This is a genomic window from Halomonas citrativorans (assembly GCF_014898005.1).
Lineage (GTDB): Bacteria > Pseudomonadota > Gammaproteobacteria > Pseudomonadales > Halomonadaceae > Vreelandella > Vreelandella citrativorans.
In genome coordinates, this window is record NZ_JABUYX010000012.1 from 1 (window position 1) to 57,671 (window position 57,671).

Annotated in this window: 50 protein-coding genes, 6 tRNA genes and 1 pseudogene (1 of these 57 running past the window's edge); 25 read left to right on the plus strand and 32 right to left on the minus strand. The window is 54.3% G+C overall.

Annotated features, from left to right (window positions below; translation table 11 throughout):
* Positions 1 to 77: 77 nt before the first annotated feature.
* Positions 78 to 1,817: pseudogene (locus INT20_RS11665) on the plus strand (efflux RND transporter permease subunit); the annotation flags it as partial.
* 104 nt (positions 1,818 to 1,921) lie between these two features.
* On the opposite strand, the gene INT20_RS11670 reads toward INT20_RS11665, so the two are convergent.
* A complete protein-coding gene (locus INT20_RS11670; protein ID WP_172117113.1) occupies positions 1,922 to 2,350 on the minus strand; it encodes a DUF3617 domain-containing protein in 429 nt (142 codons plus the stop codon).
* 136 nt (positions 2,351 to 2,486) lie between these two features.
* On the opposite strand from INT20_RS11670, the gene INT20_RS11675 reads away from it, so the two are divergent.
* The gene (locus tag INT20_RS11675) at positions 2,487 to 2,696 is read left to right on the plus strand and encodes a CPXCG motif-containing cysteine-rich protein (protein WP_087106752.1); all 210 of its coding nucleotides are present in this window, start codon (positions 2,487 to 2,489) and stop codon (positions 2,694 to 2,696) included.
* A gap of 18 nt (positions 2,697 to 2,714) precedes the next feature.
* Here the strand turns inward: INT20_RS11675 and INT20_RS11680 are convergent, their stop codons facing one another.
* The 4 genes from INT20_RS11680 to INT20_RS11695 all read right to left on the minus strand — a co-directional run bounded on the left by INT20_RS11680 (position 2,715) and on the right by INT20_RS11695 (position 6,894).
* Complete coding sequence (locus INT20_RS11680) at positions 2,715 to 3,536, minus strand: ABC transporter permease subunit (RefSeq protein WP_193054962.1); 822 nt, start codon at positions 3,534 to 3,536, stop codon at positions 2,715 to 2,717.
* On the minus strand, positions 3,533 to 4,444 hold the full coding sequence (locus tag INT20_RS11685) for an ABC transporter permease subunit (protein WP_193054963.1): 912 nt from the start codon (positions 4,442 to 4,444) through the stop codon (positions 3,533 to 3,535). Before INT20_RS11685 ends, INT20_RS11680 begins: the two co-directional genes overlap by 4 nt.
* Before the next feature lie 34 nt (positions 4,445 to 4,478).
* On the minus strand, positions 4,479 to 5,696 hold the full coding sequence (gene potA / locus INT20_RS11690) for a polyamine ABC transporter ATP-binding protein (protein ID WP_193054964.1): 1,218 nt from the start codon (positions 5,694 to 5,696) through the stop codon (positions 4,479 to 4,481).
* 94 nt (positions 5,697 to 5,790) lie between these two features.
* On the minus strand, positions 5,791 to 6,894 hold the full coding sequence (locus INT20_RS11695; RefSeq protein ID WP_193054965.1) for a polyamine ABC transporter substrate-binding protein: 1,104 nt from the start codon (positions 6,892 to 6,894) through the stop codon (positions 5,791 to 5,793).
* A 356-nt stretch (positions 6,895 to 7,250) separates the two neighbouring features.
* Here INT20_RS11695 and ahpC point away from each other — a divergent pair, with 356 nt between their 5' ends.
* From ahpC to INT20_RS11710, 3 genes are all read left to right on the plus strand, one after another.
* Complete coding sequence (gene ahpC / locus INT20_RS11700) at positions 7,251 to 7,814, plus strand: alkyl hydroperoxide reductase subunit C (protein ID WP_193054966.1); 564 nt, start codon at positions 7,251 to 7,253, stop codon at positions 7,812 to 7,814.
* Positions 7,815 to 8,045: 231 nt separating this feature from the next.
* The gene (gene ahpF, locus INT20_RS11705) at positions 8,046 to 9,602 is read left to right on the plus strand and encodes an alkyl hydroperoxide reductase subunit F (RefSeq protein ID WP_193054967.1); all 1,557 of its coding nucleotides are present in this window, start codon (positions 8,046 to 8,048) and stop codon (positions 9,600 to 9,602) included.
* 335 nt (positions 9,603 to 9,937) lie between these two features.
* Positions 9,938 to 11,011, plus strand: coding sequence for an FUSC family protein (locus INT20_RS11710; protein ID WP_193054968.1), 1,074 nt, complete (start codon positions 9,938 to 9,940; stop codon positions 11,009 to 11,011).
* 49 nt (positions 11,012 to 11,060) lie between these two features.
* Here the strand turns inward: INT20_RS11710 and INT20_RS11715 are convergent, their stop codons facing one another.
* Genes INT20_RS11715 through hemA form a run of 5 tightly spaced genes read right to left on the minus strand, consistent with a single transcriptional unit; the run spans position 11,061 to position 15,599 of the window.
* Complete coding sequence (locus INT20_RS11715; RefSeq protein ID WP_193054969.1) at positions 11,061 to 11,819, minus strand: HesA/MoeB/ThiF family protein; 759 nt, start codon at positions 11,817 to 11,819, stop codon at positions 11,061 to 11,063.
* A gap of 4 nt (positions 11,820 to 11,823) precedes the next feature.
* Positions 11,824 to 12,324, minus strand: coding sequence for an Lrp/AsnC ligand binding domain-containing protein (locus INT20_RS11720; RefSeq protein ID WP_087106768.1), 501 nt, complete (start codon positions 12,322 to 12,324; stop codon positions 11,824 to 11,826).
* Positions 12,325 to 12,355: 31 nt separating this feature from the next.
* On the minus strand, positions 12,356 to 13,204 hold the full coding sequence (prmC, locus tag INT20_RS11725) for a peptide chain release factor N(5)-glutamine methyltransferase (RefSeq protein ID WP_193056981.1): 849 nt from the start codon (positions 13,202 to 13,204) through the stop codon (positions 12,356 to 12,358).
* On the minus strand, positions 13,204 to 14,292 hold the full coding sequence (gene prfA / locus INT20_RS11730; protein WP_172117122.1) for a peptide chain release factor 1: 1,089 nt from the start codon (positions 14,290 to 14,292) through the stop codon (positions 13,204 to 13,206). The genes prmC and prfA overlap by 1 nt, the downstream gene beginning before the upstream one ends.
* On the minus strand, positions 14,289 to 15,599 hold the full coding sequence (hemA, locus tag INT20_RS11735; protein WP_193054971.1) for a glutamyl-tRNA reductase: 1,311 nt from the start codon (positions 15,597 to 15,599) through the stop codon (positions 14,289 to 14,291). Before hemA ends, prfA begins: the two co-directional genes overlap by 4 nt.
* A 246-nt stretch (positions 15,600 to 15,845) precedes the next feature.
* On the opposite strand from hemA, the gene INT20_RS11740 reads away from it, so the two are divergent.
* From INT20_RS11740 to INT20_RS11785, 10 genes are all read left to right on the plus strand, one after another.
* On the plus strand, positions 15,846 to 17,624 hold the full coding sequence (locus INT20_RS11740; RefSeq protein WP_193054972.1) for a tetratricopeptide repeat protein: 1,779 nt from the start codon (positions 15,846 to 15,848) through the stop codon (positions 17,622 to 17,624).
* A gap of 82 nt (positions 17,625 to 17,706) precedes the next feature.
* Positions 17,707 to 18,348, plus strand: a complete 642-nt coding sequence (gene lolB, locus INT20_RS11745) for a lipoprotein insertase outer membrane protein LolB (RefSeq protein WP_172117125.1) — start codon at positions 17,707 to 17,709, stop codon at positions 18,346 to 18,348.
* A gap of 55 nt (positions 18,349 to 18,403) precedes the next feature.
* Positions 18,404 to 19,267 carry a 4-(cytidine 5'-diphospho)-2-C-methyl-D-erythritol kinase gene (ispE, locus tag INT20_RS11750; RefSeq protein WP_193054973.1) on the plus strand — a complete coding sequence of 288 codons (864 nt, stop codon included), beginning with the start codon at positions 18,404 to 18,406 and terminating at the stop codon, positions 19,265 to 19,267.
* Between the two features lie 30 nt (positions 19,268 to 19,297).
* A tRNA-Gln gene (locus INT20_RS11755) sits at positions 19,298 to 19,372 on the plus strand.
* A 57-nt stretch (positions 19,373 to 19,429) separates the two neighbouring features.
* Positions 19,430 to 20,371: a ribose-phosphate pyrophosphokinase gene (locus INT20_RS11760; protein ID WP_172117127.1), complete on the plus strand. Its 942-nt coding sequence runs from the start codon at positions 19,430 to 19,432 to the stop codon at positions 20,369 to 20,371.
* 96 nt (positions 20,372 to 20,467) lie between these two features.
* Positions 20,468 to 21,100, plus strand: coding sequence for a 50S ribosomal protein L25/general stress protein Ctc (locus tag INT20_RS11765; protein WP_172117128.1), 633 nt, complete (start codon positions 20,468 to 20,470; stop codon positions 21,098 to 21,100).
* A 196-nt stretch (positions 21,101 to 21,296) separates the two neighbouring features.
* Complete coding sequence (gene pth, locus INT20_RS11770) at positions 21,297 to 21,878, plus strand: aminoacyl-tRNA hydrolase (protein ID WP_193054974.1); 582 nt, start codon at positions 21,297 to 21,299, stop codon at positions 21,876 to 21,878.
* An 82-nt stretch (positions 21,879 to 21,960) separates the two neighbouring features.
* Positions 21,961 to 23,052: a redox-regulated ATPase YchF gene (gene ychF, locus INT20_RS11775; RefSeq protein ID WP_172117130.1), complete on the plus strand. Its 1,092-nt coding sequence runs from the start codon at positions 21,961 to 21,963 to the stop codon at positions 23,050 to 23,052.
* A gap of 185 nt (positions 23,053 to 23,237) precedes the next feature.
* On the plus strand, positions 23,238 to 25,403 hold the full coding sequence (locus INT20_RS11780) for a cation:proton antiporter (protein ID WP_193054975.1): 2,166 nt from the start codon (positions 23,238 to 23,240) through the stop codon (positions 25,401 to 25,403).
* 76 nt (positions 25,404 to 25,479) lie between these two features.
* Positions 25,480 to 25,556: transfer RNA gene (locus INT20_RS11785), tRNA-Met, on the plus strand.
* A gap of 72 nt (positions 25,557 to 25,628) precedes the next feature.
* Here INT20_RS11785 and INT20_RS11790 read toward each other — a convergent pair.
* A complete protein-coding gene (locus INT20_RS11790) occupies positions 25,629 to 26,933 on the minus strand; it encodes a M18 family aminopeptidase (RefSeq protein WP_193054976.1) in 1,305 nt (434 codons plus the stop codon).
* A 137-nt stretch (positions 26,934 to 27,070) separates the two neighbouring features.
* Between INT20_RS11790 and INT20_RS11795 the strand changes: the two genes are divergently transcribed.
* The gene (locus INT20_RS11795) at positions 27,071 to 29,158 is read left to right on the plus strand and encodes a carboxy terminal-processing peptidase (RefSeq protein ID WP_193054977.1); all 2,088 of its coding nucleotides are present in this window, start codon (positions 27,071 to 27,073) and stop codon (positions 29,156 to 29,158) included.
* Between the two features lie 269 nt (positions 29,159 to 29,427).
* Here the strand turns inward: INT20_RS11795 and INT20_RS11800 are convergent.
* The 4 genes from INT20_RS11800 to INT20_RS11815 all read right to left on the minus strand — a co-directional run bounded on the left by INT20_RS11800 (position 29,428) and on the right by INT20_RS11815 (position 29,869).
* Positions 29,428 to 29,503 (minus strand) — tRNA-Asn (locus INT20_RS11800).
* Positions 29,504 to 29,549: 46 nt separating this feature from the next.
* A tRNA-Asn gene (locus INT20_RS11805) sits at positions 29,550 to 29,625 on the minus strand.
* Between the two features lie 46 nt (positions 29,626 to 29,671).
* Positions 29,672 to 29,747 (minus strand) — tRNA-Asn (locus tag INT20_RS11810).
* 46 nt (positions 29,748 to 29,793) lie between these two features.
* Positions 29,794 to 29,869 (minus strand) — tRNA-Asn (locus INT20_RS11815).
* A 183-nt stretch (positions 29,870 to 30,052) separates the two neighbouring features.
* Here INT20_RS11815 and miaB point away from each other — a divergent pair.
* The 6 genes from miaB to INT20_RS11845 all read left to right on the plus strand — a co-directional run bounded on the left by miaB (position 30,053) and on the right by INT20_RS11845 (position 36,012).
* Positions 30,053 to 31,396 carry a tRNA (N6-isopentenyl adenosine(37)-C2)-methylthiotransferase MiaB gene (gene miaB / locus INT20_RS11820; protein WP_193053077.1) on the plus strand — a complete coding sequence of 448 codons (1,344 nt, stop codon included), beginning with the start codon at positions 30,053 to 30,055 and terminating at the stop codon, positions 31,394 to 31,396.
* Between the two features lie 88 nt (positions 31,397 to 31,484).
* Positions 31,485 to 32,576: a PhoH family protein gene (locus tag INT20_RS11825; RefSeq protein WP_172117135.1), complete on the plus strand. Its 1,092-nt coding sequence runs from the start codon at positions 31,485 to 31,487 to the stop codon at positions 32,574 to 32,576.
* Positions 32,573 to 33,037, plus strand: a complete 465-nt coding sequence (gene ybeY, locus INT20_RS11830) for an rRNA maturation RNase YbeY (RefSeq protein WP_193053078.1) — start codon at positions 32,573 to 32,575, stop codon at positions 33,035 to 33,037. The genes INT20_RS11825 and ybeY overlap by 4 nt, the downstream gene beginning before the upstream one ends.
* Before the next feature lie 172 nt (positions 33,038 to 33,209).
* A complete protein-coding gene (locus INT20_RS11835; RefSeq protein ID WP_193053079.1) occupies positions 33,210 to 34,097 on the plus strand; it encodes an HlyC/CorC family transporter in 888 nt (295 codons plus the stop codon).
* A 37-nt stretch (positions 34,098 to 34,134) separates the two neighbouring features.
* Complete coding sequence (lnt, locus tag INT20_RS11840) at positions 34,135 to 35,607, plus strand: apolipoprotein N-acyltransferase (protein WP_193053080.1); 1,473 nt, start codon at positions 34,135 to 34,137, stop codon at positions 35,605 to 35,607.
* A gap of 66 nt (positions 35,608 to 35,673) precedes the next feature.
* Positions 35,674 to 36,012 carry a hypothetical protein gene (locus INT20_RS11845; protein ID WP_172117139.1) on the plus strand — a complete coding sequence of 113 codons (339 nt, stop codon included), beginning with the start codon at positions 35,674 to 35,676 and terminating at the stop codon, positions 36,010 to 36,012.
* Positions 36,013 to 36,153: 141 nt separating this feature from the next.
* Here INT20_RS11845 and INT20_RS11850 read toward each other — a convergent pair whose 3' ends face one another.
* From INT20_RS11850 to prmB, 8 genes are all read right to left on the minus strand, one after another.
* Positions 36,154 to 36,732 carry an SCO family protein gene (locus tag INT20_RS11850; RefSeq protein ID WP_193053081.1) on the minus strand — a complete coding sequence of 193 codons (579 nt, stop codon included), beginning with the start codon at positions 36,730 to 36,732 and terminating at the stop codon, positions 36,154 to 36,156.
* Between the two features lie 22 nt (positions 36,733 to 36,754).
* Positions 36,755 to 37,222, minus strand: coding sequence for a copper chaperone PCu(A)C (locus INT20_RS11855; protein ID WP_193053082.1), 468 nt, complete (start codon positions 37,220 to 37,222; stop codon positions 36,755 to 36,757).
* Between the two features lie 463 nt (positions 37,223 to 37,685).
* Positions 37,686 to 39,056, minus strand: a complete 1,371-nt coding sequence (locus tag INT20_RS11860; RefSeq protein ID WP_226912154.1) for a metal-dependent hydrolase family protein — start codon at positions 39,054 to 39,056, stop codon at positions 37,686 to 37,688.
* Positions 39,057 to 39,257: 201 nt separating this feature from the next.
* The gene (gene phaC / locus INT20_RS11865) at positions 39,258 to 41,084 is read right to left on the minus strand and encodes a class I poly(R)-hydroxyalkanoic acid synthase (RefSeq protein ID WP_193056985.1); all 1,827 of its coding nucleotides are present in this window, start codon (positions 41,082 to 41,084) and stop codon (positions 39,258 to 39,260) included.
* An 86-nt stretch (positions 41,085 to 41,170) separates the two neighbouring features.
* The gene (locus INT20_RS11870) at positions 41,171 to 41,590 is read right to left on the minus strand and encodes a phasin family protein (RefSeq protein WP_172117143.1); all 420 of its coding nucleotides are present in this window, start codon (positions 41,588 to 41,590) and stop codon (positions 41,171 to 41,173) included.
* 203 nt (positions 41,591 to 41,793) lie between these two features.
* Positions 41,794 to 42,174, minus strand: coding sequence for a hypothetical protein (locus tag INT20_RS11875; protein WP_193053084.1), 381 nt, complete (start codon positions 42,172 to 42,174; stop codon positions 41,794 to 41,796).
* Between the two features lie 60 nt (positions 42,175 to 42,234).
* On the minus strand, positions 42,235 to 43,326 hold the full coding sequence (gene aroC / locus INT20_RS11880; RefSeq protein WP_172117145.1) for a chorismate synthase: 1,092 nt from the start codon (positions 43,324 to 43,326) through the stop codon (positions 42,235 to 42,237).
* Between the two features lie 13 nt (positions 43,327 to 43,339).
* Entirely contained in the window at positions 43,340 to 44,299 is a 960-nt protein-coding gene (gene prmB / locus INT20_RS11885) for a 50S ribosomal protein L3 N(5)-glutamine methyltransferase (RefSeq protein WP_172117146.1), read from the minus strand.
* Positions 44,300 to 44,493: 194 nt separating this feature from the next.
* On the opposite strand from prmB, the gene INT20_RS11890 reads away from it, so the two are divergent.
* Complete coding sequence (locus INT20_RS11890; protein WP_087106822.1) at positions 44,494 to 45,060, plus strand: Smr/MutS family protein; 567 nt, start codon at positions 44,494 to 44,496, stop codon at positions 45,058 to 45,060.
* A 57-nt stretch (positions 45,061 to 45,117) separates the two neighbouring features.
* Here INT20_RS11890 and INT20_RS11895 read toward each other — a convergent pair whose 3' ends face one another.
* The gene (locus tag INT20_RS11895) at positions 45,118 to 46,140 is read right to left on the minus strand and encodes a patatin-like phospholipase family protein (RefSeq protein WP_193053085.1); all 1,023 of its coding nucleotides are present in this window, start codon (positions 46,138 to 46,140) and stop codon (positions 45,118 to 45,120) included.
* Positions 46,141 to 46,180: 40 nt separating this feature from the next.
* Positions 46,181 to 47,080, minus strand: a complete 900-nt coding sequence (locus INT20_RS11900) for an alpha/beta fold hydrolase (RefSeq protein ID WP_193053086.1) — start codon at positions 47,078 to 47,080, stop codon at positions 46,181 to 46,183.
* A gap of 356 nt (positions 47,081 to 47,436) precedes the next feature.
* On the opposite strand from INT20_RS11900, the gene INT20_RS11905 reads away from it, so the two are divergent.
* The gene (locus tag INT20_RS11905) at positions 47,437 to 47,880 is read left to right on the plus strand and encodes a LexA family protein (protein WP_087106828.1); all 444 of its coding nucleotides are present in this window, start codon (positions 47,437 to 47,439) and stop codon (positions 47,878 to 47,880) included.
* Positions 47,877 to 49,178, plus strand: a complete 1,302-nt coding sequence (locus tag INT20_RS11910; RefSeq protein WP_193053087.1) for a Y-family DNA polymerase — start codon at positions 47,877 to 47,879, stop codon at positions 49,176 to 49,178. Before INT20_RS11905 ends, INT20_RS11910 begins: the two co-directional genes overlap by 4 nt.
* 158 nt (positions 49,179 to 49,336) lie before the next feature.
* Here the strand turns inward: INT20_RS11910 and INT20_RS11915 are convergent, their stop codons facing one another.
* The 7 genes from INT20_RS11915 to INT20_RS11945 form a co-directional block, all read right to left on the minus strand.
* Positions 49,337 to 50,800: a sodium-dependent transporter gene (locus INT20_RS11915; RefSeq protein WP_193053088.1), complete on the minus strand. Its 1,464-nt coding sequence runs from the start codon at positions 50,798 to 50,800 to the stop codon at positions 49,337 to 49,339.
* A gap of 148 nt (positions 50,801 to 50,948) precedes the next feature.
* Positions 50,949 to 52,175, minus strand: coding sequence for a YbfB/YjiJ family MFS transporter (locus tag INT20_RS11920; RefSeq protein WP_193053089.1), 1,227 nt, complete (start codon positions 52,173 to 52,175; stop codon positions 50,949 to 50,951).
* Between the two features lie 124 nt (positions 52,176 to 52,299).
* On the minus strand, positions 52,300 to 52,653 hold the full coding sequence (locus INT20_RS11925; RefSeq protein WP_193053090.1) for an AtuA-related protein: 354 nt from the start codon (positions 52,651 to 52,653) through the stop codon (positions 52,300 to 52,302).
* Entirely contained in the window at positions 52,640 to 54,046 is a 1,407-nt protein-coding gene (locus INT20_RS11930; protein ID WP_193053091.1) for an acyclic terpene utilization AtuA family protein, read from the minus strand. The genes INT20_RS11925 and INT20_RS11930 overlap by 14 nt, the downstream gene beginning before the upstream one ends.
* Positions 54,043 to 55,953, minus strand: coding sequence for a TRAP transporter permease (locus INT20_RS11935; RefSeq protein ID WP_226912155.1), 1,911 nt, complete (start codon positions 55,951 to 55,953; stop codon positions 54,043 to 54,045). The genes INT20_RS11930 and INT20_RS11935 overlap by 4 nt, the downstream gene beginning before the upstream one ends.
* A 21-nt stretch (positions 55,954 to 55,974) precedes the next feature.
* Positions 55,975 to 56,940, minus strand: coding sequence for a TAXI family TRAP transporter solute-binding subunit (locus INT20_RS11940; RefSeq protein WP_193053093.1), 966 nt, complete (start codon positions 56,938 to 56,940; stop codon positions 55,975 to 55,977).
* 199 nt (positions 56,941 to 57,139) lie between these two features.
* Positions 57,140 to 57,671 carry the 3' portion of a 3-hydroxybutyrate oligomer hydrolase family protein gene (locus tag INT20_RS11945; protein ID WP_193053094.1) on the minus strand. Its footprint extends 1,481 nt past the window's final position, so only the last 532 of its 2,013 coding nucleotides appear in the window; its start codon lies beyond the right edge, outside the window; the stop codon is at positions 57,140 to 57,142.

The window sequence follows — 57,671 nt, forward strand, 5'->3', positions numbered from 1 at the left end:
TCCTGGTCATCAGACACCTCGCTTATGGTGGCAATATTACCACCTACGTTGGTGTCCGGTTTTATTGAACCACTACAATTGGTCGGCTCTTTTCTGAGTTTGCCCTCACGATGGCGGCAGCCGTTGTTTTCTCGACACTCCTAGCGCTTACCCTAACCCCCATGATGGCGTCCAAGATTCTTAAACCCGGCATGCACGACAGCGCTGTGGGTAAAGGTGTCCAGTGGCTACTGGGTATTACTCAGCGACGTTACCAGCGTATCCTTGAGTGGCTGCTTGCACGCAGTTGGATAGTTGTCGGGGTATTTGCGCTGTTGATCGCCATGACGGCATGGCTAACCACCGAGCTACCCAATGAGTACACCCCACAAGAGGATCGTGGCAACTTTATCGTATTGGTGAATGGCCCTGAAGGCGCCACCTTCGATTACATGATGGACTACATGGATGAAATCGAAGCACGACTGGCTCCCCTGATAGAAACGGGTGAGCTTGAACGTGTGGTCGTACGTGCGCCACGCGGCTTTGGCAATATCGAGAATTTTAACGGCGGTTTTGTCATCATCAATATGGCCGACTGGGGCAGCCGCCGCAGCGCATGGGAGGTGATGGATGACGTGCGAGCGCTGCTAAGGCCGCTGCCTGGCGTTCAAGCATTCCCCGTTATGCGTCAGGGCTTTGGCCAACGCACACAAAAGCCTGTGCAGTTTGTGATTGGCGGCGGTAATTACGCAGAGCTCGCTCGCTGGCGCACCCTGCTGATGGACTATGTGCGGGAGGATAACCCACGCATTACGGCGCTTGAAAGCAACTATAACGAGACCCAGCCACAGCTCAGTGTCGAGATTAACTATGAGCGGGCAGCAGCGTTGGGCGTAACGATTACCGAAATAGGCCGTACGCTTGAAGTGCTGTTAGGCGGTCGCAACGTTACCCGCTACGTGGATAACGGCGAAGAGTACGACGTGATTATCGAAGGTGATCGCGATCGGCAGAACAGCCCCCGCGCCCTGGATAATATACAGGTACGCTCGGCACGTTCTGGTGAACTAATCCCTCTCGCAAGCCTCGTGACGCTTACCGACGTTGCTGGCGCCAGCACGTTAAACCGCTTTGACCGTATTCGAGCCATTACCATCGAGGCCAACCTGGCTGACGGCTACCCGCTTGGGGAGGCGCTTACATATCTACAAGCTACCGCCGACACGCTGTTGCCCGAAGAAGCACAAACCAACGTGGCAGGCCCTTCACGTGATTTTCAGCAGGCAAGTGGCGCGACCACCTTTCTGCTGATATTAGGCGCTATCGTGGTATTTCTAGTGCTAGCCGCACAGTTTGAAAGCCTTATCCATCCCTTGGTCATTATGTTGACCGTACCGCTCGCGATGAGCGGCGCCCTATTGGCGCTTTTGCTAAGCGGGCAGTCGCTTAACATTTATAGTCAGGTTGGCCTGGTGCTATTGATTGGTCTGGCTGCTAAAAATGGTATTTTGATCGTCGAGTTTGCCAACCAGCTACGTGATGAGGGCAAAGCCTTTCGTACAGCGCTCATTGAAGCCTCCGTCACCCGGCTACGACCTATTTTGATGACCGCAATCACCACCATGGCCGGAGCCATACCACTGATTATTTCAAGCGGGCCAGGCGCTGAATCCCGCCTGGTGATTGGCACGGTGATAATGGCAGGCGTTGGTGCGGCGACACTGTTCACGCTGTTTGTAGTGCCGGTTGCATACGACCTTTTGGCACGTCATACCGGCTCCCCCGGTGCGGTTAAACGGCGTCTGGAAGAGGAAATTTCCGACTCCGCCGGTTAGCGACGTGTTGCTGCTTTTCTTTCTAGAGGTAAAGAAAGGCTATCGGTCAAAAAAAGGGCGCCTCTTCAAAAAGAGGCGCCCTTTTCAGGCATCAACGCAAGTGATTATTCACACTCACCTACACGCTGACCTTCAATAGCGGTATTCATGGTCAGCTCGCCCATTGGCGACTGAGTGAGAATATCAACGCTGCCGCTGATTTGCTCGCCCATAAAGCTCATATCGCCATCAATATTGGCTTCACCACCCTCTGCGCGACATACCATGCTGTAAGAGAGACCGTCAGCACTCATTTCCTGATTGAGAAGCTCGCAGCCATCTTCTTCTTCGATAAACCCAAACTCGGCGCCTTCAAGGTCATCCTGAGTAATACATTGACGCTCGGTTTCCGTTTGGTCCGGAATATCCATGTCGCCACTGATGCTGGTCACGCTGACGAACTCCCACTCGCCTGGGGTAACATTCGGTGTTTCCGCCAAGGCGACCATCGGGAAGGCCAAAGTGGCCGCTACTACCATGTTTCGTAACATCATCGTTTCTCTCTTTAGCACGTTGAAAAACAGTCCGTGGAAAACCGCGTATATCCTACCTGATTCATCACCGCCATGCCCGACTTCGCGCAGACTGCTACACTGCCGCCAAGCTCCAAACTTTTAAAGGTAGCTGCTTATGCACGATGATGCCCTGGTAAACCACGATTTTAACTGCCCCTATTGCGATGCGCCTCTGACGTTTGTCATCGACACCTCTCAAGGCAGCCACGCCACGTGGGAAGATTGCCATCAATGCTGTGCGCCTATTCAGCTTGAAATCATCATCTCGCCCATGACCGGCGAACTTGAAGCCGTGTTAACCGGCCGAGACGATGACGTTTTCTAGCCAAACGCCTCCTTGTTGCTAATTTATTTGCCGCTTGGCTTCGCTACGACGCATCAGGTACCACGCCAAAAACGTCACCAGCGATACCGTCAAAATAATCAGCGTCGCCAGCGCATTAATTTTAGGCGATACGCCCATGCGAACAGATGAAAACACCACCATGGGCAGCGTATTGGCGCCAGGACCAGACACGAAGCTTGCGATGACCAGGTCATCCAACGACAGCGTGAAGGCAAGCAGCCAGCCCGCCGCCAGCGCAGGGGCAATAATGGGTAGCGTGATAAAAAAGAATGTTTTAAGGGGTGGTGAACCTAAATCCATTGCCGCCTCTTCTATCGAGCTATCCAACTCGCGCAGCCGTGCCGCCACTACAATGGCAACGTAAGCGCTGCAAAAGGTGGTATGCGCAATCCAGATAGTGCCTACACCACGGTCGGCGGGCCAGCCTGTCAGCTGTGCCATTTGAACAAATAACAGTAGCAACGACAGCCCGGTAATGACCTCGGGCATGACAAGGGGTGCCGTTACCATGCTGGAAAGCGCCGTTTTTCCACGGAAGCGTCCAAATCGCGTCATTACAAACGCCGCGACCGTTCCCAAACATACCGCCATGCTCGCGGCAAAAAACGCGATTTTTAGACTCGTCCATACTGCCGAGAGAATTTGTTGGTCCTGGAACAGCGCCCCGTACCACTGGGTTGAAAAGCCCGCCCACACGGTAACGAGCCTGGAAGAGTTGAAGGAGTACACCACCAACACCGCCATCGGCAGATAGAGGAACACCAGGCCGAGTATCAGCATCAAGGTTGAAAAATGCGGCCGCCGTCGTACTACGCTCATTCTTCAAGCCCCCGAGACTGGTAACGGTGAAACCAAACAATCGGTATTAACAGCAGCAGTAACATCACCATTGCCAGCGCCGAGGCAACGGGCCAATCGCGATTAAGGAAAAACTCCTCCCAAAGTACCTTACCAATCATCAGCGTATCCGGGCCGCCCAATAGCTCGGGAATAACAAACTCGCCCACGGCCGGGATAAATACCAACATTGACCCCGCAATAATTCCCCCCATCGAAAGGGGCAGCGTTACCTTGATAAAAGTATTGAGTTTACGTGACCCAAGGTCCGAAGCGGCCTCCAGTAGTGAATTATCCAGCCGGGTTAGATGGGCATAAAGCGGCAACACCATAAAGGGAAGATAGGCATAGACAATACCTATCACCACGGCAAACTGCGTGTTCATCATTCGTAAAGGCGTATCGATCAGACCCAACCCTATCAGTAGATTATTGATAAGGCCGCTGTTACTTAAAATCCCCATCCAGGCATACACGCGAATCAAAAACGAGGTCCAGGAGGGCAACATTACCAGCAACAACAACAGAAGCTGCCAGTGTGCTGGGGCACGGGCCATGGCGTATGCCATCGGGTAGCCGATCAACAAACAGGCCACGGTTGAGATAAACGCCGTTTTTACAGACCCCCAATAGGCAGCTGCATACAGCGAATCGGAGAGCAAAAACAGATAGTTGCCCACGTTTAGAAAGATATGCAGGGTCTGGTTGGTATACTCAAGCAGCGGCCCATAAGGAGGGATCGCCACAACCCCTTCCGACAAACTGATCTTCAGTACCAGGGCAAAGGGCAGCAAAAAAAACAGCAGTAGCCATACAAGCGGCAAGGCAATCACCGCCCGACGCCCTAACTGTAAGCGTTTGAACAGGGCAGTGAGTTGAGATGGCATCATCGCAAGCAATCTCCCAAGTAGCCAGAAAGGGCCATTAGCGGTTCAACACGATGGCACTGTGGTCTTCCCAGTAGACATACACACTGTCTTCCCAGGTTGGCCGGTCACCTCGCCGTTCGGTATTCGCCATGCTGACCTTAATCAACTGACCCGAGGCGGTGCGTACGTAGTAAAGCGAAAAACCACCCAGGTAGGCGATATCGTGAACTTTACCCTCTGCCCAGTTGTAATCAGACGAGGGTTTCTCACGCGTTAGCCAGATTTTTTCCGGACGCAGCGCGGCCCACACCCGCCGATCAACCGCTTGAGTGGTAATGCCGTGGTCGATATAAATGGGGCGCTCAAGCTCAGGCGATACGATTTGGCAGTGGTCAGCGGCATCTTCCACAATCTCGCCTTCAAACAGGTTCACCGTACCGACAAATTCCGCCACCATACGGCTGGCTGGGCTTTCGTATACATCGACCGGCGAGCCAACCTGCTCAATCCAGCCATCGGCCATAATGGCGACACGATCCGCCATGGTCATGGCCTCTTCCTGATCGTGGGTCACCATAATGCAGGTCACGCCTACCTGCTCAATAATCTCGACCACTTCCAACTGCATTTCAGTACGCAGCTTTTTATCCAGCGCGCCCATGGGCTCATCAAGCAGCAACAGTTTTGGCCGTTTGGCGAGGGAGCGCGCCAGCGCCACCCGTTGACGCTGGCCACCGGAAAGCTGATGCGGCTTACGCTTGGCAAAGCGTTCCATATGCACCAGTTTCAGCATTTGCGCCACGCGCGCATCTACTTCCGCCTTGGCAAGCTTGTCCTGCTTTAGCCCAAAGGCAATATTTTGCGCCACCGTCATGTGTGGAAATAGCGCATAGGATTGAAACATCATGTTAATCGGGCGCTTGTAGGGCGGGATCGCAGTAATGTCTTGACCGCCCAGCAAAATATGCCCGTCCGTGGGAGTTTCAAACCCGGCGAGCATACGCAACAGCGTCGACTTCCCCGAACCCGACCCGCCTAAAAGCGCAAAAATCTCACCACGCTTCACCTGTAAATTTACATTATCTACCGCCAAGGCCTCGTCAAAGCGCTTACATAAGCCTTTAACTTCTAGCACGATGTCTTCTGCAAACCGCGGTGTCTTGCCTTGTGGGCGTTGTATCGCCAAGCCAGACGCTGCCGTTTCGTTCACTGAAGGTTCGTTTGCCGAGGGTTCGCTCGCCGAATTTCCGTCCGACAGGGGCGTAGTGACCATTCGCCACTCCCATCAAAAGACCCGGAAAACCGGGCATTAAAAGATGAACAGCGAGACAGGCAAAAGGCCTGGCTCGCTGTCGGATGAGGTTAGCTTAACGGCCAGACTTTACACGGTTCCACACACGTGTACGGATACGTTGTACCGGCTGTGGCATGTCAAGCGCCACATACAGGTTTTGCATAACCTCGGCTTCGGGATAGATCGCCGGGTCATTCAGAATTTCTTCCGGAAGGTAAGCATCGGCCGCCGCATTGGGGTTGGCGTAGCTGACGTAATCGGTAATTTCTGCGGCAATTTCCGGGTCCAGGATAAAGTTAATAAAGGCATGGGCGTTTTCAGCATTGGGCGCGTCCGCCGGGACCGCCATAACATCAAACCACAAGGCGGCGCCTTCTTTAGGAATGCTATAGCCAATGTCAAAATCACGCCCTGCTTCCTCGGCACGCTCAGCAGCCTGGAATACATCGCCTGAATATCCGCCTGCCACACAAATATCGCCATTGGCCAAGTCGGATACGTAGCGTGAAGAGTGGAAATAGGTAATATCATCGCGCACGGCGCTAATCACTTCACCGGCGGCTTCAAAGTCTTCCGCGTTTTCGCTTAGCGGGTTCAGGCCCAAGTAAGCCATGGCCGCGGGCAGCATTTCCTCACCCGTATCCAGCATTGAAATACCGCAACCCGCCTTTTTTAACGCGGAGGTAATTTCAGGGTCAAATAGCATTGCCCAACTATCGACCGGCGCATCATCGCCCAGGATCTCTTTCACGCGCTCAACATTGTAGCCAATACCGTTAGTGCCCCACATGTAAGGCACTGAGTAGTCGCCATCAGGGTCAATCGCGTCTAAATTTTCCATCAACTCGGTATTGAGATTTTCCAGGTTTGGTAACTGCTCTTTATCAAGCGCTTGATAAACGCCCGCTTGGCGTTGACGCGTAAAAAAGTGCGTAGAAGGCACCACTACGTCATACCCCGAACGGCCTGCCAGCAAGGCAGCGTCAAGCGTCTCATTACTATCATAAACATCGTAGGTAACATCAATGCCGGTACGCTCGGTAAATTTTTCAAGCGTTTCCGGTGCTATATAATCTGACCAGTTATATACCCGTACCTCATCGGCATGGGCGACTGTCGCCGCTGCGGCTAAAGAAACGGCCGCAACGGCCCCGGAAAGTTTGTGAATGTTCCCCATTTCGTGCTCCTCATTATCCAAAAACAGTTATTCAGCAACGGTTATTCAAAAACAGCTCTTCAAAACAGTACCATCTAGATTAACGCCAGCCATCAGCCACTCGCCGTTAGCGTGGGCTTTTCTACTGAACGCGAATTTTGCGGCGCAGCGGTCTCTATCGCAAGTCAATGTGAAAGATTCTTGCATTATAGTGGGCCTGCCCCCACTTCAAGGTCTGCGGAGCGTAGATAGGCTGCTGCATAATAGTAAAAGACTATACGCTAAATGGTGTTTTTCAATTTTAGCTATCAGGAAAATACCCCTACTATAGTCCTCAACATTTTCACCTTCATTCACAAGACACGGAGATAATCTGGATGTCCTTGATCAACACTGAAGTAAAACCGTTTAAAGCTACCGCCTATCTAGATGGCGAATTTATTGATGTCACCGAAGCTGACCTGAAGGGAAAATGGTCCATCTTCTTCTTCTACCCGGCTGACTTTACGTTTGTTTGCCCAACGGAGCTTGGCGACCTGGCCGACAACTACGAAGCCTTCAAAAAGCTGGGCGTTGAAATTTACAGCGTTTCAACCGATACCCACTTCACCCATAAAGCATGGCACGATAGCTCCGAAACGATCGGCAAGCTTCAGTACCCAATGCTGGCTGACCCCACGCTGCAAATCTCGCGTAACTTTGAAGTCCTGATTGAAGAAGCAGGCCTTGCAGAACGCGGCACGTTTGTTATCGATCCCGACGGTAAAGTTCAGATCGTTGAAATCAACGCGGGCAACATCGGCCGTAATGCCGAAGAGCTACTGCGCAAAGTTAAAGCTGCCCAGTATGTTCGTGAAAACCCCAACGAAGTATGCCCGGCCAAATGGAAAGAAGGCGAAGAAACACTCGCGCCCTCTTTAGACCTCGTTGGCAAAATCTAAACGGCGAGTGCTGCCATCTTCGTTATCTTAATCGCTCTTGAAGCGCCGCTTACGATAACGGCTTAACCAGATGGCAGCCTAACACCCGGGCTTTTTTCACCCGGGTGTTCTCTTTACATCGCGCTATATGTTCTCCCTTTTATACCGACTTCGCTGTGATTTTCACTAGCGAGGGCTAAATGTGGCTAAGGGTTGAGAACACCTTTTACAGATTACGAGGAATTCACTGTCATGTTGGACGCTAATTTAAAAAATCAGTTGAAAGCTTACTTGGAAAAAGTGACTCAACCGTTCGAGATCGTTGCGTCCCTTGATGACGGTGACAAGTCACGTGAACTTCACGGCCTGTTGGAAGATATCAACGGGCTGAGTGACATGATCACCCTGAAAACGGATGGTCAGGATAGCCGCACACCCTCTTTTGCGATCAACCGCACAGGTGAAGAGACGGGTGTTGTATTTGCCGGTATTCCCATGGGCCACGAGTTTACGTCGCTGGTTCTGGCACTGCTGCAAGTAGGTGGACACCCACCGAAAACCTCTGACGAGGTGCTTAACCAGATTAAAGCGCTCGAAGGCGATATGCTCTTTGAGACCTACTACTCGCTGTCCTGCCAGAACTGCCCCGATGTGGTTCAGGCGTTAAACCTGATGGCGATCTTTAATCCCAACGTCCGCCATGTGGCGATTGATGGGGCGCTCTTCCAGGACGAAGTTGAAGAGCGTGAAATTATGTCAGTGCCCAGTATTTATCTAAACGGTAAGCCGTTCGATCAGGGCCGCATGACCCTTGAGCAAATTCTGGCCAAAGTGGACACGGGCGCCGCCGACCGCGAAGCCAAAAAGCTAAGCACCAAAGCCGCATTCGATACACTGGTGATCGGCGGTGGCCCCGCGGGTGCTGCAGCTGCCATTTATTCTGCCCGCAAAGGCATTAATACCGGTGTTGCGGCTGAGCGTTTTGGTGGCCAGGTAGCGGATACCATGAGTATCGAAAACTTTATTTCGGTTACTCATACAGAAGGTCCCAAGCTTGTTAGCGCGCTTGAAGAGCACGTCAAGGATTACGACGTTGATATAATGAACTTGCAAACGGCAGCTGCCTTTAAAGCCGCTGAGGCCGAAGGTGGCTTGCACGAAGTGACCTTTGAGTCAGGTGCAAAACTCAAGAGCAAAACACTGGTTCTAGCGACCGGCGCCCGTTGGCGCGAAATGAATGTCCCCGGCGAGCAGCAATACCGCAACAAAGGCGTTGCTTACTGCCCGCACTGCGACGGCCCGCTATTTAAAGGCAAGCGCGTCGCGGTTATTGGCGGCGGCAACTCTGGCGTTGAAGCTGCCATTGACTTGGCGGGCATCGTTGCTCACGTCACCCTTTTCGAATTTATGGGTGAAATGCGTGCCGATGCAGTACTGCAGAAAAAACTTAAGAGCCTGCCCAACGTGGACATTATCTTAAATGCTCAAACCACCGAAGTAACCGGTGACGGCAGCCGCGTTAATGGCCTGACCTACAAAGACCGCAACACCGATGAGACTAAAAACATCGCGCTGGAAGGCATCTTTGTCCAGATTGGCCTGGTGCCAAATACCGAGTGGCTGAAAGGCTCGCCCATCGAAATGACGCCGCGCGGGGAGATCATTGTCGACTCTCACGGCATGACCTCGGTACCCGGCGTATTTGCCGCGGGTGATGTTACCACGGTGCCTTACAAACAGATTATTATTGCCATGGGCGAAGGCGCTAAAGCCTCACTTGGCGCGTTTGATTACCTGATCCGTAACTAATCGCCAAGCACCAACACCAAAAAGCGGGTAGTGGTTTTCCACTACCCGCCTCCCCTATCCCTTTGACGTATAAGACCGTGACGTCATAACCGCTGCTGGCGGTTTTTTTGTCTTCCCTTTACGCGTAATTTGCCCTTCGTCACTGCTCAACACTGAGCCGTCTGATAAACGTATAAGCCGTACAGTGTCTAGCGCCGTATGGTGAAATCTGCCCGCCATCAAAGCACGTGAACAATACTGCGTCATCCTGGTGATTGCCAGACTCAGCCTCTCTGTATATCTTAACCATTGTTAGCAGAAGGTAATGCTGTTCAATGAATCAAGGACTGCACACAATGACCTCAATGAAAAAGGCATCTGCTTCACCGGACCCATCATCCTCTTCTAAACCCCGCTGGCAGTGGGGCCGAGCAATCCGTGCTGCCGTCAGTATTTTTTTACCTCTTATGGCAGGACTCATGCTTGGCCATATCATGACGGGAATGTGGATAGCCATGGGATGCTTGATGATGGTTACCGGGGAGGTATCAGGCAGCTATCGTGACGTGTATCGAGCAATGTTTATTTCTGCTTGTATCGGATCAGTAGGATATTTAGCCGGGTATTTGCATATATTGCCCTGGAGCGCGGTTATTATCATAATGATGTGTGCAGGAGCTGTGGCCCAACTGCTTAGCAACGTTAGCCATACGTTATCAATTGCAATGTTACAGATTTTACTCTTGGCATCTATCGCCCTGGGCGTGCCTTCGATTAATAACTTCTGGATGCCCGCTCTTTTATATCTTGTAGGCATGGTTCTTTACGCGCTTTTACTGGGCATCGAAATTCTTTTCTGCCGCTATCTGGCAAAAAACAGAGATGCAACGCTTAACGCAGCCAGCCAAAGCACCCCAACCAAACCAGTAGCCATAGTAGCGAGCCACCACTACGCGCAAGCGTGCGCTCTGGCCGTATGCTTAGGCGTTGCCTATAGCGCACACCTGGTTGATGATAATCCGCACTGGTTTTGGATTCCGTTAACCGTCGGATTAATCATGAAGCCTGACTTGGGCTCAATCCACAAGCGAGCTCTTCAACGTATAACGGGCACACTGCTGGGCGTTATACTGGGTGTATTAATCTTGCTTTTTGTTCCTAAAAACGTTGCCTTTGTTCTGCTTATGGCTATTTTAGCGGGCATCCTACCTTGGGCAATGAAATACTCCTATGCGCTACAGGCAGTCTTTCTCACACCATTGATACTGATGCTCATTAACATCATTTTGCCTGGTAGTGCGGATATTAATTACGCCACACAGCGATTACTAGACACAGTCATTGGAAGTTTCATTGTTATTGTATTTGGCTACCTGCCATTAAAATACTATCAGTCGAAATATTTTAAAAATCAGCCAGACACTCTATAAGCGGTTACTTTTCAGGCAGGCTGGATAGATCTTTCTGCGAAACATCGCCCTATTTAGGTATCACACTGCACACAGTGCAAGCCGGATCACGCGGTACATTGAAGTGTCGCCACTGGCCTCGTAGGCCATCAAAGGTTGCAAGCCCTTGGTGGGCTTGCCCGGCGCCGCTTAGCAATTTGAACGCCTCAACTGCTTGAAAACATCCGATCAACCCCACCAACGGCGCCATCACACCACTTTCTGCGCAGCCAAGTGCTTCATCGCCCATATCGTCCGGTGGGTAAAGGCAAGCATAGCAGGGGCAGTTTGGGTCACGGGGGCTAAACACCGCAAGCTGACCAGAAAAGCGAATGGCAGCGCCTGACACCAACGGAACACCTACTTTTTGCGTGGCAGCATTGATGGCATAGCGGCTGGAAAAACGATCCGTACAATCCAGCACCACATCGGCAGCAGCAACGAGCTGCTCCAGGGCTTCCCCCTCCGCATGCGTTTCAAGTGCTGTAATACGGCAATCCGGGTTTAGCGCCTGCATACTGGCCTTGGCAGAAGCCGCCTTATTCTGCCCAATGCTTGCCTGCTGATGAGCAATTTGACGCTGAAGGTTAGACAACTCGACATGATCAGCATCTACAATCGTTATCCGCCCGACACCCGCAGCGGCCAGGTAAAGTGCCGCCGGCGAGCCCAACCCACCCGCACCGATGATCAGAGCATGGGCACTACGCAAGCGCTCTTGCCCTTCAATATCCACTTCAGGCAGCATAATGTGACGGCTGTAGCGCAGCAGTGTCTGATCATCCATCATCGACTTATTTGTCCTCAAAGTGCTCAACGTCGGGTACATGCAGGCTAAAGCTTTCTTTCACCTCTTCCATCACCACGTAACTTTTAGACTCTTTGACGCCGGGGAGCGTAAGCACCACGTCTCCTAATAGCTGACGGTAGGCGGCCATTTCTGGAATGCGGCATTTCAAGATGTAATCAAACTGCCCAGAGACCAGATGGCACTCCTGGATTTGCGGCAGCTTTTCAACGGCTCGACGAAATTCATCAAATACGGCTGGCGATTGAGTTTCCAGGCTAATTTCAACAAAGACCAGTAAATTGGCTTTTAGCGCCTGGGGGTCAAGAATCGCCTGGTAGCCACGAATAATGCCCGCGCGCTCCAGGCGCTTGACACGCTCCAAACAAGGAGTTGTGGATAAACCAACCTCTGATGCCAAATCAACATAGGAAATACGTGCATTTTCCTGCAAGCAGCGCAGGATTTTAAGGTCGATACGGTCTAGCGTTCTATTTTTAGGTTTCATAGCAGGATCCACTACAGATAAGCCAGACGAGCTAGTAGCGCCCAAGGGTAATACGCTCATGCCCACCGAGGTCGCAAATACTTTCAACGTTTTGATAACCCGCATCCACCAGCGCTGCGCGCACTGAGACTGCCTGACGATAGCCATGCTCTAGCAGCAGCCACCCTGAGGCTGTTAAGTAGCGCCGCGCCGTGGCCACTAAATGTATCAAATCGGCCAGCCCATCGCCCCCTGCCACCAGCGCACTCAGCGGCTCAAAGCGCACATCCCCTTGGTGCAAATGCGGATCGTCAGCGGCAATATACGGCGGATTACTCACAATAAGATCAAACCGCTCTATGGGTGCCGCATCCTGCTCAAAGGCAGCAAACCAATTGCTTTGCATGAACGCTACGTTATCGATCCCTAACGCGGCTGCGTTTCGCTGTGCCAAAGAAACCGCTTCTGAGCGAAGGTCGACACCAACCACCTGCCAACCAGGCTGCTCACTGGCAAAGGCCAGTGCAATGGCTCCGGTGCCCGTACCTAAATCCAGCAAGCGCCCGACGGGAGCGGCAACGTGGTTGAGCGCTGTTTCTACCAGCGTTTCGGTATCCGGCCGCGGTATTAGCGTCTCTTTTGAAGTGACCAACCGCAACCCCCAAAACTCTCGCTCACCGGTCAGGTAGGCCACTGGCTGCCCCTGAGCACGCGCCGCCACCAGTGCATCAAAGCGCGCATGCTCCCACCGGGGACAATCACGGTCGCCCCAGGTATACAGCCATGTGCGATCCCGTTGAATTACGTGGGCAAGCAGGACGTCGGCATCCAGGCGCGGCGAGGCTGAGCCGGCGGCCTTTAAGCGCTCTGCTGCGGCCTGTAAAAGCGCATCAAACGTCATTACGTGTCCTGAAGCGCCGATAGCTGTTCGGCTTGATACTCGTGGATCAAGGGCTCAATGACCTCATCCAATTGCTCGCCGCTCACCACTTCATTGAGCTTATAAAGCGTCAGGTTGATACGATGATCGGTAATTCGACCTTGAGGGAAGTTGTAAGTACGGATACGTTCGCTACGATCACCAGAGCCTACCAGCGAGCGACGGGCATCCGCCTGCTCCTGACGTTGGCTATCGACCGCATTACGCTTCAATTTCGCGGCAAGCAGCGACATCGCCTTGGCCCGGTTTTTATGCTGACTACGCTCTTCCTGGCACTCAACCACTACGCCTGTCGGTATGTGGGTAATACGAATCGCTGAGTCGGTGGTGTTAACGTGCTGGCCACCGGCTCCACTTGAACGGTAGGTATCGACGCGTAAATCCGATGAATTAATATCGATATCGCCAACATCATCAACTTCAGGCATCACCGCCACGGTACATGCCGACGTATGAATACGCCCTTGAGATTCAGTAGCAGGAACGCGTTGCACCCGGTGAGCACCCGACTCAAATTTCAAACGCGCATAGACGCTATCCCCCTTAACGCGGGAAATAATCTCTTTATAGCCACCCTGCTCGCCATGGTTGGTACTCACTACTTCGACGCGCCAGCCACGTTTTTCCGCATAGCGTGAGTACATACGAAACAGATCACCTGCAAAAATCGCGGCTTCATCACCACCGGTACCGGCACGTACTTCCAAAAACACGCCTCGGCCATCATCGGGGTCTTTAGGCACCAGCAAACGCTTTAGCTCAGTATCCAGTAGGTCTAGCTGCTCGCGCCCTTCACTGACTTCCATCTCGGCAAGCTCACGCATATCAGGATCATCGTCCCGACTAAGCTGCTGGGCTGCCTCAATATCGTTTTCAACGCTGCGATAGCGCTGCCAAGCCGCTACCAGCTCATCCAGCTCGGCGTACTCACGTGAATAGTCGCGAAAGCGCTGCTGATTATTAATGACCTCAGGGTCAGACAGCAGCATCGCCAGCTCTTCAAAACGTTCGGTAAAGCTATCGAGGCGTTGGCGCAAGGTATCTTTCATGCGGGCGTATTATCCTTCTGGCGGTTAGCCGTGGGCGCGGGCTTTTCAAAGGCGGGTTTAACAGGCAATAGTAAGCGTGGCGCGGCCTCCAGCAAGTCATGCTGCTCTTGCGAGGCGGCATCGCGTATTGCTTGCGTGGGCTGGTGCATTAAGCGATTAGCCAGTTGGTGAGCCAGCCGTTCAATCACTTTGGTTGGGTCTTCACCGCGCGCCAAGCGCTCCAACGCCTGATCGCGCGATTGATCGCGCAGGGTTTCGGCGTGCTGACGGTAATCACGAATCAACTCGCCACCGTTACGAATACGTTTTTCATGCTGCCAACTACTGACACCGTGTTCAATCAGTGACTCGGCCTGGTCAGCAGCCACTTGGCGATAGCGACGATTCTCTTCGATCACCTCTTCCAGATCATCAACCGTATAAAGGAATACATCGGCAAGCTCGCCTACTTCGGATTCAATATCCCGCGGCACGGCGATATCCACCATAAAAACCGGGCGGTGGCGACGCTTTTTAAGTGCGCTTTCAACCATCCCCTTGCCTAAAATCGGCAGGGGTGATGCGGTGGAAGAAATAACGATATCGGCCTCTTCCAGCGCGGCCGGAATTTCAGACAGCGTAATCGCCTTACCACCCAATCGCGAGGAGACAAGCTCAGCACGCTCACGTGTGCGGTTAGCCACGGTTAATTGACGTACACCGGCTTCATGTAGATGACGCGCGACCAGCTCGATGGTTTCACCCGCACCGATTAACAACGCCCGCGAGCGACTAAAATCATCAAAAATTCGGCTTGCCATGCTCACCGCAGCATAGGCCACCGAAACCGGATTTTTGCCAATCCCGGTTTCGGTACGTACCTGCTTGGCAATTGCAAAGGTATATTGAAAAAGACGCTCAAGCTCGCCGCCTAACCCCTGCATTTGGCGCGCCTGTTGATAGGCATCTTTCAATTGCCCAAGTATTTGCGGCTCACCCAAGACCATCGAATCCAGACCAACGGCCACACGCATTAAATGGCGCGCAGCGTCGTTGTCTAAATAGTGGTACGCGCAGCGGGTCAGCTCCTCAACACTCAAGTTATGAAAACGCCCTAGCCACTCAAGCACGGCTTGCTCGCCAGCAGCGTCCGTTACGCAATATAGTTCAGTACGGTTGCAGGTGGAGAGCACCGCTGCTTCGCTAATATGTGACAGACCACGCAGTTGCTCCAGCGCGTGTTCTAACTGCGTCGGAGTAAAGGCTACCTGCTCGCGTACGGCCACACTGGCAGTACGGTGATTGATTCCCAAGGCAAGAAGCGTCATACGGTATGCGTCTTCGCTAGTGGTTCGGTCATCACGTTGCTATCGGTCTTGAAGTCTCAATGGTTTACGTCTTACGCTTAATTAGCGCAAGTCTGGGCAACGGCTGATCATTACTCAATTGCGCTTATCTGCCAGCCTTTCAAGGCCGACTATTCTATCACAGCAGACTAACATCTGGCGTACATCACTTTGCCGCAGCCAGCCAAGCCGCTATGCTGAACGCTCGGCCACTAAAATGAGAGACGCATGCCCCTTCGCTCACTACAATTGGGTTCATCCCTACTGCCCTTGGCCGCCACCGTGGTATTCCTGAGCGGCTGCCAGTCAGCACCCTCTTATAAAGGCGGCTTGCCAGACCTGATAGCTTCTGACCCCATGCAGTCGGCCCCACCTATTACCCGAGGCCTGGACGCCGATGGTCTACGTACGCTGCTTACGGCGGAATTAGCGGGCCAACGTGGCGATTACCGCTCTGCCAGCCAAGGTTACCTGGAGGCATCGCAACGCTATAGTGTTCCGGCGCTGGCTGAACGCGCCACTTTTGCGGCTCGGTTTGGTGACGATGTAGCGTTAATGGAGGCATCCGCACTGCGTTGGCGTGAGCTGGCCCCCTCGGCAGAATCACCCAACCAGCTACTGGCCGCGATCTCTTTGCAGCGCGGTGACTGGCTGGACAGCCTTGAACAGCGGCTAGCGATCACTCAAGCAGGCGGCAATGGCGAGCTTGCGGCCTTCGTCGACATCGCTATCACGGAAGGGAGCGCACCGCTCAACTTACTGGCCCAATTGATGCGCGCCCACCTGGCTCAGCCCAGTGCAGAGCAGCTTGAGTATCATAGCGATGCCTTGCTTGCCACTGCGCTACTTGAATCAGCGCTTGGCAATACCCGCCAAGCGCAAGCGTATCTGGACGACGTTGCAAAGCAAGCGCCAGAATCGGCGACGCTTTGGCTTGCCCAAGCACAACTGGCGCTCGAAGCTGGCGATCTACACACAGCCAGGCGAGCCGCGCAACACGGCGCCAGCATTGCCCCCGATGACGTACGGTTTACGCTGCTGCTGGCTCAAGCCGAAATTCGTTTGAATAATATTGCCGCCGCAGAAGCACAAACGGATGCGCTACTGGAAAGCCATGACGGAAACCAGCGCTTACGCTTGGCCCTAACGCAACTCTACCTTGAGGAAGGCTACAGCGAGCCTGCTTACCGCCTGCTGCAGCCACTCACAAGTCAGGACAATGTTCCCGACCTTGCCTACTACCTGCTGGGCGCTATTACGCAGTCCCAGGGCGATACCGATAACGCACTGCTTTACTACCGCCAGGTAGGCGAGGGAGAGGAGTTTTTACCCGCCCGTGCGGCAGCCGCTCGCATGTTGATTGACGATGACCGTGTAATGGATGCGCGGGCTTTTTTACGCATTGAGCGAATGCGCTATGAAAATTACTTTGACGACCTGGTCGCCCTTGAAGTGCAACTGCTGGACGAACTGAACGCGCCCGATGAAGCATTAGCGCTACTTGACCGCGAATTGGCGCGCACACCGGATGACGTTAACCTGCTTTATTTACGCGCCATGCGCTCCTGGCAGAGTGGCAACTTCCCAGGCATGGAGCAAGATTTACGTCAGCTTTTGCGTGTTGAACCCAACAACGCAAATGCCTTAAATGCACTGGGCTATACCTTGGCAGACCTTAACTTGCCAGGACGCATGGAAGAAGCCCGCGAGCTGATTGAGCGCGCCTACGAAGAAGACCCCAGCAACCCAGCGATACTTGATAGCATGGGCTGGGTATATTTCCGGCTGGGCCAAAATGAAGAAGCGCTTGTCTGGCTTGAAAGTGCCTATAACCAGATGCCCGACCAGGAAGTGGCCGCTCATTTGGCCGAAGTCTTACATGCCCTTGGTCGTAGCGATGAGGCTCGCATGTTAATCCAACGGGTGCTTGATAACACAACGCACCACCCCCAGGTTGACGAGTTACTTGAACGTCATCCTGGACTAACCCCGTCAGGTGCTCCCTAACGGGGCTGGCGCCTCTCTTTATGCTCGGTACGCCATTAAGACGCTGCCATTACCCTTTCAACACATTGACATGGAGCCTGTTATGTTGAACACACTGCCCACTTTTATGCGCTTTACCAGCACCGCACGCGCCCCTCGCCTCTTGCTTGCCAGCATAGCGTTACTGCTACTTGCCGGGTGCGCGACGCAAGGCCCGATGGAAGAAGGTGGCCGCCAAGCAGGTCAATGGGAACGCCAGCAAGCGGATGTTGAAGCCTTTGATACCTGGACGTTGATCGGCAAGGCAGGCCTTCGCACACCACAAGAGAATCAGAGCGCCAACCTGGACTGGAGCCAACACCCCCACTATTTCCGCATGCTGATCAGCGGGCCGTTTGGTGGGGGCCGCAGCGTACTTGAAGGTCGTGAAGGTCGCTTCTCGCTAACCACGGGTGATGGCCGCTTTGAAGCAGAAACACCGGAAGCACTGATGGAAGAGCAGTTAGGCTGGTCACTTCCGGTTAGCGCCATGCCTGACTGGGTGCGCGGCCTGCCCGGTGAACATGCAAGCTATCAGTTGGAAACCGACGAGCTGGGCTTTCCGCAGCACATGCAGCAGGATGGCTGGGAAATTGATTACCGCGACTGGGAAGAGGTTGAAGGTATGTGGCTACCTCGCCGCCTGGTGATGAACTATGACGATGTACGCATCACCCTGGTCGTTAACCAGTGGCGCTCTCAATAACGGTGTATGCGCCCGTTGAGTTGTCGCGCCTAATTCAAGTCACGTGAGAGCGTTAATGCCTGCTTCTTTAACACTACCCGCACCTGCGAAGCTCAATCGTATGCTGCACATTGTGGGCCGTCGTGACGACGGCTATCACGAACTACAAACCCTGTTTCAAATCGTTGATATCAGTGATCAGCTCACACTCACCCTGCGCGAAGACGGCGATATCACGCTCGCCACTCCGGTAAACGGTGTGGCTCACGATGACAACCTGATGGTTCGCGCAGCCCGCCTGCTTCAGCGCGCGGCAGGCACGTCACCAAAAGCCATGCCAGGGGCTACGCTAACCATTGAGAAGAAGCTTCCCATGGGAGGCGGACTGGGCGGGGGCAGCTCGAATGCTGCCACCGTATTACTGGGGTTAAACAAGCTGTGGCAATTAGGACTTTCAATGGAGGCATTAGCCAGGCTGGGCTTACAGCTTGGCGCCGATGTACCGGTCTTTATTTATGGACACAGCGCCTGGGCCGAAGGGATTGGTGAAAAGCTGACCTCCGTGACGCTGGATACGCCCTGGTTTGTGATTATTCACCCGAAAGTGAGCGTCTCAACCCCCCTAATCTTCCAGGACCCGGAATTGACACGCGACAGCCGCCCCATTACTATGGCGCGCGCACTGCAGGGGGGAGCGTCTGAGTGGCGTAACGACTGCGAGGCCATCGTAAAAAAACGCTATCCGCTGGTGGCGGAAGCGCTTGATTGGCTCGCGCAGTATGCACCTGTTCAGCTGACCGGTACTGGCGCTTGTCTGTTTGCGACGTTTGAGTCTGAACAAGCCGCACGTACAGTCGCTGAATTGGCAGGTCAACGCTGGCCGACATGGGTCGCACGCGGCCTGAACACCTCTCCCCTACAAGATGCTCTGGGCTGCTGAAAGCGCCCGGTCATCGCATTAGGTTATTGCTGGGGTATCGCCAAGTGGTAAGGCACCGGTTTTTGGTATCGGCATTCCCAGGTTCGAATCCTGGTACCCCAGCCAACCTGACATGATCTGCGTTTTCTCCCCTGATTCCAAACACTGCAAAGGTGGCTGCGCGTGTCAAAATTGATGGTTTTCACCGGGAACGCCAATCCCGAACTCGCTCAAAAGATTGCCGAGAGCTTGGACAGCCGTATGGGTAATGCCACGGTTGGCCAATTTAGCGACGGCGAAATCGCAGTCGAGATCAATGAGAACGTGCGCGGTAAGGACGTGTTTATCCTCCAGTCCACCTGTGCACCGACGAATGACAACCTGATGGAGCTGATCCTGATGGTTGATGCTCTGCGTCGTGCCTCAGCGGCGCGGATTACGGCGGTTGTGCCGTATTTCGGCTATGCCCGTCAGGATCGCCGCGTACGCTCTGCTCGTGTCCCTATTTCCGCTAAAGTGGTGGCGGACATGATGGTAAAAGCGGGTGTTGATCGCGTAATGACGATGGACCTGCACGCCGACCAAATCCAGGGGTTCTTCGATGTCCCGGTAGACAACGTCTACGGTTCGCCGATTCTTCTGGATGATATCGAGCGCCAAAACTACGCTGACTTGGTCGTGGTTTCACCCGACGTAGGCGGTGTCGTTCGTGCTCGTGCTATCGCCAAACAGCTGAATGCTGACCTTGCGATTATCGACAAGCGTCGCCCCCAAGCCAATCAGGCTCAGGTGATGCACATCATCGGTGAAATTGAAGGCCGTACTTGCGTAGTCGTTGACGACATGATCGACACCGCTGGTACGCTTTGCAAAGCCGGTGAAGCGCTGAAAGATCATGGCGCTGCACGCGTAGTGGCCTATGCGACACATCCGATCTTGTCCGGCCCTGCCGTTGACAACATCACCAACTCTGTACTGGACGAAGTTGTCGTGGCCGACACTATTCCGCTTGCTGACCATGCGCGTCGCAGTGGAAAAATTCGTCAGTTGAGCGTTGCCGGTTTGATTGCAGAAGCTATCCGTCGGGTTAGCAACGAAGAATCTGTTAGCGCGATGTTCCATTGATCGCCTAACGATATAGCCCCCTTCTGGGGCCTTGGAAACGTCGTCGTCTGGTCGCGGACAGCGGCGTTTTCTTACTTAAACCAAGAGGCAAATTACATGTCTGATTTTATCCTGAAAGCCAGCGTTCGTAACGACCTGGGGAAAGGTGCGAGCCGCCGCCTGCGTCGTGCGAACCAACAAGTACCGGCCGTTGTTTACGGCGGTGAAAAAGGCGCGCAATCAATCTCTGTAGAAAAAACTGCTTTCTACAAAGCGATTGAAGACGAAGTCTTCTTCTCCTCAGTAATCAAGCTGGTTATCGATGGTAAAGAAGAGCAAGTAGTGGTACGTGATCTTCAGCGTCACCCCTACAAGCCGCTTCTGACTCACGCTGACTTCCTGCGTGTTGACGCTACTCATGAAATCACCATGAACGTACCGCTTCACGTAATCAGCGAAGAAAAGTGTGTGGGCATCAAAGACCAGGGCGGCGAACTGCACGTACTGGCTAACGAAGTTGCCATCAGCTGCCTACCGAAAGACCTGCCTGACTACCTGGAAGTTGATATTTCCGAGGTTGAGCTGGGCACGATCCTGCACCTGTCTGACCTGACACTGCCGAAGGGCGTTTCCTCCGTTGACCTGTCTCACGGTGAAGAGCACAACCACGCCATTCTCAGCATTACGAAAGTTAAAGTACGTAATGACGAAGAAGCAGACGAAGGCGAAGAAGGCACCAGCGCTGAGTAAGGCCGATAAGGGTGCGCATCGCCTTAATGGCTGAATACGTACCTGGCCCGGGCCATGCTCGTATGGCCCGGGAATGATAAGATCAAGCGCTTCGGCGCTTGATTTTTTTTGCGACTTGCCTTTTTGCAACTGCACCTCAAGCCGCCAATGACGCACGACGTCAAGAATACGCCCGGATTTTTTTGGAGGTAGGTCAATGAGTCAGGTAACGGCCCTGATAGGACTAGGCAACCCCGGCGCCGAGTATGATACCACCCGGCACAATGCGGGTTTCTGGCTAGTCGATGCCATTGCGCGCAGCGCCCATACCGAACTGCGCCCGGAAAAGAAGTTCCTCGGCCTGTATGCCAAGGCCCGCGTGGGCGACCACGAGCTTCATCTGCTCAACCCTACCACCTTCATGAACCGAAGCGGCGCCTCTGTGGCAGCGCTTACCCAGTTTTTTAAACTTGCCCCCGAGAATTTACTGGTCGCTCATGATGAGCTAGACCTCCCCCCGGGGCAGGCGCGCTATAAAACAGGCGGTGGCCACGGTGGTCATAACGGCCTGCGCGATATCATCAGCGCACTTGGCAACCAAAAGCAGTTCCACCGTCTACGCATAGGCATCGGTCACCCAGGTGAGGCACGTCAGGTCACCCACTACGTGCTTGGTCGGCCCGGCAAAGACGAGCAGGCGGCCATTGATCATGTGCTTAACGAGTGCGAAGCCACACTCCCGCTTGTACTTGATGGCGATTGGGCGAAAGCCATGAATCGCCTGCATAGCGTAAAATAGTTACTATCGATTTTTTTTCACTTTAGACCCGCGCTGAACACATCCTTTCGTTAGCGCGCGCCTAGCGGCCAGGAATGAACTTATGGGCTTTAACTGCGGTATCGTCGGCCTACCCAACGTAGGCAAATCCACGCTCTTCAATGCGTTGACAAAATCAGGCATTGATGCGGAAAACTTCCCGTTTTGTACGATAGAACCCAACGTAGGCATCGTTCCCATGCCTGACCCGCGTTTGGACAAGCTGGCTGCGATCGTCAAGCCTGAACGAGTCCTGCCTACGACCATGGAGTTTGTCGATATCGCAGGCCTCGTAGCAGGCGCCTCCAAGGGTGAAGGTCTGGGCAATAAATTTCTTGCCAACATTCGCGAAACCCAAGCGATTGCCCACGTGGTGCGCTGCTTTGATAACGACAACGTTATCCATGTTGCCAACCAGGTTGACCCTCGCGCCGACATCGAAACGATCAACCTCGAGCTTGCCCTGGCGGACCTGGATACCGTTGAGAAGGCCAGCCAGCGGCTCTTGCGTTCGGTCAAAGGCGGCGATAAGGAGGCCATCGCGACCAAAGCCATCCTCGACAAGATTGAGCCACACCTGGCCGAAGGCCACCCATTGCGCAGTTTTGGTCTGGATGAGGACGAAAAGCGTCAGGTGAAAAGCTTTGGTTTTTTAACCCTAAAGCCCACCATGTACATCGCTAACGTCAATGAAGACGGGTTTGAGAACAACCCTTACCTGGACATCGTTAAAGAAATAGCTGCCGAAGAAGGCGCCGTCGTGGTGCCCGTCTGCAACCAGCTGGAAGCTGAAATCGCTGAGCTGGAAGATGAAGAACGCGCCATGTTCCTGGGTGAGATGGGCATGGAAGAGCCCGGCCTTGACCGCGTTATTCGCGCAGGTTATGCCCTACTGGGCCTGCAAACCTACTTCACTGCAGGTGTAAAAGAAGTCCGCGCATGGACAGTAAAACAGGGTGCTACGGCCCCAGAGTCTGCTGGCGCTATCCATACTGACTTCCAGAAAGGCTTTATCCGCGCAGAAGTGATCGCCTATGACGATTTTGTCTCACTGGGCGGTGAGCAAGGTGCTAAAGATGCGGGCAAATGGCGTCTGGAAGGCAAAGAGTACATTGTGAAAGATGGTGATGTGGTGCACTTCCGGTTTAACGTTTAATTGACCACCCCGTAATCTGCTAGCTCCTGCCATGGGCGCACCCCTGCGCTCATGGCAATTTGTCTCTTCATCTGCCACCTTCAGGCAACGCCCCTCCCCCTTTTTTCTTAATTTTTCAGTGGCATCCTACGCCCAGCCGACTAATACTGAGGCATCCGAGCTTATTCAACCGGAAGCTGATACCTATGGAAACACTGTACAAAGTGCTGTTACTTGGCAGCCTGATGCTTATGATCATTGCGCTGGTGCAACGGCTCTCTGCGCGTACGGCGTTTCCTGAAGCGACGCTGCTGGCGTTAACAGGCATCACCCTGGGGCTCTCTTACGCGACCCTGTCGACATTGTGGCCTGCCATAGATCTCTTTGATCCTCTCTTATCAGCATCCTTGCCTGCTGAAATATATCTGTGGATCTTTCTCCCCCCGCTGTTGTTCCAGGCAGCGCTTAGTGTCGATGTTCGTGAAATGGTGCCTGATGCAGCGCCTATTTTACTCCTTGCGGTAGTGGCTGTTTTCGTTGCTACAGGTATGGTGGGCCTGTCTATATGGCTGCTAGGCGCAGCAGCGCTGCCTGTTGGGCTGTTACTTGGCGCCGTCATCGCGACAACTGACCCATCCGCCGTCATTGCCATTTTCCGTAACGTTGGAGCACCTCCACGGCTAATCCGTCTAGTGGAAGGCGAGAGCCTGCTAAATGATGCGGCCGCAATCGCGATTGTCAGCGTGCTACTCGCCTCACTTACCGACCATGTCGCTACCACTGCGCTACAGGTGGCCGGAATGCTAGCGTTATCCCTGGGTGGCGGTTTGATCCTTGGCGCCATCATCGGGCGTATCGGTGCAGAGGCGCTCGCTCTTATCGGTAACGATGGCAAAGCGCAGATAGCCATCACGCTTTCTCTGCCATACCCCACCTACCTGCTGGGCGAAAGTTTCGGTGTTTCGGGGGTTGTCGCCGTCGTAGCCGCGGGCCTGGTGCTCAACGGTTTAGGCAGAACGCGGACGTCGCCCGCCAATTGGGAATACCTGCAACTTCTCTGGGTGCAAATTGCCTCCGTCGCGGGTGCCATGGTGTTTTTGCTCGCCATGCTGCAAGTGCCAAAAATGCTGGAAGGGATGACTCTTGCGTGGCTACCGTTACTCGTAGCGATTATTCTGGCGACCTTACTGGCACGCCTCCTCGTTCTATTTGGCTTTCTGCCACTGTTGAATCGACTCAAGCTTTCAACCCCGATCAGCGCAAGCTATAAGCTGGCTATCACCTGGGGAGGACTACGTGGCGCGGTCACACTCGTACTTGCGCTTGGCGTTGCAGAGCAAACAGCGCTTTCAGCAGACGTTCGCCATTTTGTCGCTATCCTGGCCACCGGCTTTGTACTATTCAGCCTACTGGTTAATGGAACCAGTCTTCAGGCGGTCATTCGCAAGCTAAAACTTGATCAGCTAAACCCTTACGATAAAGCGCTTCAGCAACAGGCTATTCATCTTTCGACCATTGAGGTTGAAAGCGCGCTACAACGCACAGCGCAAAACTTCAACATTGCCCCCTCCATCACCGATGATGTCATTGCTAAATTTCGTCGTGATATGGCCATCGAGACGGCCCCTTTCGCGCTTGACCAAGCGCTACCTGAGCGAGACCGTATGGCAATTGCGCTGGTGACGCTGGCTGTTCGAGAGCGCGATCTTATTCCGCGTTACGGAAACGGCGTCACCAGTATCCATAACCTGGATACGATGATGCGCGCCAGCGGCAGAACCATTGATGCGGCTCGCTCAGAGGGCCGCTTGGGTTATAACAGAGAAACACGGAAAATAACCTCACACACTCGCTGGATTAAGCTGTGCACCTTTCTTCACCAGCATATGAGGATTCGCTGGCCGCTGACACGTCTGCTATCTAACCGTTTTGAGCTATTAATTTGCCACAGGGCGGTACTAGAAGAGTTGCGCCATTACACGACACAGCGGCTAACCCCGCTATTCGGCCAGCGCATGGCTGAATTACTTGATGAGGTGCTCAATATAAGGATCAGCGCTGTCGATCAAGCAATACGTGAGACGGAAGCAAAGTTCGGTCGTCACGCCTACCAACTTGAGCAGCGCATGTTACGCCTTTATGCGTTGCGCCGAAGTGCTGAAAGCATGGAAGAAATGGTAAAAGACCGCTTAATCTCTCAACAGGTTTTCGACGATATACAGCGTGGTTTACATCGCATTTGGCACAAGGCAACTGACCGTCCCAGCCTTTCCGGGCACGATTACGAGCACTTTCCTAAACACTCTCCTAAGCACTCCCCCAAGCCCCCTCACAAGTTCACTGACAAACCACCTCAAAAAGGCAACGAGTAACTACCTGGGCATCGCGCTTATTACGTTAAAATATTGACGAGCGGAAAAAAGCTGTTAATATACGCCCCCGTTGAAAGGCTACGTAGCTCAGCTGGTTAGAGCACATCACTCATAATGATGGGGTCCCCTGTTCAAATCAGGGCGTAGCCACCAACACCGAATAGCGAAAGGCCCGCTGACTAAGTCAGCGGGCCTTTTTCGTTGTTGGGCGTTATCTAGTGCGCATCAACCAAGCGCCGGCCGATTCAGAAACACTTTCAATGCTCGGGTTAGGTATTCCACGTCACGCGTACCCGCCGTTTCACGGATAGAGTGCATGGCCCACTGTGGCACGCCGATATCCAGCGTAGGCACGCCAAGCTCCGTCGCCGTAATCGGTCCAATGGTACTACCGCAGCCCATATCCGCCCGCGTCACAAATGACTGTACCGGCACGTCGGCTTCGCGACACACATCACGAAATAGCGCACCGGTTACGCTATTGGTGGCGTAGCGCTGGCTGGCATTCACCTTGATAACCGGGCCGCCGTTAATGGCGGGGCCATGCTGCTCATCATGCTTATCGCGAAAGTTAGGATGCAACGCATGCGCATTGTCACAGGAAATCATCAGCGATGACTGAATCAACTGAATCAGCGACTCCTCGCTGCCCTCTCCTACCTGCGCATTGATGCGCTTAAGCACATCGCCCAGGAACGGCCCCTGCGCACCACAAGCGCTCGCACTACCCACCTCTTCGTGATCATTCGCCACTAACAACGCCCCCTGGCGACCATCACTTTCGAGCAAGGCCTCCATGCCAATAAAACAGGAGAGCAGATTGTCCAGCCGCGCACTGGCGATGAGCTCTTGCTTAACCCCTACGAGCGAAGGCGGCTGCACATCGTAAAAGCCCAGTTCAAAATCCACCACCTCAGCGGAGCGCACACCGTGCTGCTCCTCAAGCCAAGCGGCTAGCAATTCAGAAAGCTTGGTGCTATCGCTTTGCAGCAGTACCGGCGCCATTTGCGTTTGCGGATTAATAGCACGGCCCGAATTCACGTCGCGATCCAGATGGATGGCCAGGTTCGGCACCATCGCAATAGGCCGGTCAACATTCAGCAGCAGGCTTTCCAGCCGCCCGTCTGCATGGCGCACTTGTACGCGCCCGGCTAATCCTAAATCACGGTCAAACCAGGGCGCCAACAGTACGCCCCCATACACCTGCACGCCAAGCTGCAACCAACCTGCAGAGTGCTGAGTGGCGTTGGGCTTTAAGCGCAATCCGGGGCTATCCGTATGCGCGCCCAGCATACGCAAGCTTTTAAGCGTATCGCTTGGCAACTGAAAGGCGATAATGGAAGAATCATTGCGCGTAACGTAATAGCGCTGCCCAGGCGCCAGCTGCCAATTAGCTGTCTCGTGGAGGCGCTGAAAACCTGCTTTCTCCAAGCGTTCGGCCATTGCCTTCGTTGCATGCCAAGGTGTGGGCGACTGGCGCAGAAAATCACATAACCGCGTTAGCCGATCGGCGTTGAAAGCTTCGGACATGGAAATCCTCATAACAGTAATGATTGAGTCTCATAGAGCAAACGACCTGCTACAATGCCCCCTGGCCTATGCAACACATAGGTCACAAGCAGGTCTAGGGAAGAATGAGTGTACACAAATCCGGGAGAGCTTGACTGATGAGCTTGTTTGCAACGCTTTCGCGCTCGGTCGCCCTTGCCGTGATGCTGGTCGTTACCAGCCCGGCAGTTATGGCGCAAATTGCGCCGACCGACGAACAACGCCAAGCGGCAGTAGAAATTGCGGATGCGCTCCGCTACGGCCACTACGCCAACATAACGTTTGATGAGCAGTGGTCACAGGAGGCCTTCCAACGCTACCTGGATATCCTCGATGGTCAACGCGCTTATTTACTGAATCGCGATATAGAGCCCTACCGCCATTATGAAAATGATATGGCTGAAGCACTCTTTAACGGCGATTTGGATGATGCTTACGCGCTTTATAACCAGCTAAGCGAGCGTAATATTGCGCGGGTTGAATGGCTGCTTGCACGTCTTGATGAAGGCCTATCGTTTAGCTTTGATAGCGATGAGCGCCTGGAAGTTGATCGTGAAAATGCTCCCTGGGCCACCCGCGAGAGCGAACTTGATGAGCTATGGCGCAAGCGGTTAAAAAATGACGCGCTAACGCTCGCGCTTACCGACCAGGATGACGAGCAGATAGTCGACAACCTGCGCCAGCGCTATGAAGGCCAGCTTAGTCGCCTACGCCAAACCGAATCAGAAGATGTCTTCGGCTTGATAATGGCAGCGGTCACCAGCACGATTGATCCGCATACTGGCTACCTCTCACCACGCCAAAGCGAATCTTTTGACATCCAGATGAGCCTCTCGCTGGAAGGCATTGGCGCGCTGCTACAGGCCGATGGCGAATACGTGAAAGTAGCAAGCCTGGTGCCCGGCGGCCCTGCTGACCGTGCAGATGTCCTGGAACCTGCCGACCGCATCATTGCGGTTGGCCAGGAAGAGGGCGAAATGGTCAACGTTGTGGGCATGCGCCTGGACAACGTCGTTGACTTGATTCGTGGCCCCAAAGGCTCCGTCGTCCGCCTGGATATCGTGCCCGCCCAAGCGGTGGACATGACCCGCTCGCATATTGTCGAGATCACCCGCGATACCGTAAGCCTTGAAGACCAGGCGGCCCATGGCGAAGTGATCAACGTTGAGCGAGACGGCGAACCCCATCCCATTGGGGTCATTAACATTCCTACTTTCTATGTTGATTTTGACGCCTGGCAGGCGGGCGAAGAGGAGTATCGCAGCACCACACGCGATGTCGCCCGTGAAGTTGAGCGTTTAAAAGAGCAAGGCGTAGAAGGCATTGTGCTGGATCTGCGTAATAACGGCGGCGGCGCGCTTCAAGAGGCTAACTCGCTGATTGGCTTGTTTATTGACCGAGGCCCCACCGTACAGGTACGTGACGCTCAAGGGCGCATTCAGCTATACGGCGATACCGACGCAGGCACACTCTACGATGGTCCGCTGACCGTGCTGGTTAACCGCCTTTCCGCCTCTGCCTCAGAAATCTTTGCAGGCGCTATTCAGGATTATGGTCGCGGCCTGGTAGTAGGCTCATCAACCTTTGGCAAAGGTACCGTACAAACGCTGAACGACCTAAGCCATGGGCAGATCAAGCTGACCCGCGCCAAGTTTTACCGCATCACCGGTAAAAGCACGCAAAATCGTGGGGTTGAGCCTGACATTAGCTTCCCGAGCTTAATCGACCCAGAACGGATCGGTGAAAGCAGCCTGGATAACGCCCTTGGCTGGGATACTGTTCAAGATGTTCAGTATCGTCGCTACGGAACGCCGGAAACCTTTATAGACGCACTGAACACCCAACACGCAGCGCGCGCCAAAGAGAACCCCAACTTCCGCTATGTTGAGCGCCAATCCACGCTGGCCCGCCAGCTACGTGAGCAGCACACCAGCGTGAGCCTGAACCGCGAGCAGCGCCAGCGTGAGCTTGAAGCCCAAGAGGCCGAGCAGCTTTCGCTAGAGAACCAGCGTCGCCGGGCACTCAAACTGCCAGAACTAGACGAGTGGATGGATGCACGCCTGGAAAGCAGCGAACCCAGTGACGATGCTGACGAAAACGGAGAGGATGAAGGCATGCCCGCTGATCGCGCTCCCGTACTAGAAGCCGCAGAAATCCTGCTGGATTACGCGCAATTTCAACAGGCCCAGCGAATGGCGACACGCTAAATAACCATTGATCGCTGTATGACGCCGACCTTTTAGGTCGGCGTTTTTTTACGCGTGACTTTTGACCCGCCAGACACACGAAATCAACCCAATACCGTTAGGCAGCGGGGCCAATAATTTTACAGGGGTTAATAACGTCCTGGAGACGATAAAGGTTTGAAGAGGTAATAAAGGTTTGAAGAGGTAATAAAAATCAGGGGAGCTAGAAAGCAGCACGCTTTTCAGAACCAGGCACAGAAGCACACTGTGAATCTAAAAAGGCAAGTAGATGGCTCCTCGAACAGGACTCGAACCTGTGACCCAATGATTAACAGTCATTTGCTCTACCAACTGAGCTATCGAGGAACATCTTAAGCTATTGTGTTTTAAGCAGAACCAACCTGTAAAGTGTTGGCTCCTCGAACAGGACTCGAACCTGTGACCCAATGATTAACAGTCATTTGCTCTACCAACTGAGCTATCGAGGAACATCTTAAGCTATTGTGTTTTAAGCAGAACCAACCTGTAAAGTGTTGGCTCCTCGAACAGGACTCGAACCTGTGACCCAATGATTAACAGTCATTTGCTCTACCAACTGAGCTATCGAGGAACATCTTAAGCTATTGTGTTTTAAGCAGAACCAACCTGTAAAGTGTTGGCTCCTCGAACAGGACTCGAACCTGTGACCCAATGATTAACAGTCATTTGCTCTACCAACTGAGCTATCGAGGAACTTCTCAAACACGGTGCGTAGTATACTGATTTAGGGATTAAGGTCAAGTATCGATTATCGGGGAATGCTAGCCCCCGGTTTCTTGTGCCCGTATAATAGGATTATTCAACAGTAGCCTACGCTGCTAAAACGATACCCCATTCATTCCTCGTCCCCCGACGACCCATAGACGACAGGTACCGATGGCGAAGAAGCTCTTCATCAAAACGCACGGCTGCCAAATGAACGAGTACGACTCCTCCCGTATGGCGGATCTACTCGGTGAATCTCACCAGCTTGAACTCACCGACAATGAGAAGGAAGCCGATGTCATCCTTCTTAACACCTGTTCAATTCGTGAGAAGGCTCAGGAGAAAGTGTTTCATCAGCTGGGGCGCTGGAAAAAGCTAAAAGACGCCAACCCGGACCTGGTAATTGGCGTAGGCGGCTGCGTGGCAAGCCAGGAAGGCGATGCGCTGCGTAAGCGTGCGCCCTTCGTGGATATGATTTTCGGCCCGCAGACGCTGCACCGTGTGCCCTCCATGCTGGATGCGCGCAGCAACAATCAAATTGCCGCCGTAGACGTAACGTTCCCGGAAATCGAGAAGTTTGATCACCTGCCCCAGCCCAAGTCAGATGGCGCCACGGCCTTTGTCTCGATCATGGAAGGCTGCTCCAAATACTGCACCTTCTGCGTGGTGCCCTATACCCGCGGAGAAGAGGTCTCGCGTCCGTTTGAGAAGGTGATGGATGAAGTTATCCACCTGGCCGATCAAGGGGTGCGCGAAGTCAACCTGCTGGGCCAAAACGTTAACGCCTACCGAGGCGACAACGACGACGGTGATGAAATTGATCTTGCCGAGCTGATTGCCTGCATCGCTGCAGTAGATGGCATTGACCGCATACGCTTTACCACCTCGCATCCGGTTGAGTTCACCGACAGCCTGGTGGATGCATTTGCAGACATCCCGGAACTGGTCAGCCACCTGCACCTGCCGGTGCAATCGGGTTCCGACCGGATTCTCAGCGCCATGAAGCGTGGCCATACTGCCGAAGAGTACATTGAGAAGATGGAGCGCGTGCGCGCTAACCGTCCGGATATCAGCTTCTCATCGGACTTCATTATCGGCTTCCCAGGTGAAACCGAGGAAGACTTTGAAGCCACGATGAATCTGATCCACCGGATTGGCTTCGATCACTCGTTTAGTTTTGTGTACTCGGCGCGCCCGGGCACCCCCGCCTCAGGCCTGCCGGATGACACCCCAGAAAGCGTCAAGAAGCAGCGTCTGGCGATTCTGCAAGAGCGCATTCTGCAGAATGTGGCCCAGATCAGCCGCCGCATGGTGGGGTCTACCCAGCGCATTCTGGTCACCGGCTTTTCACCTAAAGACCCCGGCCAACTCTCTGGGCGTACGGAGAATAACCGCGTGGTTAACTTCCGTGCGGCTAACCCTACCGAGCTAATCGGCTACTTTGTGGATGTTGAGATCACTGAGGCATTCCCCAACTCGCTGCGCGGCGAGCTCGTCTCCCCCGAGCGTTACTGATCGCTATCTTATCTTAGGTAATTGCCCCAACCCCGGTTGGGGCAGTAAGCTGGGTGTCTACACACATTAACTGACGGATTTCCTACTCTTGAGCCAGCCATCACCTCAGGCCAACCGCATTATCACCCTAAGCCTTGAACCCAATGACCCACAGCGGCTTGCCAGCTTAAGTGGCCAGCAGGACGAGCATCTAAAGCTGATTGAGAGCCGCTTGGACGTGACTTTGCGCAACCGGGGCAATATGTTTCAGCTGGCCGGTGCTGCCAACCGCATCAAAGCGGCGGCTAACGTGCTTGAGCACCTCTACCGCGAAACGGCGGTGGATGATCTTTCGGCAGATACCGTGCACCTGTTCCTGCAAGAGTCTGGCCTGGAAGCACTAGAAGACGAGCAGGACGGAGAAGGCAGCCCCGATGACGTGGTAATGCGCACGCCGCGCACCATGATTAAGCCGCGCGGCTTGAACCAGCAGCGCTACGTCACCAGCATTCGCGAGCACGATATTAACTTCGGTATCGGGCCAGCCGGCACCGGCAAAACGTATCTGGCGGTAGCAGCAGCGGTTGAAGCGCTTAACCAACAGGAAGTGCGCCGCATCTTACTGGTACGCCCAGCGGTTGAAGCGGGTGAAAAACTCGGCTTTTTGCCTGGTGATCTAGCCCAAAAGATCGACCCGTACCTGCGCCCGCTGTACGACGCGCTGTACGAGATGATCGGTTTTGAACAAGTGGCCAAGCTCATCGAGCGCCAAGTGATTGAAATAGCGCCGCTGGCCTATATGCGCGGTCGCACGCTGAATAATTCGTACATCATTTTGGACGAAAGCCAGAACACCACGCCGGAGCAGATGAAAATGTTCCTGACCCGGATCGGTTTTGGCTCAACGGCCGTGATCACCGGGGATATCACCCAAGTCGACCTTCCTCGTGGGCAGCGCTCTGGCTTGTCCCAGGTACTTGACGTACTGAAAGATACGCCAGGCATCGGCGTTACCCACTTTGCCGCCAAGGATGTCGTACGCCACCCCTTGGTGCAGCGCATTATCGAAGCCTACGACGAATTCGAGTCGCAGCAGGAAGTGGAAGAGCGTGCCCGCCGTGAAGTACGCCAGCAAGAGCGCGAGGCACGCCTTCAGGGGCGCGAACAGTCTCAGGAACGATGGGGAGATACATCACGTTGAACAATATCGTGATTGATCGACAAGCCGCTATTGATGAACCGCTGCTGCCCACGCTTGAACAGCTCACCCACTGGGTGGGCTGTGTGTTTTCTCATTACCCGGATGATGAGCGCCAAGAGCTTACGATCCGCTTTGTGGACGAGCAAGAAAGCCAAGCCTTAAACCGCGATTATCGCGGCAAAGACAAGCCCACCAATGTGCTATCGTTCCCATTTGAAAACCCGCCGGGGCTCACGCTACCGCTGCTCGGCGATTTGATTATTTGTCATGCCGTTGTGGTAAAAGAGGCGGACGAGCAACAGAAGCCGTTAGCGCATCACTATGCGCACATGGTCGTCCATGGCACGCTTCATTTAATGGGCTATGACCATATTGAAGATGAGGAGGCAGAAGAGATGGAGCAGCTAGAGCGTACGTTGCTTGCTGAGCTGGGCATCTCTGACCCTTACCATGTGCCATGACACTGACAACGCGCAGGGAAGAAACCATTCATTGATGCAAGGCAAGAGGCATAGTGCAACATAGCGCCCCGTACCAGGGGGACACCGCCTTGTTGGCACCCTGTTTTTTGTTGATACTAGATTTTAGGCACGTTACGACACCTGTCTGCCCCGTAAACAAGAGATTTGACGCATGAGCGAAGACCGATCGAGCAATCCTAATCAAAAATCCTGGCTCGAGAAACTCTTTGGCGCCCTTACCGGAGATACCGACGAACCCAGTTCACGCGCTGAGCTGATGACGTTTTTACGCCATACCGCTGGGAAACTGAAGCTGGATCAGGACGCCATCATGATTATTGAAGGTGCGCTTGAAATTAGCGATCGACAGGTTCGAGAAGTATTAATACCCCGCTCTCAGGTATCAGCCATAACGCTGGACCAAACGCGTGATGGCTATTTACCGCTTATCCAGGAAACCGGTCACTCCCGCTATCCTGTGATTGGCGAGAATCTGGATGATGTTAAAGGGATATTGCTGGTAAAAGACCTGCTTCCTTTACTGTCGCAAACCCAGGAAAGCCGGGACGCCTTCAAACTGGAAGATGTTCTCCGTCCGGCCATGTTTATTCCAGAGTCGAAACGGCTTAACAGCCTGCTCAAAGAGTTTCGTGATACGCACAACCACATGGCCATTGTGGTAGATGAGTATGGCGGTACTGCCGGCATTATTACGATTGAAGACATTCTGGAACAAATCGTGGGTGATATTGAAGACGAGCACGATACCGACGAAGAGGACGATATCCGCACGCTGGAAAACGGCCACTTTGCTATTCGCGCCCTCACCCCCATCGAAGACTTTAACGAACGCTTTGGCACCGAATTCTCTGATGATGAATTCGATACCGTGGGCGGCCTGGTGATGCAGCAATTTGGTCATTTGCCCGGGCGCAGCGAGCATACTCGCTTCGGCGGCTGGCACTTTGTCATCTTGAATGCTGATAACCGGCGCATCCGCTTATTAGAGGCCTATCGTGAAAGCGATGGCGAGAGCCTCGAACCTCAAAAAAACGACTAGCAGCTTACCGATTAACCACGTATTGACAGGATATTTCATGGGGCCAATACCCGCCTTTATGCTTCAACTGTTACTGGCCCTGGTTGCGGGCGGCTTTACCACGCTAACCGCTTCACCATTTGAACTATGGTGGCTTGGCCCGGTAGCGATTGCCCTGCTTTACGTAGGGATTCATACCTTAACGCCCGCCCAGGCAGCGCTTAAAGGCTGGCTCTATGGCATTGCACTCTTTGGCAGCGGCGCCTCATGGGTCTATATCTCCATTCATGATTACGGCTATACCGGCGTGCCGCTGGCAGCGTTGCTGACCGCACTTTTTGTCGCCGTACTGGCCCTTTTTTATGCGGGCACCTTCTGGCTTTACCGGCGTTTTACCACCCCGCGATTGGCATGGCTAACGTTTGCCGGTGCCTGGGTGCTGGGTGAAGTGCTGCGCACCTACCTGTTCACAGGCTTCCCTTGGCTACTAATGGGCTCAGGCTATGTCGATTCACCCTTGGCAAGCTGGGCACCAATTGGCGGTGTCTACCTACTTTCCCTGCTGGTGGTGCTTAGCGGCACACTGGCAGCTAACGTGCTTCTGCGCCGCCAGTGGTGGGCACTGGCCCCGTTACTGGCAATCTGGCTGATACCGCTGGCCTTGCCTGCACAGTGGACCACCCCTTCCAGCACTCCGACTCGGGTTGCTTTACTTCAGGGCAACCTCCCGCAGTTGCTAAAGTGGACGCCAGACGGCCAGCGCATCGCAGCGAATACCTACAGCCGACTGACCGCTGAAGTCGCCGATGAGGCTGACATAATTATCTGGCCAGAAACCGCACTTCCCATGACGGAAACTCAGGCACGTCCGGTCCTGGAGCGCGTTCAGGCTAACCTTCCGCCAGGCGTTGCCTTGGTGACAGGCATCGTTCAATTGGATGTGGCTAACCGCTACTACAACAGCGTGGTGGGCATTGGCAACGTTGAAGGCAGTTATCAAAAAGAGCACCTGGTGCCCTTTGGCGAATACCTACCGCTTGAAAGCGTGCTGCGCGGTGCTATCGACTTTTTTGACCTGCCGATGTCGAGCTTTACCAAAGGCGCATCGCATCAGACGCCCATGCAGGCCTCCGGCATTCGCCTGGGCAACGCGATCTGTTATGAAATCATCTATCCGCAGCTTGTGGCGCGTCGCGCTCAGGACAGCGATGTGCTGCTGACGGTTTCCAACGACACCTGGTTTGGCGCCTCCATTGGCCCTTTCCAGCATTTGCAAATGGCACGACTTAGAGCACTTGAAAATGGTCGCTATGTAATACGCGCCACCAGTAACGGCGTTACAGCGATTATTGATGCCCACGGAAGCATCGTTGCTCAAGCGCCCCAGTTTGAAACGACAGCGTTAGTGGGTGAGTTCTATGCGATGGAGGGGTTAACACCTTTTACCCGCACCGGGAGCTGGCCTGCATGGCTACTAGCGGGGCTAATGCTGCTACCTGGCCTTCGCTTGACACGTTGTCGCGGTCGATAGGAACCTTCAACATGACACGCTACAATAGGGCACTTTTTTGATTCTGGCTGGCATAGGAGTACCACTATGTTAAAATCTCGTCCTTTTTTACTACTTGTCGTGATGCCGCTGGCGCTTACTGTCGTGTTGGCGGGCGCTATCTTCGGTGGCCAGGTTATGTCTGACAGCCATGTTGGCGATGACATTCAACACGCTCTGGCAAATAAGCTGGGGACATCCCATGATATTGAGCTCTCGCAGCTGCAGGAAGTGCAGTATGGTTATGGCATCTGCGGCCTCTATCGCACAGCCTCTTCTGACAATGGCTATGCCTCCTTTTTCTACGATAAAGACAGTGAGAATATCGAACTGGATATTAACTCTCGTCTGTACAAGTCGCGCTGCGGCCTCTCTGCCGTCTGCTAAATCGCTTTCGTTGCCAGGTATTAGCCAAGTAAACGGCATATAAAAAGGGGCGACTGATCATCAGTCGCCCCTTTTTTGCTACAGACTTTTTCTACCTACGTCTACTACCTGTTTAGCTCCCTGGGGCTACTCCAAGCGGCGTTAGCTTTTTTCTATCAGCCGTTTGATATCCGCCTGAACATCCGTTATCGGGTGGCTATCCCGCACCAGGAACTGTGCATTCCCCTCTCGATCAAAGGCAAAAACAGCGCTGGAGTGTGTTACCAGGTAGTCACCATTCTCATTCTCTTCACCGTATTCGTAAGCAACGCGGTAACGGTTGGTGATCGCATCAATGTCGGCTTTATCGCCGGTCAAGCCAGTAAACTCAGGGCCAAAGGCATTGGTATAGCGTTTTAGCACCTCGGGCGTGTCACGCGCCGGGTCGACCGAAATAAACAGCACCTGAACCTCGTCGCGCGTCTCATCATCCAGCTGTCTGATCGCATCGCCTAATCTTGCCAGGGTAATGGGGCAAACATCGGGGCAAAACGTGTAGCCAAAATAGACAAGCGCTGGCTTACCCAGATATTCATCCGCTTGGACGCTGTCGCCGTTATCATCCACCAGTGAAAAATCAAGCGACGGCATAATGTCGGCAACGTCGGTGGTACGCCAGCTCTGATCACTACAACCAGCCAGTAAAAGAGACGCCAACGCGGCGAACAACAACTTGTACATATAGGGTTCCTATTCCTGGCCTTTACATCGATGCTGGAGAGACAATATTAAAGGTAACGGGCAGTTGCTGTTCATCGCTAAACTCAAGCACCACGTCAACGTCATCACCTACGTTTAAGGGCTCAACGCGGCGCATAAACATCAGATGATGACCTTTGGGCGCAAACTCAAAACGCTCGCCTGAGGCAATTTCAAGCGATGTAAGCTCGTGCATATGGGCCATACCGTCGTGCTCGGAGCTAACATGTATTTCAACACTATCAAAGGCAGGGCTTTGAGCGCCCACCAGCGTGACGGTTTCATCTCCCGTATTATAAAGCTCAAAGTAACCCGCACCGGGCGTGTTACCAGGCAGCAGGCTTAACCGAGCATTGCTTACTTCAAGCGTCTGCGCCTGCGCAACACCTGCCGTTAATAGCAGTGCTAACGCGCTTAACGCCAGCCGCTGAGTCACTCGTTGGGCCATGACATTCAGTGCCTTGTTCGCCATTACTTCGATGCTCCCTTTAAATAAACACGGTTAAACGGCACACGCGCCAAGCTCGCACGTACTGGCCTATCGCATGTCGTTATGAATCTTTGGCTACCATAGCGCCATCCAGGTGTTCTACAACCCTCCTGCGACATTATGACAGCACCCTCGGCCTGCCGATATTAGGCGAGAACGCGGCGCGGTTTGTGTTTGCCACAAAGGGGGCGCCCAGAAGCATAGGAACGGCGGTTACGAATAGCCCCCTAAAAAGAGTTCAACGCCTATCTCCTTAAGCCCGGAAATAGACGTGGGGCCTGCTGAAATCCCAACTACCGCGTTAAAAACATTTAAACCAGCAAGGTTGTCCTAAAACCAACACTTCTATTAATGGCCGGAAAAGCGGTCAGTGCATGATTGATTCAACATAAACAAACAACCGATCAAGCACTTAAAATCGATATTTATAAACGATCTTGCCAAGCTATTGCTGCAAACAATCTTTATAAACACGCCCAGCTTTCATAATCATGCGCAAGTTACGCTCTGGATCTTTAAGAAAATCAAGATCTTTGCTTGGGTCACCATCAACGACCAGCAGGTCGGCTAGCGCACCAGGCTCAATACGCCCAAGCACTCCCGGATACGGGTTACGCGGCCCCGAGAGAGAAAGTAGCTCCCCGTTACGCCCCGTCGCCATTGCCAATGCGGTCAACGGGTCGTAGAAACGCGTTAGCTTAGCCAAGTGATGCAGCTGGTTGGGGGTATTTTGGGGATTAAAAAGAATATCCGTTCCCCAGCCAGTTTTAACGTTAAATCGCTGGGCCATTTCATACGCGCGAACCGTTCCTTCGGCAACTTGCCGCTGAGACTCTCGGCGTGCCGCATCCGGGTAAACGTTGGAATCTTCATCCTGCAGAAAAGGCTGAAGGCTCCACCACACATCTTCACCGGCCATCATTCGAACGGTCTCTTCATCTGCCAACTGACCATGTTCGATTGAGCGTACGCCTGCCCGCAGGGCACGCTGAATACCCCGGGAGGTGTAGACATGAACCATGACATACGTGCCCCAGTCACCGGCTGCCTCAACCGCTGCGCGAAGCTCGCGCTCGCTAAACTGCGTACTGTCGAGCGGATCATAAAATGACGCGACGCCACCACCCGCAATCAGCTTTATTTGAGAAGCCCCCAGCATCAACTGCTCACGCGTGCGCCTAAGCACTTCCGCTTCACCGTCAGCAATCATGGCTACCCCTTGCTGCTCCGTGTAACTTAGCGGGGTTGTACTACCACGAGGCAATTCGTGCCGCATTCGGAAATCACCGTGCCCGGATGTCTGGGAAATCATGGCGCCTGCGGGAAATATCCGCGGTCCGTTCACGATGCCTTCGTCAATGGCTCTCTTCAGTGCAAATGACGGCCCTCCCACATCCCTGACCGACGTAACCCCTCGCATCAGCGTTCGCTCGGCCTCTTTTGCGGCGACCAAATGGATATAACCAATATCCGCGCTCATGGCTTCCATCTGTGTAATAGCGGCTAGCGTGGAGTGCCAATGCGCATCGATTAAGCCAGGCATCAACACGCGCCCATCACAGTCGATAACGTCCCCGGACTCGGCGCCAGCATTACCTTCAAGAATAGCGCTGACCCGCCCATCCTCTACCTTAACGGATACGCCATCGCGCAACGGGCCACCACTTCCATCAAAAAGCGTTAAGTTGGTGAGTAGCACAGGGCCGTCATGCGCTTTTGAGGGCTGGTCAACCACGTGTGGCGTATGTACACCTGCAAACAGCGCCATGACCGCTGCCGGCCCACCCAGCATTTCGCGGCGAGCAATCTCTGCCATAACGCGCTCATGAAAATGCTGTAAGACGGGTGAACCACAGCAGCAAGCGCCATGGTTATTGCCAGGACTGTTTCCAGGACGGTGTTGTGCGCTAAACGCGGGGGCTAATGAGTAACGGGTAGTGGGCGGCATTGTTAGCACCTCGCTTAAACATGAGAAGGATAGTTTTTTTGTAGAATACCCGGATGATCGGAGCAGCCTTTACAGGCTGCCCTGTTCGCTTAGCACGTCAGGAATGGTCATTTTTACATAGCGCCCTGGTGCTGACTCAATCACCTCAAGCTTACCGTCGCCGGGTGTGCGCGAGGGCACCATTTTCTGGGTATCCGCATAACCATTCTGTGTCATCCATGCCTGCCAGTGCGGCCACCAGGACCCCTCATTAAACGCCGCTGTTTCAAGCCACGCTTCATGGCTTTCTGGCAGTGCGTCGTTACTCCAATAACCGTACTTGTTCTTTTGCGGTGGATTAACGATACCGGCGATATGCCCCGAGCCACCTAATACAAACGTGACGGGACCTTTAGGCAGCAACGCCCCATAATAGGTGCTGTTCCACTTGGCAATATGGTCCTCTTTGGTCGACACGAAATAACTAGGGGTGGAGATTTTGCGTAAATCAATTTTTACACCATCAAGCTCAATCCCCCCCGGCGCGACCAAACGGTTTTCAAGATACATGTGGCGTAAATACCAGGCATGCGTGCCCGCCGGTAGGTTCGTGCCATCCGTATTCCAGTGGAGAAGGTCAAAGGCGGCGGGCATCTCTCCTTTCAGGTAGTTATTGATATAAAACGACCAGAAAAGATCATTTTCACGCAGCAGGTTAAAGGTGTAAGCCATCGAGCGACCATCCAGATAGCCCTTTAGCTGCATGGTTTGCTCAAGTCCTTGCACCACGGCTTCGTTCAGGAAAACACCGATATCGCCGGGGTCACGAAAATCCTGCAGCGTGGCCATGTAGGTGACCGACTTCACCTTTCGCCCCTTGCGGGTACTCATCAAATAAGCAACGGTCGAAGCCGTCAAGGTGCCGCCTACGCAGTAGCTCACCAGGTTGACCGACTTCTCACCGCAGGCATCCTCAATGGCGCTAATCGCGCTGATCGGCCCCATTTGCATGTAATCGGCCCAGGTAATGTCACGCTGTTCAGGGCCAGGATTGCGCCATGAAATTAAAAATACGGTGTGGCCCTGGTCCACCACCCACTTGACCATGGAATTGTCCTGGCGCAGGTCAAGGATGTAATACTTGTTGATCCAGGGCGGCACGATTAACAGCGGCGTTTTAAAGGTCTTCTCAGTGGTGGGCGTGTACTGAATCAGTTGAATTAACTCGTTTTCATACACGACAGCCCCAGGGGTAACCGCGATGTTTTCCCCGATGCCAAACGCATTGCGCTCGGTCATACACACATTGATGCCTTCCGCTGAGTTGGCAAGGTCTTCACGCAGCCGAGATAGCCCTTCTACCAGATTTTGCCCACGGGTTTGCAGCGTTCGCCGCATCACCTCAGGGTTAGTAGAAACGAAATTGGTGGGCGACATGGCATTGACGAGCTGACGGGCATAAAACCCCAGATTTCGTTTCTGGAGGTCATCCATACCTTCAAGGCTTTCGATCAGTTCTTCTACTACCTGCGAAAACAGCAGGTACTGCTGCATGATCGCCGCATAGTGAGGGTCTTGCGTCCAGGCATCGTCTTTAAAGCGCCGGTCGCTTTTGGAAGGAGTAATCAGCGGTGTGACCTGCTCACCAGACAAAGCACGCATGCTTTGCTGCCATAGCAGCCACTGATCTTGCAGCAGGCGCGCTTGGGTTTGCCACAGCAAGGTTGGGTTATTCATTAATGCCTGCGCACCCGCCTCGAAGCTTTTGCGCATATCGCTATAGACCGAGTCGGCCGCCTCGCTTGGGGCCATGCGTGCCAGCAGATCCTGCATAAGCCCCTGGTACTGCTCAGCGGCCTCTTTCAGTTGCGTATTCCATGCCTCAATGTCTTCTTGAGACACTCCCTGCTGAAACATGTCGTGCAATGGTCGTTTCCACCCCTGCATACTGAATCCCCTTATAACAATACGGCGCCTAGAGGCGCCGTGAGTTAGCCGACTTCTTATTTTTTCCGTGAAGACTGGCTCGAGGCGGATCCAGAAGCACCAGGCTGTTGGCCTTTTGCGGCGGCAGTCGCCTGCTCGGTCATTTGCTGCCCGGCATCACTGAAGAGTTTTTCCATTTCCGTTTTGAACTGCAGGCTCATCTCACCCATAGCACGGGCGTCTTCCTGCATTTGCTGGGAAAGCTCGTTCATGATTTCAGCCTGCTGGGTGCCGAAATCACGCAGGCTTTCTGCATCCTGAATGCTGGTGGCACTGCGGATGCGCTCGGTGCCCATTTGGCTATAGCGCTTCATGGCTTCCAGTTGATACTGGGTCATTTTTTCCATGTTGTTGAGCATCAGCGAGTTAATTTTGCGCATGGGCTCAAACATTTGGCGGGTCTGGGCGTTAAAAGCGTCCATCATATCGTCTTGCATAGTGTCCAATCCTCTTCCGTTTCAGAGTGTGGGCGCTTTCGCGCCCCCCCCTACGAACGTGATTTGCTGCACTGCAAAAAGAGTAATCCTTGACCGGGTGCTTTGCAATAACACTGTTTTCAAGAGCCTTGTTTTCAATAACACTGTTTTCAAGAGCCCTGGATGACGGCGCTCATTAACTGGCCGCTATGCACCTCGCCGCATTACTCGGTTTTTCCTTTACCACGCGAACGCGAGGACGCCGTTGCTTTGGCATTAGGCGCTCCCCCGCTGCTCGACGCATCACTGTCCGCCGCTTGATCATCAGGGGCGGTACTGCTGGCGTTGCCTGCCTGGCGCAACATATCCAACATCATCTGTTGGTAAGTTCCAAAGTTGGCCAACCCTTGAGAAAGCCCCTGCTGCATCATGGGCTGCTGCAAAAAGGGGCGCATCAAACTCATGGGGTCATACCCTTCTGCACCCGACTCCATTTGCCGCTGAATATTTTCCAGCAGGCTTTGCTGGAATGCCTCTACATCAGGAAGCCCCAATGCTTGACGAAATTCATCCGGGGTCAGATCAAACTCAACGTTAATCTTCATGGGTTACTCCTCAGCCATCTTCCTTGAGTGTAGCAGCGTTACGCCAAGCCGTACGCCGCTTTAACGCTGCGCTAAACGGGGTGTATCAACGCTAACCTCACCGTTTTGCCCACGCTGGCGCAGCCAGTGGTCAAGCAATGTAATCGCCATCATGGCTTCGGCAATCGGCGTGGCGCGAATCCCCACACAAGGGTCGTGGCGACCTTTGGTAATCACCTCGACCGGCTGGCCGTTAACATCAATGGAACGCCCAGGCGTCGTAATGCTGGAGGTCGGCTTAAGCGCCAGCCTGGCCACAATCGGTTGCCCACTGGAAATACCGCCCAATATGCCACCGGCATGATTGGACAAGAAGCCTTCCGGCGTCATCTCGTCGCGGTGTTCGCTACCGCGCTGGGCAACGGATTCAAAACCCGCACCAATCTCAATACCTTTTACCGCATTAATACTCATCAAACCGTGCGCCAGCTCAGCATCCAGGCGATCAAACACCGGCTCACCCAGCCCGACCGGAACGCCCTCAGCGACTACGGTAATCTCGGCACCGACGGAATCCTGGTCACGGCGTAGCTGATCCATATACGCTTCAAGCTCGGCTACTTTGGCGGGATCGGGGCAGAAAAACGCATTCTGCTCGACGGCCTCCCACTGCTTAAACTCAATCTTGATGGGGCCCAGCTGGCTCATATAGCCACGAATTTGTACGCCTTGGGCGGCCAAGTACTTCTTGGCGATAGCACCCGCGGCTACCCGCATGGCCGTTTCGCGGGCGCTTGAGCGGCCGCCGCCCCGATAGTCACGGTGGCCATATTTATGGTGGTACGTGTAGTCCGCATGGGCGGGGCGGAACTGCTCCTTGATTTTCGAGTAGTCCTTGGAGCGCTGGTCGGTATTCTCGATCAGTAGGCCAATCGAGGTGCCGGTGGTTTTTCCCTCAAACACGCCCGATAAAATCCTCACCTGATCAGGCTCTTTGCGCTGCGTGGTGTGGCGAGAGCTACCTGGGCGACGACGGTCCAGGTCGCGCTGTAAATCCTCTTCACACAGCGCAAGCCCCGGCGGGCAACCATCTACAATGGCGCCCAGCGCAATGCCGTGACTCTCTCCAAAGGTGGTAACGGTAAACAGCTTGCCAAAACTATTGCCAGACATGGGCGTTCATTCCTTACGCAAAAGACGCCGCATGGGCGTCGAGTTCATCGGCGCTCAAAGCAAATACGCCTTGGCCGCCGCGCTCGAAGTCAAGCCACAGGAAAGGCACGTCGGGAAACGCAGCCTCCACATGGCGGTCAGAATTGCCCACTTCGACAATCAGCCAACCTGTATCGCTCAAATGGCTGCGCGCCTCGCGCAAAATACGCCGCACAATATCCAGGCCATCTTTACCGGCACCCAGTGCCAGTGCGGGCTCATGGCGGAACTCGGCGGGCATGGTAGCCAAATCACGCGCATCGACGTAGGGCGGGTTGGAAACAATCAGGTCAAAGCGCTGGCCTTCCAGCCCGTCAAACACATCCGAGGCGACCGCCCGTATCCGGTCACCCACGTCATGGCGGGTAATGTTTTCTCGGGCGACGGCCAGTGCATCCTGGCTAATATCGGCAAGCGTCACTTCGCAGGTAGGCAAATAAAGGCCGGTTGCAATGCCGATACAACCAGAGCCGGTGCATAAATCCAGCACGCTCTCCGGCGGCTCTTCCGGGAACCAGGCCGAAAAACCGTCTTCGATCAGCTCGGCAATCGGCGAGCGCGGAATCAGCACTCGCTCATCAACATTGAAGGGGTGACCTGCAAAAAAGGCCTCGCCCAGCAGGTACGGCAATGGCTGGCGGCTGGCTACCCGCTTCCGGGTCAGGGCGATAATACGCTGGCGCTCAACAGGCAAAAGCCGTGCTTCCAAAACGGCGGGGTCGACGTTCCAGGGCAGGTGAAGTGCCCCCAGGCAGAGCGCAACGGCTTCATCCCAGGCAGACTCGGTGCCGTGGCCATAGTGCAGCCCAGCCAGATAGAACTCGCTGGATACCCAGCGCAGATAGTCGCGTAGTGTAAAAAGATCGCTCACCAACGCCGTATCCGGCAACGAAAGGGTTGAGTGAGAGGTCTCAGCATTGAGGTGCGTGGTCACAGCGACTCCTGATAAACGAAAACCATCCATGCAGCCACATGCGGCTACACTCATTGATAAAGAAAAGATTGTACCTGTAAAGATTGTACCTTTGACGCCGCCCGGTTCACAGCGCCGCTCAGCTCGCTATACTGTCGGCACTTTATATGCTTTCTTGTTTTACTCTTTCTTCCTTTTCACACTTTGAGCTTGATATGACGCGACGCCACCTGCCCAACGATGACGATATCAGCGCTTTTCGCCAGGCGCTGCAAGCAGCGGGCGTACGCCGTATTGCACATAATCAAGCCGACCCCGGCAAGCCCAAGCGCAATGATGAAGCCCAACAGGCACGGCGTAATGCGGCGGTTCAAAACAGCACAGTACAAGCCAGCGGCCGCACATCGGATGGCCGGGTCGAGGCCGTGCGCCCGTCTGAGTACCTTGAGTTTAGCGTGCCCGATTTACCCTGGCGTACCTTCAGCCAGTTAAAGCGTGGCCAAACCGAGTGGCAGGCGGGGCTTGACCTGCACGGCTACACGCTTGAAGAAGCCCGCGCGGAGCTTGAAAGCTTCTTGCGCGATGCATCAAGCCAAGGGCTACGCTGCGTGCTGGTGGTTCACGGCAAGGCGTGGGGCACCACTTCAGATTTTCCGGTGCTTAAGAGCCACACCAATACCTGGTTACGCGAATGGCCGGGGGTGCTGGCCTTTTGCTCGGCCATTGATATTGATGGCGGCACCGGAGCGGTCTATATATTGCTGCGTAAGCGCGGGGCGTAACGCCGCTCAACCGCTCTCTTCACTGCTCTACTGGCACTTTTCCAGTGGCTCGCTGCCTCACTCTGTCGCATCCGAGGCAATGCTGGGCATGCGCCGCTCCAGCGCCTCATCGGCCAAATGCCGCCCCAGGCGGATCAAGTCTTTGGCGCGATGAAACTCATACGTGCTGCATACCGTCTTGGGAATCTCGATCAATATATCTGGCGGATAACCGGCAATTTTGTATTTTGCCAGGGCCGCTTGGGTAATATCAAACGACTCTAAAATCATATCGAGCTTGCTCCACTCGCGCTTGCCTCGCGTCTCAACACTCTCTTCAGCGCCAGCTTCCACGCCGCTGTCTTCTTCACTGCTGCCAAGCCCCTCCCATAAACGCAGGGTGGCTTGGCGCACGTCGCTCATCCAGCCGCCAATTTTTTCATCACGGTCACGCTCTTGCGCCGTTCTGCTATCATTTTCCTCGTGCTCACGGGGCAGGAGTTCTTCCAGTGATACCGGCTGCGGGCTATGTGCCGTTACGTTAATCGCAATTACCAGGTCTGCTTCGTGGGCAGAAATAACCGGCATGATAGGCAGCGGGTTAAGCAGCCCGCCATCGACCAACACCTGGTCACCAACATTGACCGGCGTAATGACGCCTGGAATGGCGATAGAGGCGCGAATGGCGCGCAGTAACGGGCCATTTTGAAACCACACTTCGCGCTGGCGAACCAGGTCAGTCGCCACCGTCGTCACCGGAATAGGCAAATCCTCAATGAGCACATCGCCTACCAACGCCTCCAACTTACTCATCACCTTATTGGCACGCATGGCACCCATCGGGCTCCAGGTCACATCCACCAGCTTTAGCACATCCAGATAATCGAGATTACAGACCCACTCCCGATACTCGGGCAGTTTGCCAGAAGCGTAGATGCCACCAATCAGGGCGCCCATGGAGCATCCCGCCACTGAAATAATCTCAAAGCCTCGTGCCTCCAGGGCTTCAATGACACCGATATGGGCATAACCGCGCGCCCCGCCACTGCCCAACACCAAAGCCACTTTTTTCCCGCTACCCGCGTGCGTCAGTTGATTCATTGGCTATTCCTATTGCTCTTGAGCCGACCGTATAAGCGTTTTACACGGCTGCCTCCCAGTGAGCGGTGGCGAGTTCCGCCACAGCGGCAACCGCTTTAGATTCCAAATGTAGATGATGCCCACCAGGCAACACATGGCGGGTCAGATCATTAACCGCCAAGCGCGCCTGCTCGGCCCAGGCACGCTTTCCTAAAATACCCTGCTCGCCTTCAATCAGTAGTACCGGCGCCTGAATACACGCTAACAGAGCCAGTACCTGCTCAGGGGTAAAGCGCACCAGAGAGGGTTTTAGCAGTCGACTATCCGTACGCATTTGTAGATAGCCATCGGCAGTTGCTTGCGTATTACGCTCAACCAACGGCATCGCCGTTACGCTATCCAGCGTGGTGACGCCACCGGCTACCCGCGCGGCAACCGCACTTTCGATATCAGCATAGCGTGGTGGGCGGGAAAGCGGGCGACGATGGGCAATAAGCCCTTTGCGCAACTGGCTGGCGGTTTCTTCCGCAGGCGTATTCAATGCCCCCAGCCCGTCAATCAAGGTTAACCGGGCAATACGCTCCGGCATAGCAGCGGCCAATAGGCAGGCAACCGCTGCGCCCATGGAGTGGGCCAGTAAAGAAGCCTGTTCAATACCCAGTGCGTCCAGCGCATCAAGCACGTCGTGGCAGTAATCCCACAACGCATAGTCGCTTCCGAAAGCGGCATGCTGGGAGTGCCCATGGCCGCGAAAATCAATGGCTACCACGCGGATATCCAGCGCATCTGCCAAAAGCGGTGCCAAGCGGCTAAAGCTTGCCGCGTTATCCAGCCAGCCGTGTAGCGCCAGCCAGACAGGTGCATCCACGCGGCCCCAGCCCAGTGCGGCCAAGCGCCCTTGCGCAAGCACCAGCGGCTGCGCGAAGTGTCGAGACGCGGGTTGGAGGGTTGGTTCACACATAGGTTGTTTTCCTGATGAAGCGGCCATCTCGTTGGCAAATAACGCGACGCCTTTAATGTTCCTGAATTCAGCGTTCAGGCAATGTCTGGATGACGGTATCAGTAACAAACGTTACCATGCCAGGCGCAATTCTTCCGTCGCTTTTACCCAACTCTTGCTAATGGTGCTGCCATGAAACCACGCCGCGATACACGCGCCCGTAACCTTGTTTTTTTTATTGCTGTTGTTAGTGCCATCGTCGTGGGGTTGTGGCTAGCGCGCTAGGCTTGCCTAATCGCCGCTCAACGCTTGCAATTTAAACCTCACGAATAAATACTGTATATACATACACATTACATTCAGTGAGGATGCCGACGATGTCGTTGCCTCCATCGACGCTCGTGCCCACCTTGCCGTTAACGTCTCAGCCGTTGCCTTTTTCATCGTTACAAGGCCGTGCGGGCTTTAGCGGCTTTCCATCACCAGCGCAGGATTACGAACCGCGTACGCTCGATCTCAACACGCGGTTAATAAAAAACCCTACCCAGACGTTCTACCTTTCCGCCGCTGGTGACAGTATGGAAGGCTGGGGGATTTTTGATGGCGACCTGCTGGTCGTTGACCGCAGCATTAAGCCTCGGCTAGGGCACATTCTGGTTGCCATGTTTGAAGAGGAAGTGCTGATTAAGCGCTACGCCCTCTACCAAAATACGCCGCATCTCTGCTCCGCGCATCCTCACTACCCGCCGCTTCCTTTGGAAGGCACCGAGTGCCAGCTATGGGGAGTAGTGCGTGCCGTCATTCATGAGTATGTCCGATGATTGGCCTGGTCGATGCCAACAACTTTTACGTCAGTTGTGAGCGTGTGTTTGATCCTGCGCTGGAAGGCAAACCGGTTGGCGTTATGTCGAACAACGACGGCTGTATCATCGCCCGCTCTGCCGAGATGAAAGCCATGGACATCCCCATGGGCATGCCATCGTTTAAGCTCGAAAGCCTGCGTAAGCGTGGTGACATTTACCTCAAGTCATCCAACTATGAGCTGTATGGCGATATGTCGGCCAGGCTGTGCCAGCTACTGCGTGATACCTGCCCAGCCGTGTCGCCGTACTCCATTGATGAAATGTTTATTTACCTAGAGGCGTTCAGCAACCAGCAGTGCCAAACCCTGGGCGAATGGCTGCGTCGGCGGATTCGGCGTCATTTAGGCCTGCCGGTATGCGTCGGGCTGGCCCCTACGCATACGCTGGCGAAGCTTGCCAACCACTTGGCCAAGCAGGCGACTCACTATCAAGGCGTGTGCCTGCTGACGGGAAAAGATGCGGCAACGACCGCCCTGCTTAAACAGACACCGGTGGGCAGCGTATGGGGCGTTGGGCGCCGGATTGCTGAGCGGTTAGCGATCAGTAATATTAATACCGCTTGGGACTTACGTGAGGCTGACCTTCGGCTACTGCGCAAACATTTTTCGGTAGTGCTGGCCCGCACGGCGCTGGAGCTGCGCGGTACGCCCTGCCTGCAGATGAATGCGCTGGATCAACCGCGCCACCGCATTATGACGTCGCGCTCATTCGGCCAATCAACCGGCAGTAAAACAGAAGTACATAACGCGTTACGCCAACATGCCCAGCGCAGCGCCGAAAAACTCCGTCAGCAGCGCAGCCTAACGCGAGCCGTGATGATTTTTTTAAACACCAACCGCCACCGCCGAGACCAACCCCAGTATTCTCCTCACGCCATGGTGCCCCTGCCCTCACCCAGCGATGATACGCGCACAATTCTTGAGGCCGTTCACCAAGGGATTGAACAGGTTTACCGGCCAGGCTACCGGTTTATGAAGGCAGGTGTGATGCTGCTGGATCTGGTTGATGCCGAGCAGCACCAGCTCTCGTTGCTACATCAACCACCGCGGAACCGATACCCTTACTTAATGGCCACCCTGGATAATATCAATCAGCGCATGGGGCAAGGCACCATCAGCTTTGGTATGACGGATGCCGATGCCGCCTGGCAGCTACGCTGCGGGCACCGCTCAGGCCGCTACACCACACGCTGGGATGAGTTGATGAAGGCAGGCACCCATCCTGGTGCTATCAAGCAATCTGCTTTACGCAAGTAACCGCTGCTATCTCAATTACGATCTCAACTACTGTCTCAGCTCCTGTCTCAGCTCCTGTCTCAACTACGATCTCAGGAAGAGACTCAAATCACCTGCCAAACGCCGCTGGATGAGCCGTCACTCATTGCTCAGCAGCAGCGTTGGCTGGAGAGAATCCGTTAGCGTGTCGTTAACGCCTGACGCAGGCGAGGGCTCAACCACTCGCCCAGCGCCATCATGATCAGCAGGATAGCCAACAACCACGGCCAATGAACTGAAAAGGTAACGGTAAACAGCCCTAATGCATCAGCGAAAATAACCAAAATACCCAGCGGGCTGACATAACGCACCATGGCAAGCCATAGCGTATAGGGCAGAGGCGAGAGCCCTAGCTCGTCGCGGAACGTTTCACTCTTCAGGACAAAGCCTGCCAGTATGACGGTGCCTAACCCACCCAACGGCATCATCCAGCGTGAAGTGATGTAGTCCAGCCAGTCAAAGAAGGTCTTGCCTGCCAACGTCCAATCAGCGCCCAGGTTAAAGGAGAGCATGGCAGCGGTACTAATCAGCCAAAGCACAACCCCCGTGCTCCACGCAGCACTGCGGCGTGAGAACCCTTTGTTGTCGCAGAGCCAGGAAACGGTCGCCTCAACCATCGAAATGGACGATGTCAGCGCGGCCATGGAGAGCATGGCGAAAAACAGAATCCCAAACAGCGTACCCAGCGGCATGGCCTGGAACGCCAGCGGCAAGCTCATAAAGATAAGCCCGGGGCCTTCACCTGGGTCCATGCCATTGGCAAAAATTACCGGGAAGATCGCCAGCCCCGCCATCAAGGCAACGGCCGTATCGGCAATGGCGACGCTAATGGTGGTACGCCCAATGGAGGCGCCTTTGGGCAGATAGCTTCCGTAAGTAAGAATGGCACCCGAGGCAAGCGATAAGGTAAAGAACGCATGGCCAAGCGCGGCTAACATCCCTTCACTGGAGAGGCTCCCCGCCTTGAAGGAGAACAAAAAGCGTACCGCATCACCAAAGCCACCGGAAAACACGCCGTACACAATCAGCAGTATCAGCATGATGACCAGGCCTGGCATCATCCAACTGACGTTTTTCTCGATCCCCTCCTGAACGCCTTTGCCCACAATAATCATGGTCACCAGCGTAACAAGCGTGCTCCAGAAGCCCAGGCTGAGCGGGTTGGCGTTGTTTTCCCCAAAAACGGCGGCCATGTCGTCAACGCTGGTGCCCACCAGACCACCGGTTAACATCTTCCACAGATAAGAAAACGACCAGCCTGCCACGACCACGTAGAACGACAGAATCAAAAAGCCGCACAGCATGGCCATCCAGCCAAGCAGCGACCACGCCGATGAGCGACCGGACTCGTTAACCACTCGACGAATCGCATCAATGGGGCTGCCGCGCCCTCGCCGCCCGAAAGCGATTTCGCTCATCATTACCGGCACGCCCACCGCAAAAATGCACGCCAGATAGACAAGCACAAACGCGCCACCGCCATACTCGCCGGTGATATACGGGAATTTCCAGATGTTGCCCAGCCCTACCGCCGAACCGGTAGCGGCGAGCACGAACCCCCAGCGGCCCAGCCACTGGATGCGAGGTTGCTCGGAAGACGCCATGACTATCCTTCTGGTGTAAAAAAAGCGTTTATCCTAGAGGATTTCGGCTCAAAAGCACAAAACTCGTTAACTCTTTTCTGAAAACGGCCGCCCGACGCCCCTGGCTTCTTCCTGACCTGCCCCATTCGCTCATCACTTAGCGCTTCAATTAGCGCATTACAGACAGCGCTTGCGCCTCGGCATCCAGCCGCTGAGCAGTTTGGTCCACGCATCGCAGCCACACCAATAGCACCGCCCCCAACATGACAAAGCCACCGGCCAGCCAAAGGCCCACGGTATAGTGGCCCGAGGCCTCAGCCAGCATGCCGGTTAAGGCGGGTGCAAAGATCTGCGCGGCGCCATACGCCAGCGTCATTTGGCCCATTAAACGCGCAGGGCTTGCCGGGTAAAGCCTGCCAGCCATGGTCAGCACCAAACTCACGCAGCCTAGAAAAGTGCCGCCGTATAGCACCGCGCTGAGCAACACCACCACCAGGTTTGAGGAGATAGCAGGCAATACAATTCCCACGGCCTGGATCGACATGGCCACCACCAGCGCCCCCAAATAGCCAAGCCTCCGCGCCACCAAATCCCACAGCATAACGGCAGGTGCGGCCGCTAAACCGACCACAGCAAAGGTCCAGTTACCCGCGCCCGCAAGCAGCGGCTCGCGCTCCACGATGGTGACAATAAACGTGGCGTTAATCACATAGCCATACCCGGCACAAAAATAGGCGGGCAACATTAAGCGCATAAAGGTACGCGAAGGCGGCTTGGCGGCAGGCAATGCTTTGTGATGCGCACCTGCAACCGGCCTTACCGGGCGTGGCAGACATCGCCAGGCAGGCACCAACAGCACCGCGCCCAATACGCCAAAAATCCACCACTGGCTTTGCCAGTCAAGCGAGAACGCCAGCATTAACTCTACCGCCACAGCAGCCAGTACAATGCCTAACCCCAGCCCCGCAAAATGAATCCCCAGCTCTCCCCGCTGGTGATGGTTCATCAACCAGTGAAGGATCAGCCCAGACGCCAAAAGCATGGCCGCACTGCTGGAAAGCCCCGCCAAAAAACGCAGCGCCGCCCATAGCCAGAAGTTCTCCGTAAGAGCCATGCCCACGGTTGTCAGCACCGCCAGCACCAGGCCAATACGGTAAAGCGTGTCTTTGATGTAAATACTGCGAATCGAGGCGGCCAGCACCGCGCCCAGCATATAGCCCGCGTAATTAAGCGCCGCTAGCCAGCCACCATCCGCGTCGCCCATCCAGGTGTGCTGCTGCATGATCGGCAGCAATGGCGTATAGGCAAAGCGGGCGATGCCAACACACAAAAGCTGACTGCAAACGCCCGCCAGTAGCACTTTAAATCGTTGGGAACCTAGCGTGGCTGGGGTCATCAAACGACTCCATTAATGCCCATTACTCACCATTACATTGATTAGCATGCATACATTAGCAGCATAGTAAGGGATTTCAGTTAGCCCGTCATGACCACTTAGGTCGGGGTCTTGCTATCTTCTGCTATCGATTGATCTCCAGGCTAAGCAACAAGAAGGACAGCGTTTTGCCATGCCCGTCCAAATTAAGGGCGCCATTAACCCCTCCCTGGAGCACGTCATCAATCACGAAGTTCATGCCTGCCAAGTTGGGTAGTGGGTAGCGTCGCACACGGCTGGCCCCGCGGTGGGAAAAAAGTGACAGCACGCGCGCCTCTGTCACCTGTTCCAACAAAGTTGCGTAGTCATCAATGTCATAGGCAAACAGCGCCACATTAAGACGTTCACCCTTGTCACCAGCACGGGCGTGGGCTAATTGATGGAGCATCACAGAAGTAGGCGCATGCTCCATGGATAAAGGGCTTTCAGCTTGCAACATAACGTTCACTCCTAATTTGGCCGAGCGCCGACGACTCAAATAGACTGGCATGAGCGTGGATATCGCTACGCTTTACTAAATAGGACGCAGTAAAAACCCGCCGCTGAAACTGACGACGTACACCGCCACCACCAGCGGGCCCGGCGCAGTAAAGCGCTAACAACTCTTGCGTGGCCCGCGTTACCCAGCGGCGCTCGCTATGCTCGGCCGCGAGCCGCAACCGGTAATCACCACCGGAGATACCTGCTGCATTACGCTGCAAGTTACCGCTGTCACTATCAAACACGCTGGCCAGACCAATAATATCCAGACGCGTACGTAGCTCCGCAGGAGCGCGAAATACCAACCGTTCACGCAGCACCTGTGCTGCCAACTGGGCCCGCGCCAGCGCATTTGGGCCTGCATAGGAAATTTCCGCCTCGCCTTGCCAACCGCCATCGTAGCAAACGGTAGTTTTCAAACGCTCAGGTGCAGGCTTACCTCGAATTCCGGTTACCGCGACACGATTTTCTCCCAGTTGGTGCACCTCAGCACAAGAGAGATCCACCGTGACATCCGGGGTCAGGTAGTTAGCCGGATCGTGAACCTCGTAGAGCAGCTGCTCTTTCACCGTTTGTTCCGTGACGCAGCCACCGGTGCCCGTGGGCTTAGTAATTATCAGGCGGCCATCCTGCTCTACTTCGATGATCGGGTAGCCCACCGTGGCGAGCCCTTCCACGTCTTTAAATCCGGGGTCAGCAAAATAGCCCCCACTCACCTGAGCACCGCACTCGGCTAAATGCCCGGCCATCATGCCGCAAGCCAAGCGGTCCCAATCATCCCAGCGCCAGTTGAAGTGATTCATGAGCGGCGCTAAAAACAGCGCAGGGTCCGCGACACGCCCGGTAACGACGACATCCGCCTGCATCGCCAATGCCTCCGCCAGCGCCTTAGCGCCCAAATAGACATTGGCGGAAATCAAGGCGTTATCGTCCGGCATATCAAGGCGTTCAGCTTCCCATCGTTGCAAGTCCAGGCGATGCAACTGGTCACGAATATCGTCGCCATGTACCTGGGCAATTCGTACATTACGACGCCCCAGCTGCGCGGCTAAGTCAGCAATCACTTGGCAGGCACCCTGCGGGTTCGCAGCACCAAAGTTGCCTAAAATCTGGATATTATGATCCAAGCAGTCGCGCAGCACCGGGGCCAACAGCTCATCTAACAGAGGTTCAAACCCGCTCTCTGGATCCTCACGCATGGCCCGATGGGCGGCGGCCAAGGTGCGCTCACCCAGGGTTTCAAACACCAAGGCGGACGGCTGCTGACGCTTGATCAACTCCACTACCACTGCCACAGCCGCGTCGGTACGGTCACCAGAAAATCCCGCGCCGCTACCTAGTAAAAAACTCATCGGTGTGTCTCCTTGGTTTGAAGAGTTTGATGCCTACTGGCAACAGACCCAGGCGTATCATCAAGCAGGGAACGGCGGCGAAGAAATAGCCCGACAATGAGTGCTAACGCCGCAAGCGTTGAGAGCCAGCCCGGCGTCAGCGCAAGGCCAATGACCACCACAAGCGCTACAACATCAATAAAGCGCTTGCCTGTCATTGCCACGCGCGACATAAGCGCCGCAAAAGCCACCACAAATACCATCCCCTGACAGCTCGCCAGAACGATATCCAAGGCCGAGCCAAACCCTGCCAAGGCGGGATAAATCAGCAGCAAGAAAGGAATCACATAAATAGCCGCCGCCAAGCGCACCGACTCACCGGCTGCCGGTAGCCAGTTGGTACCAGCAATACCTGAAGCTACAAACACAGCAATACAGACAGGCGGGGTAATGACCGAAAGGGTTGCGAAATAGAAAACAAACAGATGAGCAATGAGCGGCTCAACACCAATGGCCGTTAGCGCAGGTGCCAATACCGAAGCCACCAGTACGTAAGCGGCAGTTGTTGGAATGCCCATGCCCAAAATCAGGCACACGCCGCCAACAATAAAAGCGACCAGGAAAAGCGATTCGCCACCCACGTTGACAATCAAGCTTGCCAGCGTCACACCAATGCCCGTCATCCCAATCATCGCGACCAGTATCTGCGCACCTGCCAGTAGTACGCCGATAATCACCATGCCCTTGCCCGCATCAACTAATCCGCTGATGAGTTTGCTAATAATTTCACGCAGCGGCCGCTTGGCAAGCAGTGCAAATGGTACAAAGGTAAGTACTGTCATCAAGATGCCGTAGAACGCTGCCATCTGGATCGAGCGACCACTCAGCACACCGTAAAACAGTCCACCTAAAGCGGCCAAGATAGGAATAATACGCTCAGGTCGCAGCACATCTGACCAGCTCGGTAGCTCTTCACCAGGCACTACCTGCAACTGGCGGCGCTTGGCCACTAAATGGATAGTAATAAACACGCCCAGATAAAACAGAATGGCCGGCAGCAAAGCGGCTAGCGCAATCCGCAGGTAACTTTCACCTAAAATCTCGGCCATGATAAACGCTGCTGCGCCCAAAATAGGCGGCGCAATTTGCCCGCCGGTTGAGGCGACTGCTTCGACACCGGCCGCAAACGGTCGGGGGTAGTTCAAACGCTTCATCATGGGAATCGTGAAATTTCCCGTGGTGGCCACATTAGCCACCGCACTACCGCTAACCATGCCGAATAGCCCGGAAGCAACGGTAGCGACTTTGGCAGCACCGCCCGGCGAGCGACCGCTAATACGCAGGGCTAAATCCATAAAGGTCGTACCGCCCCCGGTATGCAGCAGCAAGCAGCCAAACAGAACGAAAGCCGCAATCGTTGTGGCGGCCACCCCTACCAACATGCCCCAAACGCCTAAATCGCCGAGGAAGATGGTTTCCGTCATGTAGTAAGGATCAAACCCACGGTGACCAAGTGGCCCAGGAATGGCAGACCCTAACCATGCGTAAGCTAATCCCGCTATCACCAATAATGGAAAGATAACCCCGATCGCCCGGCGCGAAAGTTCGAGAATAGCCACCAGCAGTACGCTGGTCAGCAGCATATCGCGGGGCGTAGCCCAGGGCAGCTCGACCAGAATTTGCTCATAGTTCATTGCTACGTAACTGCAGGCTGCCACTACACCGACCGCCAGAAAGATATCTACCGCAAGCCCTAGGGGGCGCCAGCGTTTCCCTTCTCCTAACGGATAAACGGCAAGTCCAAGCAGAATAACCAGCGCGAGAAAGATACTCCGCTGAATCAAACTTTCAAACGGCCCAGTGGCGGAGGTGTAAAGGATTAGCCCACCCAGTATAAGTGCTAAACCTTTGGTAACTGTCTCGCGCATGATCATGCTCTCCGATTAGCCTTATTCAACAGGCTGCAAGGCATCGGGGAGGTCATACCCCTGTTCTTCAAAATAGCGGGCAGCCCCTGCATGCAACGGCACGGTGCCCACCTCCAGGGTCATCTTGGCGATATCAGCGTCGCGCATAGCTGAAAATGCGTTGACCTGCGGATCAGGATTTTCCATTACCGCCTTAACAATTTGATAGGCCGTCTCTTCATCCATATCCGGGTGGGCATGGACGGCGACACCAAATGCCCAAGTGGTATAAGCAGAAATACCGTCTGCCGCTCCTTCAGGAATATCGACAATCGCAATGTCGAGCATTTCACTGCGCAACATGTCGGCTTGTTCTTCATCAAGCGACAACACGTTGATGGGTGTGAACGTAGCGATATCCATGGTCGAGCCATCAAGCCGTTCGCCAACACCTGACTTGACGGAACCCATGACCCGGCCGTCTTTCATGGCATCTACCATATCGGTAGTGGAGCCACGCACGTACTCTGGTTCAATACCTAACGTGCGCATAACGGCTTCGGTGGTTTTCTCTGTTGCTGAGCCGGTGATACCGGGATTGAAACGCACACCGTTTAGGTCAGAAAGCGTGGCTACATTGGCATCTTGACGCATAACGGCGTTTTGCGGCGCCACGGTGTATACCCATAGCAAACGGCTATCGACAGGGCGACCTTCAAAATCTTCTTCACCGGCATAGGCGTGATACCCGATGTTGGTAGTCACTAAGCCCATATCAATCTGATTGCGGCCCAAGCGGCGCAGGTTATCCACCGCTGCACCTGTCTCCGCGACGGAGGAGCTCACCCCTTCGACCTGGTTATTAATGATCTGGTTAATCGCGACAAAGTAACTGTAGTGGCTGGAAGAGCTAGAAGTAGAGCCAATCAACAAGCGTTCATCGGCGTGTGAAGTAGCAGCAGTCAACACAGCGGCGCTGGCCACTATGGCGGTAAGTAGCGTTTTCATTGCGTCTCCAAGGCCCGCTTACGAGCCGTTGTTATTTTAGTGTGGATTGTCTTTCTGCCGTGCAGTGGTTAGCTGCGGCTAATTCAAGAATGGCGCTGGCTTTCAGTTTTGTATATTGAATATTTTTTGCCTTTTGTTTTGTTTTATAAAACCTTTTAAGCAGGCTTGTTAATACGCGCTAGTACCATGGCGGCGTGATTTAATCGGGTATGGTTACGTGCCCCTCGCGAGTATGAATAATATCGCCTGCTTGAGGCTGCATAAGAATTCCGGGCTGCTGCAGGTTTCCTGATCCGCTATTTTCGCCCGGCACAGGCCGAATCACCTGACTAGGTGGAAGCGGTGTACCATGGCGAAGATGGTCATACATTATTTCTAACGCCTCTATATGGTACGGCTGAATCGGCACAAAATTCTCGGCATAACCAGGTAGCTTTGCGCCAAAATGCTCAACGTTGGTTAGCTCGTAAAGGTGCACGTTAGGCTGAGGATCCGTTAGGGAATTGAGTGCCAGATAGGGGCGCGAAGTAAAGCCAACGGGCACACGCGCATCAGACCTACCATGCACGATAATTGTACTAATTCCTCCTAAATTAGCGCTGCCTTGAACATCTGCGATGCCCGCCTGTACACGTAAAGCATCCTCAGAGTCGCCTACTATCAATTCACGTAGACAAAGGGCACCATCCAAATTGTAATCCTGACGTCCGCTGCTTGGAGAGCTCGATAGC

What these genes read in the sequence shown, in the direction of transcription:
- INT20_RS11670 (WP_172117113.1), bottom strand. Translation starts at nt 2,350, where the DNA reads ATGATGTTACGAAACATGGTAGTAGCGGCCACTTTGGCCTTCCCGATG.
- INT20_RS11675 (WP_087106752.1), top strand. Translation starts at nt 2,487, where the DNA reads ATGCACGATGATGCCCTGGTAAACCACGATTTTAACTGCCCCTATTGC.
- INT20_RS11680 (WP_193054962.1), bottom strand. Translation starts at nt 3,536, where the DNA reads ATGAGCGTAGTACGACGGCGGCCGCATTTTTCAACCTTGATGCTGATA.
- INT20_RS11685 (WP_193054963.1), bottom strand. Translation starts at nt 4,444, where the DNA reads ATGATGCCATCTCAACTCACTGCCCTGTTCAAACGCTTACAGTTAGGG.
- potA (WP_193054964.1), bottom strand. Translation starts at nt 5,696, where the DNA reads ATGGTCACTACGCCCCTGTCGGACGGAAATTCGGCGAGCGAACCCTCG.
- INT20_RS11695 (WP_193054965.1), bottom strand. Translation starts at nt 6,894, where the DNA reads ATGGGGAACATTCACAAACTTTCCGGGGCCGTTGCGGCCGTTTCTTTA.
- ahpC (WP_193054966.1), top strand. Translation starts at nt 7,251, where the DNA reads ATGTCCTTGATCAACACTGAAGTAAAACCGTTTAAAGCTACCGCCTAT.
- ahpF (WP_193054967.1), top strand. Translation starts at nt 8,046, where the DNA reads ATGTTGGACGCTAATTTAAAAAATCAGTTGAAAGCTTACTTGGAAAAA.
- INT20_RS11710 (WP_193054968.1), top strand. Translation starts at nt 9,938, where the DNA reads ATGACCTCAATGAAAAAGGCATCTGCTTCACCGGACCCATCATCCTCT.
- INT20_RS11715 (WP_193054969.1), bottom strand. Translation starts at nt 11,819, where the DNA reads ATGATGGATGATCAGACACTGCTGCGCTACAGCCGTCACATTATGCTG.
- INT20_RS11720 (WP_087106768.1), bottom strand. Translation starts at nt 12,324, where the DNA reads ATGAAACCTAAAAATAGAACGCTAGACCGTATCGACCTTAAAATCCTG.
- prmC (WP_193056981.1), bottom strand. Translation starts at nt 13,204, where the DNA reads ATGACGTTTGATGCGCTTTTACAGGCCGCAGCAGAGCGCTTAAAGGCC.
- prfA (WP_172117122.1), bottom strand. Translation starts at nt 14,292, where the DNA reads ATGAAAGATACCTTGCGCCAACGCCTCGATAGCTTTACCGAACGTTTT.
- hemA (WP_193054971.1), bottom strand. Translation starts at nt 15,599, where the DNA reads ATGACGCTTCTTGCCTTGGGAATCAATCACCGTACTGCCAGTGTGGCC.
- INT20_RS11740 (WP_193054972.1), top strand. Translation starts at nt 15,846, where the DNA reads ATGCCCCTTCGCTCACTACAATTGGGTTCATCCCTACTGCCCTTGGCC.
- lolB (WP_172117125.1), top strand. Translation starts at nt 17,707, where the DNA reads ATGTTGAACACACTGCCCACTTTTATGCGCTTTACCAGCACCGCACGC.
- ispE (WP_193054973.1), top strand. Translation starts at nt 18,404, where the DNA reads ATGCCTGCTTCTTTAACACTACCCGCACCTGCGAAGCTCAATCGTATG.
- INT20_RS11765 (WP_172117128.1), top strand. Translation starts at nt 20,468, where the DNA reads ATGTCTGATTTTATCCTGAAAGCCAGCGTTCGTAACGACCTGGGGAAA.
- pth (WP_193054974.1), top strand. Translation starts at nt 21,297, where the DNA reads ATGAGTCAGGTAACGGCCCTGATAGGACTAGGCAACCCCGGCGCCGAG.
- ychF (WP_172117130.1), top strand. Translation starts at nt 21,961, where the DNA reads ATGGGCTTTAACTGCGGTATCGTCGGCCTACCCAACGTAGGCAAATCC.
- INT20_RS11780 (WP_193054975.1), top strand. Translation starts at nt 23,238, where the DNA reads ATGGAAACACTGTACAAAGTGCTGTTACTTGGCAGCCTGATGCTTATG.
- INT20_RS11790 (WP_193054976.1), bottom strand. Translation starts at nt 26,933, where the DNA reads ATGTCCGAAGCTTTCAACGCCGATCGGCTAACGCGGTTATGTGATTTT.
- INT20_RS11795 (WP_193054977.1), top strand. Translation starts at nt 27,071, where the DNA reads ATGAGCTTGTTTGCAACGCTTTCGCGCTCGGTCGCCCTTGCCGTGATG.
- miaB (WP_193053077.1), top strand. Translation starts at nt 30,053, where the DNA reads ATGGCGAAGAAGCTCTTCATCAAAACGCACGGCTGCCAAATGAACGAG.
- INT20_RS11835 (WP_193053079.1), top strand. Translation starts at nt 33,210, where the DNA reads ATGAGCGAAGACCGATCGAGCAATCCTAATCAAAAATCCTGGCTCGAG.
- lnt (WP_193053080.1), top strand. Translation starts at nt 34,135, where the DNA reads ATGGGGCCAATACCCGCCTTTATGCTTCAACTGTTACTGGCCCTGGTT.
- INT20_RS11845 (WP_172117139.1), top strand. Translation starts at nt 35,674, where the DNA reads ATGTTAAAATCTCGTCCTTTTTTACTACTTGTCGTGATGCCGCTGGCG.
- INT20_RS11850 (WP_193053081.1), bottom strand. Translation starts at nt 36,732, where the DNA reads ATGTACAAGTTGTTGTTCGCCGCGTTGGCGTCTCTTTTACTGGCTGGT.
- INT20_RS11855 (WP_193053082.1), bottom strand. Translation starts at nt 37,222, where the DNA reads ATGGCGAACAAGGCACTGAATGTCATGGCCCAACGAGTGACTCAGCGG.
- INT20_RS11860 (WP_226912154.1), bottom strand. Translation starts at nt 39,056, where the DNA reads ATGGCAGAGATTGCTCGCCGCGAAATGCTGGGTGGGCCGGCAGCGGTC.
- phaC (WP_193056985.1), bottom strand. Translation starts at nt 41,084, where the DNA reads ATGTTTCAGCAGGGAGTGTCTCAAGAAGACATTGAGGCATGGAATACG.
- INT20_RS11870 (WP_172117143.1), bottom strand. Translation starts at nt 41,590, where the DNA reads ATGCAAGACGATATGATGGACGCTTTTAACGCCCAGACCCGCCAAATG.
- INT20_RS11875 (WP_193053084.1), bottom strand. Translation starts at nt 42,174, where the DNA reads ATGAAGATTAACGTTGAGTTTGATCTGACCCCGGATGAATTTCGTCAA.
- aroC (WP_172117145.1), bottom strand. Translation starts at nt 43,326, where the DNA reads ATGTCTGGCAATAGTTTTGGCAAGCTGTTTACCGTTACCACCTTTGGA.
- INT20_RS11890 (WP_087106822.1), top strand. Translation starts at nt 44,494, where the DNA reads ATGACGCGACGCCACCTGCCCAACGATGACGATATCAGCGCTTTTCGC.
- INT20_RS11895 (WP_193053085.1), bottom strand. Translation starts at nt 46,140, where the DNA reads ATGAATCAACTGACGCACGCGGGTAGCGGGAAAAAAGTGGCTTTGGTG.
- INT20_RS11900 (WP_193053086.1), bottom strand. Translation starts at nt 47,080, where the DNA reads ATGTGTGAACCAACCCTCCAACCCGCGTCTCGACACTTCGCGCAGCCG.
- INT20_RS11905 (WP_087106828.1), top strand. Translation starts at nt 47,437, where the DNA reads ATGTCGTTGCCTCCATCGACGCTCGTGCCCACCTTGCCGTTAACGTCT.
- INT20_RS11910 (WP_193053087.1), top strand. Translation starts at nt 47,877, where the DNA reads ATGATTGGCCTGGTCGATGCCAACAACTTTTACGTCAGTTGTGAGCGT.
- INT20_RS11915 (WP_193053088.1), bottom strand. Translation starts at nt 50,800, where the DNA reads ATGGCGTCTTCCGAGCAACCTCGCATCCAGTGGCTGGGCCGCTGGGGG.
- INT20_RS11920 (WP_193053089.1), bottom strand. Translation starts at nt 52,175, where the DNA reads ATGACCCCAGCCACGCTAGGTTCCCAACGATTTAAAGTGCTACTGGCG.
- INT20_RS11925 (WP_193053090.1), bottom strand. Translation starts at nt 52,653, where the DNA reads ATGTTGCAAGCTGAAAGCCCTTTATCCATGGAGCATGCGCCTACTTCT.
- INT20_RS11930 (WP_193053091.1), bottom strand. Translation starts at nt 54,046, where the DNA reads ATGAGTTTTTTACTAGGTAGCGGCGCGGGATTTTCTGGTGACCGTACC.
- INT20_RS11935 (WP_226912155.1), bottom strand. Translation starts at nt 55,953, where the DNA reads ATGCGCGAGACAGTTACCAAAGGTTTAGCACTTATACTGGGTGGGCTA.
- INT20_RS11940 (WP_193053093.1), bottom strand. Translation starts at nt 56,940, where the DNA reads ATGAAAACGCTACTTACCGCCATAGTGGCCAGCGCCGCTGTGTTGACT.